Below are 55,147 nucleotides of genomic sequence, written 5' to 3' on the forward strand. Positions count from 1 at the left end.
GGCCAAGGCACCGGGGGAAGCATGATTGCTTACCCTCCCTGGAGGGTAAGAGAATCAAAACGACGTCCCGGCGCGTCTCGGCTTGGCCTCTTCCAGCTCCGCCTCGCGCGGCACCGGTGAAATACGGAGCGCGGTGATGCGGTTGCGCTCGCGGCGCAGAACGCGGAAGCGGAAGCCGTGGAAGGTGAAACTCTGGCCGCGGTCGGGGATCGAGCGCGCCTCGTGAATGACGAGGCCGGCGACCGTCGTTGCCTCTTCATCGGGCAGATGCCAGTCCATGGCGCGGTTGAGGTCGCGGATCGGCACCGAGCCGTCGACCACGACCGAGCCGTCCGGCTGGGCGCGCACGCCGGCGACCACGACGTCGTGCTCGTCGGAGATGTCGCCGACGATCTCCTCCAGAATGTCTTCCAGCGTCACGAGACCTTCGACTTCGCCATACTCGTCGACGACGAGCGCGAAATGGGTCTTGCGCCTGCGGAAGGCCTTGAGCTGCTCGGACACGGGCCGCATCTCCGGCACGAACCAGGGCGGCAGCGCGATGGTCGAGACGTCGATGCGCGAGGTGTCGCCATCTGCGGCGCGGATCGCGCGCAGGAGATCCTTGGCGTGGAGCACGCCGATGATGTTCTCCGGCTTCTCGCGCCACAGCGGAATGCGGGTGTACTCGGTCGCCAGCACCTCGCGCACCAGCTCCTCCGGCGGCAAATCGGCGTTGATCATCATCATCTCGGTGCGATGGATCATGACGTCGGAGACCTGGAGCTCGCGCAGGTCGAGCAGGCCGCCGAGCATGTCGCGGTCCTGCTTCTCGAACTTGCCCTCGTGATGCAGGAGGTCGACCGCACCGCGCAGGCGCTCGGTCGGCGACAGGATCGCCTGGTGCTCGCCGGCGAGGCCGAACAGGCGCAGCAACAGGCGCACGATGACCTCGACGATGCGCAGCAGCGGCCCCAGCACGTACATGGTGAGCCGCATCGGGCGGGCGACCGCGAGTGCGACCCGATCGGGCGCGTTGATCGCGATGGTCTTGGGCAGCACCTCGGCGAAGATCACGACCAGCGCGGTCATCACGCCGGTTGCATAGAGCACGCCGACATCGCCGAACCATGCCGTGAAGATGGCGGTGGCGATCGCCGAGGAGCCGATATTGGCGATGTTGTTGCCGAGCAGCAGCGCCCCGATCAGGCGTTCGCGCATGTCGAGCAGATCGGAGACGACATCGGCGTCGCGATTACCCTGCTTGGAGAGGCGGAGCATGCTGGCGCGCGAGGCGCCGGTCAGCGCGGTCTCGCTGGCCGCGAAGAACGCGGAGACCAGGAGGCAGAGGACGACGATGGTGAATCCGAGCCAATCCATGCACCACTCTAGTTTCTCTTGACGCGTTTACTCAACGCGAACCGGTATCCAATTCGCGCGAAGACGCTTGGCGATAATCAGCCGCGCATCAGACCTTCTGCGCGAGCTTCTCCTTGAGGAAGTCGCGCACCGGGGCCGGGTCGACATCCCTGGCGATCACCGCGCGCCCGACCGCTTCGAGCAGGATGAAGGTGAGCTTGCCGCGCGTGACCTTCTTGTCCTGCGCCATCAGCGCCATCAGCGCGTCGGCATCGGCAAGTCCTTCCTGCGCGAAGCCGGCGATATCCTGCAAGCGGGTCGGCAGGCCGACCTCGATGAGGTGCCGTTCGACGCGCGCCGCGTCCTGCTCGCCGATCATGCCGAGCTTCGCCGAAAACTGCGCCGCCAGCGTCATGCCGATCGCGACTCCCTCGCCGTGGAACAGGCGGTCGGAGAAGCCGGTCGCCGCCTCCAGCGCGTGACCGAAAGTGTGGCCGAGATTGAGCAGCGCGCGCTCGCCGGTCTCGCGCTCGTCGCGGGAGACGACGCCGGCCTTGGCCCGGCAGGAGGTCGCGATCGCGTGCTCGCGCGCCGAGCCGCCCTTGACGATGTCGGAATGGTTCTTTTCCAGCCAGGAGAAGAAGGCCTCATCTCCGAGCACGCCATATTTGGCGACCTCGGCATAGCCGGCGCGGAACTGGCGCGGCGACAGCGTGTCGAGCACGGCGGTATCGGCGATCACAAGCACCGGCTGGTGGAAGGCCCCGAGCAAATTCTTGCCCTGCGGCGAGTTGATGCCGGTCTTGCCGCCGACGGAGGAATCGACCTGCGCCAGCAGCGAGGTCGGCACCTGCACGAAGTCGACGCCGCGGCGCAGGATCGCCGCGGCAAAGCCGGCGAGATCGCCGACCACGCCGCCGCCGAGCGCGATGACGAGATCGTTGCGTTCGATCTTCGCGGCGATCAGGGCCTCGCTGACCTTCTCCAGGCCGGCATAGGTCTTGGAGATCTCGCCTTCCTCGACGACGATGCGCGAGGTCGGAATGCCGGCGGCCGCGAGCGAAGCCTCGGCGGGCTCGAGCCAGTGCTTTGCCACGGTGCGATCGGTCACGATGGCGGTGCGCACGCCCGGCCGCAGACGCGCCACGCGCTCGCCGAGCGAGGCCAGCACGCCGCGGCCGATGACGATGTCATAGGCGCGATCCGCCAGCGCGACCTCGACTTTGACGGGATCGGAATGTTTCAAGGGGGCGGTCATCGTGCGGCACTCGCGACGTCGGCAGGTGGTGGGGCGGCCTGTTCGCCGCAAAGATGCGCATGCAGCGCCGCGATGCATTCCTCGACGATCCTGTCGTGCGGCACGTCGCGCGAGGCGATGGTGAGGTCGGCATGGCCATAGACCGGCTCACGCTCGGTGAGAAGACGCAAGACGGTGCCTTCCGGATCGGTGGTCTGCAGAAGCGGGCGGTCGGCGCGGCGGCGCACGCGGCGCATGATGACGTCATGGTCCGCCCTGAGCCAGATCGACACCGCTTTTGCCGCGATGCGCGCGCGCGTCTCCTCGCGCATGAAGGCACCGCCGCCGGTCGCCAGCACCACCGGCCCGCTGTCGAGCAGCCGCGCGATCACGCGCGCCTCGCCGTCACGGAAATACGGCTCGCCGTGGCGCTCGAAGATCTCCGGGATGGTCATCTGGGCCGACGTCTCGATCTCGGTATCGGCATCGACGAAGGGCAGCTTGAGCCTGAGCGCCATGCGACGGCCGATGGTGGATTTGCCCACCCCCATCATACCGACGAGCACGATCGAGCGCGCGCCCAGCGCCGACAGGATGTCGGCCTCGGGCGAAGCTGGTATCGGCAACGCGGCGTCGGACATTGTCTCGCTCGGTGGATCTCGCTCGATCTGCCGCCAAAGGCGGCACGCTTTGGCCACCTATACGACCCCGGAGGGGGCCTCGCCAGAGGACTCTTGCACCGAAACGGCGAACATGTTGGATGATTTCATTGGTTAATTTGCCCGCCAAGGGCTTGACCGAAAGTCCCTCGACCGAGACCCTGCAACGATGCCCAGCCTGTTCCGCTTCCTGACGGTCGTCGCCGTGATCGCCGGCATCGTCTATGGCATGGTCTTCGCACTTGCCAATTTCGTCAGTCCCAAGTCGCGGGAAATGACGGTAACGATTCCGCCGGATAAGTTCCTCAAGAAATAGGAGCTAGGCTCCCGGGCATGCGCACCCAGCCCTCAGACGCCAAGCTCACCGGCCTGTTCCTCGACATGCTCGCGGCGGAACAGGGCGCCGGGCCCAACACGCTAGACGCCTATCGCCGAGACCTCACCGATTTCTCGGAATTTCTCGGCCGCGCCGGTCACAGCTTTGTGGATGCCGAGACGCAAACGCTGCGCGACTATCTCGCCGATCTCGACAGCCGCGGCTTCAAATCCACCAGCGTGGCGCGGCGGCTGTCGGCGATGCGGCATCTCTATCGCTTCCTGCTGAACGAGCGCATCCGAGCCGAGGATCCCGCCGCGATCCTGTCCGGACCCAAGCGCGGCCGCGGCCTGCCGAAAGTGCTGTCGATATCAGATGTCGACCGCATGCTTCGCCGCGCCAAGGAATTGAGCGAGGCGGAAGATGCCTCGCCGTCGAAACGGCTGCGCGCGCTCAGGCTCTATTGCCTGCTCGAGGTGCTCTACGCCACGGGCCTGCGCGTCTCCGAGCTGATGGCGCTGCCGCGCTCGGCGGCCAAGCGCGATGCCCGCATGATCGTGGTGCGCGGCAAGGGTAACAAGGAACGGCTGGTGCCGCTCAACGAGGCCTCGCGGCAGGCGATGGCGGATTATCTCGCCGCGACCGAAGCTGCCAACGCCGACAAGAAGAACAGCGTGGCCGCCTCGAAATGGCTCTTCCCTTCGTTCGGCGAGAGCGGACATCTGACGCGGCAGCATTTCGCCCGCGACCTCAAGGAGCTCGCGGTCGCAGCGGGGCTGCAGGCCCGGCTGGTCTCCCCGCATGTGCTGCGCCACGCCTTCGCCAGCCACCTCCTGCACAATGGTGCCGATCTGCGCATCGTGCAGACCCTGCTCGGCCACACCGATATTTCCACGACCCAGATCTACACCCATGTGGTCGAGGAGCGGCTGAAAAGCCTGGTGCGCGACCTGCACCCGCTGGCGGAGAAGTAGGTGCGGGAGAGGTGAAGGAAACCGCCTTGACTTCGGCCACATCTCCGCAGAAAGAGCCGGGGCCTCACGCATGATTTGGCCCCTGCCAGGAGCGCACAGGCCAAACCGTTGAAAACGCTCTACTTCTTATCGCGGCCCCGACCTCGCTTCGCTCTCGAGCCCCGTCCCCCTATATTGAGTTGATGCAAGACCAGATGCGCAGCTATCTCGACTTTGAAAAGCCCGTCGCCGAGCTCGACTCCAAGCTCGACGAGCTCAGGACGCTGGCTGCCTCCGGCACGGACATCTCCGACGAGATCGGGCGGATCGAGGACAAGGCGGCGCAGGCGCTGGCCGACCTCTATCAGAACCTGACGCCGTGGCAGAAGACGCTGGTGGCGCGGCATCCGCAGCGGCCGCATTTCAACGACTTCATCAAGGGCCTGATCACCGAATTCACCCCGCTCGCCGGCGACCGCAAGTTCGGCGAGGACGAGGCGCTGGTCGCCGGCTTCGGCCGCTTCCGCGGCGAGCCGATCTGCGTGATGGGCCAGGAAAAGGGCGATTCCACCGAGAGCCGCATCCGGCACAATTTCGGCATGGCGCGGCCCGAGGGCTATCGCAAATGCGTGCGGCTGATGGAGATGGCCGAGCGGTTCGGCCTGCCGGTGCTGTCGCTCGCCGATTCCGCGGGCGCCTATCCCGGCATCGGCGCCGAGGAACGCGGCCAGGCCGAAGCCATCGCGCGTTCGACGGACGCGTGCCTCGCGCTGACCGTGCCGAACGTCGCCATCATCACCGGCGAGGGCATGTCGGGCGGCGCCATCGCCATCACCACCGCCAACAAGGTCTTGATGCTGGAGCACGCGATCTACAGCGTGATCTCGCCGGAAGCGGCGTCCTCGATCCTCTGGCGCGACGGCACCAAGGCGCAGGAAGCCGCCAACAACATGAAGATCACCGCCCAGGACATGCTCCGCTTCGGGGTGATCGACAGCATCCTGAAGGAGCCGGTCGGCGGCGCCCATCGCGACCCCGCCGCCATGATCGCCACCACGGGTGAGGCCATCGCCAAGGCCTTCGACGAGCTCCGCGGCCTCGACGGCGACGCCATCCGCAAGCAGCGTCGGCAGAAATTCCTCGATATCGGCCGGAAACTGGGCTGATTCGGGCCGATTTCCGTGTCCCGGACGCGGTGCGGCACGAAGTGACGCTCCGCAGAGCCGGACCCATTGCGCGGGCTGGGCCCCGGCTCAGCAGCGCACCGCTAACGCGCTGCGCCGCGTCCGGGGCACGAGAGACCGCCCCCGGAACAGCCCGGTAACCCCGCGTTAACCCTTTTTTTGCCCAAATCGGCGATCTGAGTCCTGATGGGGCCGAAAGGCCCAAGTTCCGTCTCAAGTCGCGTCCATTCAGTCTTCGTTGACCATGCCGACGGGCCAACGGGCTCGTGATCCCCGCTCGGGTTGCGACCACATGACCCAGAGGTTAGAATTTTAATCAATGGCTTCAGGGCATAAGCGCTGGGGCGTGAGCTGAAAAAGCCCGTCATGACGGGTCCGGTTGTCCGGTCGGATCACGCGCCAAACGAATTGGGGTTCGCGCTTTCTGCCCGGCACGGTGTGGGGTCCATCTTGATTTCTCGTTCGCTTGCTCGCGCGCTCTTGGCTTCGGTTGCGCTGATGACGGCCAGCGTGCTGCTGGCCGGCTGCGACACCGACCAGGTCTCGCTCGCGACCAACGCCAAGGCCAACCAGCCGGTGCCGCCGAAGCTTCTCGCCGCGATGGTCGAGAAGGACATGGATTTGCAATCGCCGATCCTGGTGCGCCTGTTCAAGCAGGAGGCCGAGCTCGAGGTCTGGAAGCAGACCCGGAGCGGCCAGTTCGCGCTGCTCAAGACCTATCCGATCTGCCGCTGGTCGGGTGATCTCGGCCCGAAGGTGCGCGAAGGCGACCGTCAGGCGCCGGAGGGATTCTACTCGATCAATCCGAGCCAGATGAATCCGCAGTCGGCGTATTATCTCTCGTTCAACACCGGCTATCCGAACGCGTTCGACAAGGCGCTGGGCCGCACCGGCTCGCAGCTGATGGTGCATGGCGACTGTTCTTCGCGCGGCTGTTACGCGATGACGGACGAGCAGATCGCGGAGATCTATTCGCTCGGCCGCGAATCCTTCTTCGGCGGCCAGAAGGCGTTCCAACTGCAGGCCTATCCGTTCAAGATGACGCCGGTGAACATGGCCAAGCACCGGAACAATCCGAACATGCCGTTCTGGAAGATGATCAAGGAAGGCTATGATCATTTCGAGGTGACGCGGCAGGAGCCGAAGGTCGACTTCTGCGAGAAGAAGTACGTCTTCGACGCGACCCGCGCGCCCGATGCGAAGCGCGATCCCGTGTTCGACGCCTCCGCAAAGTGCCCGGCCTATGTGATCCCCGAGGACGTCGTTGCCGCCGTGCGCGGCAAGCAAGCCAAAGACGAGGCCGAATACGCAAGGCTCGTCGCCAAGGGCACGCCGGTGGCGCGCATGAACACCGGCATCGACGGCGGCATGAACAAGATCTTCGCCGCGAAGATTCCGGAAGGCTCCACGGGCCTGTCCGAAGGCGCCGAAGGCACCACGCTGCAGATGCTGGCGATGGCCAAGGCGCCGGGCACGATTCCCGGACACGTCAATCCGCCCAAGCCGAATCTCGATGCGGTCGCGTCCGCGCCCGCGCCGCAGGAAGAGCCGGTGGTCGCCGTCAGCGCGCCCGCGACCGGCACCCGCGTCGCCACGGCTCAGCCTGCCGAAAAGGCTCAAGAGAAATCCGGCTTCTTCTCGAATCTCGGCCGCAAGATGGGCATGGGCTCATCCGACACCACGGCCACCACGCCGCCGCCGCAGGCAACCGCATCGGTGGCGCCCGCCGCCACGACCACGACACCCACGACCGCAGCTTCGCGGCTCAAGGCTGCCGTGACTCGCTTCGTGCCGGGACACGACAAGTCCAAGGACACTGCGAAGGACGCGCCGAAGCCGGCCGTTGCGACGGCCAAGCCGGCGGAGCCGGCAAGGCCCGACACGCGCCTCGCCCAGACGCGTCCGGCGCAAAAGTCGTCGGCGTTCGACAGCGCGCCGCCTCCGCCGAGCAGCGGCGGCCAACTCTCCGGCGCCGCACCGGTGGTGTCGTCGAACTCGTTCGACAGCCGATTTTCGGCGATGAAGTAAGCGGCCGCCGCCGCCCCTGCGGCCCTCGCCCGCCCTCCGCGATAAGCCGCACATGTGCGGGAAGCCATTCTTCCACGCTAGCCGATTGCTGCGCGCGAATTCGCGCGGCCTGACCCGTTTGGGTCATGATGGAGGAATGGCGGGCATCCTAGGATTCCCACCGGCTGAGCCACAGACTCAACAACCCCGGGGGGATTCATGAAGGCCGGAATGCTGACCATTCTTCTGCTGCTGTCCACGCAGGCGTTTGCCGCGGAGCAGACGGCGAGCTACCCGCGCTCGAACATCCAGGTGGCCCAGGCGTCTCCGGCATGTCAGCAAATCCGGCAGGCCTACAACCAGTGCAAGACCAGCTGGCAGAACATCGGCGGCGGAAGCTCCGGCCAGGCCGGCGCCTTCAAGGACTGCATGGACGCCTATTACAAGGCCGGGGTGGCGGCGGGCTGCTGGTGATGAGAGCCGCGCTTCTCGCCGTCATTGCCATCCTCATTGGCAATGCCCCGGCGAGCGCGGCTTCCTGCGGCGATCAAGTCATGAAGCGGGTCATCGCGTGCATGGCAGGGGATCTGGACAAGGCGGTCTCCTGCCGCGCTGCCGCTGAAGCCGCGCCATGTCAGCCCGACACGGCCGGCTCGGAACAGCCTCCTGATCAGGCGCAGGGCCTCAAATGCGGTCCCGGCGAATACCGCTGGATTCCCGGCTACGGCGAGGCAGCCCGCTGCGCTCCCTATGCGAAAGGCAGCGGGACGGTTCAACGCTCTCGCGAGAGCGGCATTTCAGGTCGATAGGCATGCGATTCATCGTCCGTTGCAACGTCTCCGCCCGGATCAGGCTTGTCTTCGTGCTGCTCGCCTTCTGCATGCTGGGGAGCCAGGCGGTACGGGCCCAAAGCTGCGGGGACGACATCACGCGCGCAGCGGGACTGTGCGTCCAGAAGCGTGGCCTCGATGCGGCGCTCGACTGCCGTCAGGCCGCCGTCCGCGATTGCGCCTGCAACACGGCGACCAACCGCTGCTCTGCGGCCAGCGGGTCCTGCAGCGCGCAACTCGAAGCCGAAGCGAAGATCAATGTCGATTGGATCCTCGCCGATCGCGGCGCGCGAGGGACCTTCGAGTCACATAAGCAGCTCGGCGAATCTCCCTTCGATGCGGCGGTGAGCGCACAGGCTCATAATCCGCCGGTCCAAAAGCTGCTGCGCCAGTGCCGTGGTTGGGTGGAGGCCTATCTCGGGCGCGGCGGCCCCTGCACACTGTCCGATACCCCGCCCGACGCCGCGACCTGCCGCTGCATCACCGTCCTGCCGACCGGACAGTTCGATCAAACAGGAGCACCAAGCTACAAGGTCAGTTCCTCCTGCACCGGCGCCTACAACATATCGGTGCAATTCATCGACGCATCCGCGAGCGGCGCGCCGCCGTCCACGGGGCAACCTCAATTGGTCTGCCCGTCCAAATCGTTCGTCGTGCGGGCTCCGCAGACATTCCTCATTCCATCGATCAGCGGTGTGAGGCTACAATCGGCGAACGGTGGCCACACTTGCGTCTGTCGGGACAAGCTATGCAGTTAGCGTCGCATGAAACGATCGAAGTCGGGCCCAGGCACAAATGGGGCTGGGTCTTCGTCGTGATCTTCCTGGTCGAGCTGGCGACGTTCGGCACGATCGTGTCGAGCCGAAAGGCAGAGATCAATCAGCTGCAGCTCTTTGCCACCAAGGACACGATTTACCAGACCAACGTCCAGATTCAGCGGATGGAGAAAGAGATCAATCAGCTCTATCTCTGGGCGGCCGTCCTGCTGCCGGTGACACTGTTATGCGCGGGATTCGGCTTGCGGCGGCGCGTCACGCTGACGGAGCCGGCTTCGATCACGGAGGGTGGTGATAGTTCGGCGCGTGGTGGCTAGCAACTGGAGCAGGGTCCTTCACAGAGCACTCGAAACGGCGCTTCGCAAGCTCGGCTCCCGAAAGTCCACACGTGCCAGCCAATGCCCGCATGCTCGGCTGAAGATTGCACGTGCAAGCCGCGTTGCGAGGACGTAATCAGAATTCTTTCTGCTCCGTCCCATCGAGCCAAAGGCATGCTGCAACCCACTTTCCCTCCTCACGCGATACTTCTTTTCCTGCTCGCGACTGTCGCAATTCCGGTCCAGGCCGCCGAGGGCAGACCGCGCGACGATTTCAAGGGAATGAGCATCGTCGCGCTGATGCAGAAATACGGCCACCCTGACCAGATCGTCGCGTCCGGCCGCAGGGATCAGGACCGGGCCTATCGCTGGCGGTTGAAGACGACCGCCTCCTTCGAAGGACCCGACGAGGCCGGGCGGCACGAGGATTTCTTCTGCGACGTGACCGCCGTCGTTGGGCAGACCGGTCGGGTCAAGAGATTCGAGGCACGACCCGCAGATGTCGGGGCCAGCGCGCTGGCGTCTGCCGAAACCTTCGGGCCAATGTGCAAGAAGACATTCGGCTCGCGACCGCGCCGGGCTCACGACGAGAAACTGGCCAGGATGCGGCTCTGAGCGGCTGGGGGTAAGCGAAACGGTCCATGGCATCTTGCTATGCAGAGAACCACCTTCGACATATCGCCGGGCTGGAAAAGCGCCACGGCCCAATCAGCGACGAGGTCGTCACGGCCCTGCGAACGCTGATCGGACTGATCTGCCGGAGTGAGGATCCCGTCGAAGCCATACCCTTTCTCGACCGTTGCATCTCGATCCAGGAAAGCCTGCACGGGCCGCAATCCATCCTGGGCGACCTCAACTCCTGGATCAGCAAGGCAGGCGGCGTCGACTTCAAGCTCGTCGAGCCCTTTCAGTTGAAGCGGCTGGCGATCAAGTCCGCGCTCTTTGGTGAGAACAGCCGGCAGACCGCCGGGGAATGCGAGGCCATCGCGCGAAGATGGGCCCTTCTTGGTGACTACACGCGCGCCGCAGCTCTTCTGGAGCGAAGCATCTCGATCCTCGAGACGATCCACGGCGCCGTCAGCGTCGAGATGGCAGCCGCCGTCGACACGCTCGCCGAGATCGGGGCGCGGCTGAAGAAATGGGAGGCCACTGAGGCGAACCTGCAACGCAGCTTGCATCTGAAGCAAAAGATATTCGGCGAGCGCAGCGAGGAAGCGGCACGGACATTGCTGACCGCCGCGATCACCCACGCAAATTCCAGCAATCTGCAGGACCGCAGGCTCAGGAGCGAGCGTGCGCGCAAGGCCGTGACCGCCTTCGCGCAGGGCCTCGGCATCATGGAGGAGCGGTTTGGAGCAGACAGCTTCGAGGTCCGGAAAGCTCTCGCCGCGATGATTTCGGCCTATGTGGATTGTGGAGAGTTCTGGGAGGCCGAACCTCTGCTCAAGCGGCTCCTCGCAATGAGCGAGCAGACCTATGGAAAGGACGCTGCGGCCCTGCTCTGGATTCTCGCCGAGCTCGCCGCCGGCTATGCGCGCGAAGGCTCGCAAGCCGCCGAGCCGACCCTTGAGCGGGGCTTCTCGGTGCTGCGGGCATTCCTCGACCCTGCAAATCCGGCCTCTCGTTACAGAACGGCAGATCTGGCAGGCAACACGGCGGGGCCCCACGGCGGCGTGCTGGAGACGCTGGTCGAGGCCTCGGAGATGCATCGCCGCAACCTTCGAAAGCGATGGGAAGCGTAGGACCCGACCTCCGATGACAGATTACAGAACCGAGAAACTGCAATGCCATTGCTGCGGCAAGTCCTCCGAGCATTCCGTGCTCATGAGCTCGAACACGCGCGGCTCACCCGACCTCGACCAGCGGCCGCCGAAAATGTACCGCTGGACCATTGGAAGCTGGCTGCAGGAGTGTCCCTATTGCGGCTACGTGGCCCCGAGCATCGACAAGGGCGATGCGAAGGCGCGCAGCTTCCTCGATACGGCCGAATTCCGCACCGCCTCACGCGATCCATCGTCCGACCCGGCATCGCGCCGCTTCCTGGTGCGCGCCGCGCAGCATGCCCATGACGGCGAACGGAGACTGGCGTTCCTGAGCACGCTGTCCGCGGCTTGGGTCTGCGACGACGCCAACAGGCCGTCCGAGGCGGCGGCACTCCGCCTCAAAGCCGCACGTCATCTGGAAGGCTCGCGTATCACCTCGCTCGACACCAGACTGCTCCTGCTCGACGTCCTGCGGCGCGCATCGAGCTGGGAGGCCTCCGAGGCACTGATCGCCGATTTGACGGCCGAAGAGCTGGAATATCCCTTCGCCGAAATCGTCGCCTTCCATCGCGACAAGATCGCGGCCAGGGATGACGCGCGATACACGATCGGCGAGGCGCTCGAGGGGAAGCCTGCGCCGCCGGTCGCGACCTCGGTCGCGGACCCCGAGCTGATCAAAGCCATCGCACGGCACATCCAGATCATTCCGAGCCCGCGGAAGACGTGACCATGAAAGCCGCTTTCCGTTGAATTTATTCGCGACCCCAAAAGGAGCTCCCTTGATTCAGTCCTCTCGCACCATCCGCCTTTCGGTTTCGGTCGGCACCCTCTTTCTCGCCGCGGTTTCGATCCTGCCGGCCGCCTGGGCGGGCGATTACTGGGAGCCGAAGAATTACGCACCCGTGACCGACCCTGCGAAACAAAAGCAGATCCACAATGACGGAGCCGCCATATGGAGAGAAGGCAACGAGCTCTACAAGGCCGGAGACTACAAGAAGGCTCTCGAGGTATTCGAACGGTCGATCGTCAAGTACCAGATCCTTCGCCTGACGAACGATATCGAGATCGTCACACGCGCGATAAAAGCCTCGGCCTGCATGGATCGGCTCAACTCCACCGACATCAATCAGCTCAAGGAACTCATCGGGGAGAATGAGGACAAGACATCGGGCGCGATGACTCCGTACCCGAATTCATGCCTGCCCTTTTCAGACCTGGCGGCCCACGTGCAAAAACGCATCGCGGCTCTTCAGAAGACGAGCAGATGATCCCAGGTCCCGGCGGTTCGAGCTACGGCGCCAGATACCGCATCAGCTCCGGATTGCCCCTCACCTCGCCGGCCTCGCCTTGCAACGCGACCCTGCCGCGGTCCAGCACATAAGCATACTCGGCGACCCGGAGCGCCAAATCGAGGTGCTGCTCGACGATGATGACGGCGATCGTCTTCGCCAGCTCGATCAGGCGCTCGGTGATCTCCTCGATGACGCCGATCCAGACGCCTTCGGTCGGCTCGTCCAGCAGCAGCAGCTTGGGATCCCCCAACATGGCGCGGCCGATGGCGAGCATTTTGCGCTCGCCGCCCGACAGCGTGCCGGCGGGCTGATCGAGGCGCTGGCCGAGTTTTGGGAAGATCGTCAGTACGCGGTCGACGGCAGAGGCGTCCTTGTTCGCGAGCGAGCCGACCGCGAGATTGTCGCGCACCGACAGGCGCGCGAACACCGAATGCTCCTGCGGCACATAGCCGATGCCGGCGCGCACGCGTTCCTGGGTGGCACGGCGGCTGATGTCGCGGCCGTCGAAGGCGACCTCGCCGTTCCACGCCGGTAGCTCGCCGACGATGGTCTTCATCAGCGTGGTCTTGCCGGCGCCGTTGCGCCCGAGCACGGCGACGCCGCCGCGCCAGGGAATGCCCAGGTTGACGTCGAATAGCACCTGGCTGCGGCCATAGCCGGCATCGAGATGGCTGATGTTGAGAAATTGTTGCTCAGGCACGGCGCAGATAAATCTCCTGGACAGATGTGTTGGCCTGGATCTCGGACACGGTGCCCGACGCCAGCACCCTGCCCTGGTCGAGCACGGTGAGGCGATCGCAGATGTCGCGTATGAAATCGAGGTCGTGCTCGACGATGACGAGGGAGCAATGCTGCTTGATCGGCTGGAGCAGCTCGCCGGTGACGCGGCGCTCCTCCAGGCTCATGCCGCCGGTCGGCTCGTCGAGCAGCAGCAGCTTCGGCTTGCCCGCGAGCGCCATCGCGATCTCCAGCCATTGCTGCTGACCGTGCGACAGCGCCGCCGCCGCATCGAAGGCGCGATCGGCCAGGCGGAACTGCGTCAGCATGGACATCACCTGGTCGTGCAGCGCGCCGCGCGTGCGCGAGAACACCAGATCGAACAGCGAGCAATGCGCCTGCAACGCGAGCAGGATGTTGTCGTACAGCGTGAGCGAGGGCAGCACGGATGTGATCTGGAACTTCAGGCTCATGCCGGCCCGCGCGCGCTCGGTCGGCGTGAACGCGGTGATGTCGGTGTTGACGAAGGAAACCTTGCCTGTGGTCGGCACCTCTGCGCCGGCGATGCACTTCATCAAGGTGCTCTTGCCGGAGCCGTTCGGGCCGATCAGGCCGTGGAATTCGTTCTCGCCGACGCTGAGCGCCGCGCCATCGAGCGCGGTGAGCTTGCCGAAGATCTTCTTGATGCCGGCGGCTTCAAGGAGCATGGCGCTTCTCTTTTGCTTGGGCGCCGAAGCTGCCGACGCGCTCGCGCTCGCCGAGGACAAAGCTGATCAGGCCGAGGGGACGGAACAGGATCACGAGCAGCAGCAACAAGCCCAGAATGATCGGCCAGACGTCGCGATAATTGTCCGACAGCCAGAAGCTGACGCCTTCGACGATCACGGCACCGATGACGGCGCCGATCAGCGTGCCGGAGCCGCCGAACAGCACGTAGAGCACCACCTGCGTCGAGACGACGACGCCGACCATGTTGGGCCAGACGAAGCCTTCGTGGAAGGCATAGAGGCTGCCGGCGAGCCCGGCGACGCCGCCGCCGATGGTGAAGATGATCGCCTTCAGGTGCTGCGCCTTGTAGCCGAAGAAGGCGATGCGCTGTTCGTTCTCCCGGAGCCCCGCGAGCGCGAGGCCGAATTGGGAGCGCACCAGGAAGCGGCAGAGCAGATAGACGGCGACAAGAATGCCGAGCACGAGATAATAGAACGCCGGCCCTTCCGTGAACTCGTAGCCGCCGAGCGTCATCGGCGCGATCGAGGGGATGCCGTTCTGGCCGCCGAGATAATACCAGCCGCGCGCGAGCCGATCGGCGGCGTAGGAGCCGGTCAGCGTGCCCAGCGAAACGAAGATCACGCTCGAGGGATGCCGGCCCAGCAGCAGGAAGCCGCCGAGCAGCAGCGCGAAGGTGAGGCCGATCAGCGTTCCCGCCGGCAGCACCAGCAGGATGTTGGTGATGTCGAGGTCGCGCGCGAGCAGCGCCACGCCGTAGCCGGCCGAGCCGAAGAACAGGGCCTGGCCGAAGCTCATGATGCCGGCATAGCCCCAGACCAGGTCGAACGACAGCGCGAACAGCGCGAGGATGATCACGCGCGTCGCGAACACCGTGAGATAGTCCTGCAGCACCAGCGGCGCGACCAGCGCCGCGACCAGCACGGCGCCCTCCACGATCGGCAGGACTTTTCGTCCGGCCCTGACCCGGTCCCCGGCCTGTTCCACCGCCACGCGTTCAGCCATCCCGTCGCCCGCTTCGTCGTCGGCGATGGCCTCTCTTACCACACTCATCGGCTTCAGCATTCCACCTCAGCATTCCGCCTTAGCATTCTTTGGGATCGACGAGGCCTTCGCTGCGGGCGACGATCTCGTAATTGCCGGCCTTGGCGACCGCGGTGTACATCTTCATCTTGCAATGGCGCTTGCCGGGGACCATCTCGGCAGGCCCGCCCGGACCTTCGGCGATCTTGGCGTGGTCGAGCGCGGCGGCAACCGACTCGCGGTCGATCTTGCCGGCTTCCTTCACCGCGGCTTCCCACAGCTTGAGGCCGCGATAGGTGCCGGTCGCGGCGCTGCCGGCGGCGAACAGGAAGTTGCCCGGGAAATCCTTTTCATAGGCCGCCTGGATTTTTGCGTCGAACGGGTTCTCCTTGGTCAGCACCTTGAAATAGTCGAGGCAGCTGGCCAGCCCCTCGATCTCCGCGGCCTGATTGATGTTGAGCGTGTTCTCGTCATAGTAGACGCAGGCGAGCCGTCCGCCGTTCTTGAGGAAGCCGGCTTCATAGAGCTGCTTGAAGAACGGGCCGACACCCGGCGGAATGACGGTGTTGAAGACGACGTCGACCTTGTTGGAGACGATGCGGTTGACGGTCGCGGAAAAGTCGACCTGGTCCAGCGGGTAGTATTCCTCGAACACGACCTCGCCGCCGTTCGCTTCGATCACCTTGCGGGCATAGACGTTGAGCGTGTGCGGCCAGACGTAATTGGCGCTCGGCAGCGCGAACTTCTTGCCGCCGTTCTTGATCAGCCAGGGGATGAACTCGTCGCATTGCTGCGCCGGCGTCGGCCCGGTGCAGAACAGATAGGGCGTGCACTCCTTGCCCTCGTAGAGCTGCGGATAGATGTAGAGCGTCTTGCCACGCGCCACGATCGGATCCTTGATCGCGTTGCGCATCGAGGAGGTGATGCCGCCCAAGACCATGTCGACCTTGTCGCGCTGGATCAGCTTTCGCACGTTGCCGACGGCGACGGATTCGTTGGAGGCGGTGTCCTCGATATAGAGCTCGAGCGGACGGCCGAGCAGGCCGCCGGCTGCGTTGATCTCCTTGATCACCATCTTGGCGACATTGGCGTCGGCATTGCCGGCATAGGCGATCGGACCGGTGAGGTCGGTGGCGATGCCGACCTTGATCGGCGCCTCGGCCGCATTGGCCCAGGGCGCGGGGATCACCCAGCTGCCGACGCCGGTCGCAACCGCACCGGACGCAAAGGCGAAATTGGAGAGAAAGCGGCGCCGTGAGAGCTGCGTGCGATCGAACATGACTAAACCCCTTTTCCAGCGATGAGGCCCTGCGGGCGGAATTTGATGAAGACAATGGCGAGCACGAAGACGAGGACGTCGGCGACGACGGGCGCCATCACCCAGGGCAGCGCCGCGCTGAGCGTGCCGATGACGCCGGCGCCCGCGACAGGGCCGATGAAGGAGCCGACGCCACCGACCATGACCGCGACAAAGCCCTGGATCAGGAAGCGCAGGCCGAGATCGGCGAACAGGCTGAACACAGGCACGATCAGCGCGCCGGCAAGGCCGGCCAGCGCCGCGCCGAAGGCAAAGGTGGCGCCGTAGATCAGCGGCGTGGAGATGCCGGAGGCGCGCGCCAGCGACGGATTCTCCAGCGTGGCCCGCACGCGCAAGCCGAAGCTGGTGCGCGACAGCAGCAAATAGCAGCCCCCCATCACCAGGAGCGTGATGACGATGATGGTGAAGCGCCAGGCCGAGATGTGCATGGCGCCGATGTCGATCGAGCCGCCGATCGGCTCCGGGACGGTCAGGTAGAAGCCGCCGATGAGCCCGCGCACGGATTCGCGGATGATCAGGCCGAGCGCGTAGGTGCCTAGCATGGCGACAATCGGCGCCGCATAGAAGCGGCGGATGATCAGCGCCTCCAGCACGAAACCGAGCCCGCCGACCAGGAACGGTGCGGCGACCATGCCGGCCCAGATCGGCAGTCCCTTGGCGTAGGCGAGATAGGTGACGTAGGCCCCGAGCAGGACGAACTCGCCCTGCGCGAAGTTGAAGATGCCCATCATGCTGGCGATGATCCCGAGCCCCAGCACGATCAGGACGATGATCGCGCCGAAGCTCAGGATCTCGAACGCTGCGACGAACGCGTTAGCCATTCTTTGCTGTCCCGTCCGTCGGCATCGAAGCCTTCCTCACATCTTCTTCCAGTCGCCGATCTGCTCGAAAGCATGGGCGGCGCGGTAGATGGTGGATTCCTCGAACATGCGGCCGACCAGCATCAGGCCGACCGGCAAGCCGTCGACCATGCCGCAAGGCAGCGACATCGCGGGATGATGGGTGATGTCGAACGGCGCGGTGTTGGAGATCATCTCCAGCGCGCGGGCGACGTAATCCTCGCGGCTGGCATTGGGCTCCGGCAGCTTGGTCGCCTTCATCGGCGTGGTCGGCATCAGCAGGAGGTCGTAGTCGCCAAACGCCTTGTCGTAGGCCGCGGTCAGCCGGCGCGAGATGTTGAGCGCCTTGCCGTAGAAGCGCGGACCGAAATTGTTGTTGATGTAGGTGCCGAGCATCATGAACAGCTTCGTGGTCTCGGACAGCGAATCGGCCTGCCGGCGCCAGCCGCGATGAAAATCCATCAGCGAGGTCGAATAGAGATCGCCGCGGGACAGGCCGTAGCCGTCGCCGAACATCATGGTCTGGGTCAGGCCCTCGGTGCCGATCGGGGTCCAGATCGCGCCGCCCAAGAGATGCATCGGGATCGAGACGGTCTCGACGGTGGCGCCCAAATCCTTGAAGCGCTTGGCCGCCTCGCGCACGCTTTCGTTCACGGCGGCTTCCGCGACCGGCTGCTCAAAGCCTTCCTTGACGATGCCGATCTTCATGCCCTTGACGCCCTGGCCAAGCGCCTTGGTGTACTCCTCGACCTTGGGCGCCTTGATGCGCGGATCGTAGCCATCGTCGCCGGCGAGCACTTCGAGCAGCAGCGCGTTGTCGGCGACCGTCGCAGTCATCGGGCCGGTATGGTCGACATAGATCTCGATCGGCATGATGCCGGTGTAGGGGACGAGGCCCCAGGTCGGCTTCATGCCGTAGATGCCGCAGAACGAGGACGGCATGCGGATCGAGCCGCCCTGATCGCCGCCGATCGCCATGTCGACCTCGCCGAGCGCGACCACGACGCCCGAGCCCGACGACGAGCCGCCGGCCGAGTAGCCCATCTTGTGCGGATTATGCACCGGCCCGTAGGAGCCGGTGTGGCTGCCGCCGGACAGGCAGAAGTGCTCGCAATGCACCTTGCCCTTGATCTCGGCGCCGGCATCCAGCATGCGCGTGACGATGGTGGCGTCGAAATCGGGCACATAGCCTTCCAGCGTCGACGAGCCGTTGGTCATGGGCACGCCGGCCAGCATGATGTTGTCCTTCAGCGCGACGGTCTTGCCCTTGAGCTTGCCGCTGGCGGCGCCCTTCACGGTCGACTTGCGATACCAGGCGTTGCGCGGGTTCTCCTCGGTCGAGGGCCGATAACCCGGCGTGCGCGGGTACTTCACCTCCGGCAGCTCGTCCGGCATCGCGGCCACGAGATTGTAGGCCTCGATCGAGCCCTGCATCAGGCCGCGGAACGAGGTGACGTCCTCGTCTGTGAGCGATAGGCCGCATTGCTCGGCGACACTGCGAAGTTGGGCTGGCGTGGGAAGGGCAACTGTCACGGCGCTCTCCTGAAGTTTCTTTGGCGAACTGGAGCGTGGCCGCCCCGGCGCGATGCACGTACCGGCGGCCTCGCCCGAACATTCAAAACGGAAATATTTTCCTTTTCAAGTATTATTTTGCAAGTCGGGCCCCGCCCATTGCCGCGGCGCGGTCAGATCGGCTTGATCAGCTTGAAGTCGAGACCGTCGGCCTCGGCAAGATGCATCGGCATCCGCGCGCGTCCGTCGCGGACGGTGACCGGACCGCGGGCGCCGCTGTAGACGATGTTGCGGCCGGCCACCAGCATCGGGCCCATCGACAACGAGCCGGCCTTGTTCGCGACAGCCTCGAGGAAGCGCAAGCCCTCGTAGCTCGACTGTCCGACCGAGCCGATCGGCGGCGCATTCGGCCCGAACATCGCGCGATAGCGGCTCTGGAAGTCGTCATTGGCGCGCGTGCCGGTGCCGGTGAAATAGCCCGAGGCGCAGAACATGTTCTCGCTGTTGTCGGCGCCGATGCCGAGCAGCACGGTATCGTCCATCGCCCCGGCAAGGCGCAGCGTCGTGGCGCCAAGACCCCATTCGCCGAAGGCCCGGTTGAAGGTGATGCTGTCGGTGCCGATCAGCGAGATCAGCACGACATCGGGCTTGGCGGCGCGGATGCGCGCCAGATGCGGCTCGTGATTGTCCTCGCCGAGGGGAACGAACTCTTCGCCGACGACCTGGCCGCCGGTTTCCCTGATGTAATTCTTGACCGCACGGTGCGATTGCCAGGGCCAGACATAGTCGCTTCCGATCAGATACCAGCGCTGGGCCTTCTTGACGTCGGCAAGCCAGTGGATGGCGGGGCGGCTCTGCCAGCGCGGCGTCTCGCCGATCGCCATCACGCCGGGCGTGCGCTCGCCGCCCTCGTAGACCGGCGTGTAGATGTAGGGGATGCGATGGCGCGTGGTGACGTCGCGCAAGGCCACGCGGACCGCGCTGGTGTGCAAGCCGACGATCAGATCGACCTCGTCGAACGCGATCGCCTGCTCGGCACGGTCCAGAACCTCATCCAGCGGCCCGCCGGCGTCGTAGATCGACAGCTCGATCTCGCGCCCCAAGATCCCGCCGCGCTTGTTGATTTCGGCGACGGCGAGCTGCGCGCTGTTGGTGGCGCAGGGCCCCCAGACGCCCGGCGATCCGGTGCAGCAGATGAAGCCGCCGATGCGCAGCCTGTTGGCGCCGCGCCGTTTGAACAAGGCGTGGTCGCTCGGCGACAACGCGCCGCCGGCTGCCGACGACGACAGATTCCTGAACAGCAAAGACGGCGGCAACGCCGGGCCGCCGTGAGCCGGGAAGTTCACCGTCGCGCGCACGCCAACTCCTGTCTGGGACCAGACCTGAAAGCACATTCTGCGGGCGGCCGCGGCACCCGCCCTATTGTTGGGCAATCATCCTATTTTGAAAATATTGAAACTTCAACAATTGAAGTGCATATAGATGCAGCATTGATTGCAAGACATTCACTCATTTGGGTCAAGACGAAGTCTTAGCCGTGGCAAAACCGACCAAAGCAAACATCCCGATCACCGAACACCTCGCCTACCTGCTCGCGCAAGCCAACCGGGAGATCAACCGGCAGCTCGAACTGCGGTTGAGCAAGGAAGGGGTTCCCGTCGAGCAATGGCGCATCCTGAAAGTGCTGTCGGATGGCAACGGCCATTCGATGGGCGAACTTGCGGAGGCCGTGCTGCTCAACCATCCGACCCTGACCAAGATGATCGACCGCATGGTCTCGGACACGCTGGTCTATCGCGTGCAGGATCCGAACGACCGCCGCAAGGTGCTGATGTTCATCTCCGACCGCGGCAAGGTGCTGAGCAAGAAGCTCAACTCGCTCGCGGTGGACCAGGAGGAGCACATCCTGGAGAGCTACGGCGACAAGCCGACGAGCGAGCTCAAGCGGCTGCTGGAGAGCCTGATCGACAGCTCGAATTAGGCGCCGGCTTCGCCGAGCGACCTCACCGCCTGTCGCACTGCCCGGCGCATAGTTGCGCTCAAACGCGCCCGCAGCTCTTGCGTTTTGGCGCATGCCGTCCATGCTGGAGCGACACAGCAACCGGGGGAGCGCGGCATTGGGCATGTTGGCCAAGGCGCCTCATTGGGACGGAGGTTGAGGCCGGCCATGACGTCTTTCTACGCACCCCGGCATCTCGAGCACATTGCCGGGCTCGAAAAGCGCTTCGGACCGGTCAGCGACGAGGTGGCAACGGCCCTTAGATCGCTGGTCCGGGTGATCTGCGATTATGAGGATCCCGTGGACGCGGCTCCCTTTCTCGAGCGCTGCATCACGATCGCCGAAAGCCTGCATGGGCCGAGGTCAGTCCTTCCCGACCTCGATAAATGGATCGGTCACGCAAGTGGCGCCGACTTCGAGCACATCGAGCCGTTTCAGCTGCGGCGGCTGGCGATCAAGACCGAAATCTTCGGTGAAGACAGTGAAGCGGTTGCCGAGGAATGCGAAGCGCTCGGCAGGGGCTACGCATCGAGCGGGGGGTATGCGAAGACCAGGGTGCTGCTGGAGCGAAGCATCTCCATCAAGGAAAAGCTTCATGGCGCGCACAGCGCCGAGGTCGCAGCCGCCGTCGAACTGCTGGCCGAGACGAGCACGCAAGTGAAGAAGTGGACGGACGCCAAGGCGGATCTCGAACGCAGCCTCAGCCTCAAACAGAAAGTCTTCGGAAAGCGCAGCGAGGAAGTCGCAAGGTGCCTGCTCGCCTCCGCGATTGTCCACGCCAATGCCAGCACGCGGCAAAGGCCTGGAAGCAGCCGACGAAGCATCGAGGAGGCAGTCGCCGCTTTCAAGCTCGGCCTGGGCATGCTGGAGAAGCGATTTGGACCTGATAGTGTCGAGGTGCAGGTCGCCCTCGAAGAGATGATACGGACCTATGTGGGCTGCCGGCAATTCCGGACGGCCGAGCCTCTGTTGAAACGTCTGCTTTCGATATGCGAGCTGGCCTATGGCGAGGATGCGGCTGCCCTGCTCTGGATTCTCGCCGAGTTGGCCGTGGGATATGCGGATGCGGGATCGGAGGCCACCGAGCCCATGCTGGAGCGGGGCTTCGAACTGCTGCAGAATTTCCTCGGCGCGAGGAAGCCGATCTTTCGCAACGCGATCATGGACTATGCAGGCGACAAGTCTGTGCTCTATGGCGAAGGCGTGCTGGAAAGACTGGTCCAGGCGTCGGAGATGTTTCGCCGCAATTTGAGCAAGCGATGGGGAGCGTAGTCGCGCCGGATTTCACATGACGAGCTACGACACCCGCGTTCGGAAATGCTATTGCTGCGGCAAGAAGTCGGAGCATTGCGAGCTCATGAGCTCGAACTCCTGGGGCTCACCGGATCTCGACCAGCGCCCGCCGGGAATGTTCCGCGCCACCGTCGAGGACTGGCTGCAGGAATGCCCCTTTTGCGGTTACGTCGCTCCGATCATCGATAAGGGCGACGCCAAGGCACGCAGCTTCGTCGCCACACCGGAATTCCGGGCCGCCTGCCTCGATCCCCTGGCCGACCCGGCCTCGCGCCGCTTTCTGGTTCGCGCGGCGCAGGACGCCTATTACGGCGACAGGAGATCCGCCTTCCTGAACACGCTCTGCGCGGCCTGGGTCGCCGATGACAACAAAGAGCGAGCGTCCGAAGCACTCACGTTGCGCCTGCGGGCGGCCGCGCATCTCGAAGGACGCACGATCAAGTCGATCGACACGCGTCTGCTGCTGCTCGACGTGCTCCGGCGGGCGCAACGCTGGGAAGCTGCCGAGGGTTTGGCATCGCAACTGGCCGCCGAGGACCTCGGGTACCCCTTCGCGGACATCGTGGCCTTCCATCGCGGCAAGATCGAAGCGAAGGACAGCGGCCGCTTCACGATCGCGCGGGCGCTCGATCAAGCTGAAACGGAGGAGGAGTGGTGAGGCATATGTCCAGATCATCTATCCTGACGATCGTCCTTTGCCTCGTTGCCGGCCCCGCTCTTGCTGCGGCAGGGTCGTGGAAGCTCGAATTCGACAACCGGGAGCTTCCCTCCCTGAGCTACTCGGAAAACGGAAAGCTGACCTTCGTCCTCGGATGCGGCCGCGCCTTCGGCCTGCACGCAAAATATCCGGGCCAGGCAGCACGCGCCGGCAAGGCCGTTCTGATGATCGGGGACCGCCGCAAGACCATGAAGCTGGTCGGCGAGTTCGAGGGGCTCTCGGGGGAGGACGATGATTTGACCAATTTCGTGCAATGGGATCTGGGCTTCTCGCGGCAGGACCCCGAGCTGTTCGGAAAGCGCTGGAAGCGCGTGGAGAAGCAACTGCTCGACCTGATGGAGGGAGCGTCGCCGTTGACGATTTCGAGCAAGACCGCGAGCTATCAGCTTCCGAGGATCGACGCACCGGGCTGGCGCGGCAGCATCGAGCGATGTGGGCGCTAACGTCGGCAGGCCAGGATCCCGCGCTCGGCGAGCAGATCAACTTCGTGAACGAATGGGGGCAATTGAAATGACGTCAAATGAAGCCATCGAAATCCAGCCCAGACGCAAATGGGGGGCTGGATATTCGTCGCGATGTTCCTGACTGCTGGAGAGTTTGATCGATAGTTCGAATTAGGCTTCGTGAATGGATGCGTGGCGCTTTGCCGAGCGCAAACGCTTCTGCCGTTCAATGCAAAGCATTCGCGCATCATCGCCAGCACGAGAGGCGGTAGCGTTGGCCGTTCCATGTCGTCCAGCCCACGGCTTTGTTGCTGACCGGCTTGGCTAAATACCATTGATTGCCATCGGCATGGTTGAAGTAGACGCCGCCCTGCGCTCCGCTGCGTGCATTTGTCAGCTTCACCCATCGCGAGCCATTGTCCGAGAACCTGCCAGACCAGCGTGCTCCCGACGTGCTGGTGCAAGTGCCGCCGTCGCAGGTCGTCTGACTGTCATCGACGGCGGCCCAATTCATCCGGGCCGGGCGGCCGTCGATGTTGCACGACCATGTTCCACCCCACCATCCGCCCACCTGGCTCGCAGGGGCGGGACCGCACGCGCAAAAACTCAGGGCAAGAACACAAATGGCCGTTGGCAGGGCGCGTTTGGACATTGTCTGGGCTCCATTTTGTCGGGCCGCGTGATGCGCCTCAATCAAAACACGGATCGAGTTTTGTTGCGGTGATCCAGTTCACAAAGAGCAGCGGCAAAGATGGGGTGGTCTCCGACACGTTGCTCTATCGCCTGGGATCCGCGCGACCGCCGCCGACGAGCGAGCTCAAGCGGCTGCTGGAGAGACTGATCGACAGCTCGAATTCGCGCTCCCCGTGCGGCCGGCGATCGGCCGATCGGGTGCGGCAGGCATGTGGAACAAAAGGCGGAACAGCAGGTTGAAGCCTGTTCTCCGTCCATGCGGGGAACAGTCCGTTGAGCCGCCGTCTGTTGAGGCCAATTATGGGTCGCGAATGACACCCGCAGTGTTGATCGTCGAAGATGAAATCTTTGTCGCCAGCGACATCGCTCGTATCCTGGAGGATGCGGGCTATCGCGTTGCCGCGATCGCGGCAGATCGCAAGGAGGCCCTGGAAGCGGGCCCCCAGGCGCAAATCGCGCTGGTCGATATCAATCTGCGCGACGGCTCGACCGGGCCGCAGATCGCGCTCGATTTGTCGCGCGAATACGGCACAAAGATCGTCTACGTCACCGCCAATCCCGCGCAGATTGCCCCCCGTGCGGAGACGGCGATCGGCTTCATCCGCAAGCCCTTCAGCGACGATGCGATCCTGACCGCGGTCCACCACGCCGCCGGCGAGGCGCCTCGACCACGTTCTCCGGACGTCACGTTCTTTGCGGCGCCGGACGGCTCATCGAGGTCTTTGGAATCATAGCTATGGCCCGGAGCCCTTCGGGATTCCAGTCGTAGGACATCTTCCCGCCGAGCTGACTGGACATGCTCAAGGTGATCAGCCTCGAGCCGAAGCCTTCCACCGCAGGCGCCGACTTGATCTGCGGACCACCGCTTTCCGTCCACGCGACGACAACATCATCGCCCACCTCGCTGACGTCCACCGCGACGCGTCCGTCCAGCATCGAGAGCGCGCCGTACTTCGCCGCGTTGGTCGCGAGCTCGTGGAACGACAGCGCCAGGGGGGTGGCGGAGCGATCGTCGATGCGAAAGTCATCGCCGGTGATCAGGATCCGCTTCGCCTCCGACTGATAGGCCGACAGAAGCTGCTCCAGAAGCCCCTTGAGCGTCGCCTGGTTCGAGGTCGGTTGAGAGCAGGCGCTGTGCGGACGCACGAAATCATGCGCCTTGCCGAGCGACATGATGCGCGAACGCAACTCGTCCGCCAGACCCTTCAGCTCCGGATGTGTGCGTGTCGAAAGGCCGATCAGCCCATTGATCACGGAGAAGATGTTCTTGATGCGGTGGCTCAGCTCCTGGCTGATCATCTCGCGCTGCTCCATCAGGAGCTTCTGCTCGTGGATGTCGGTACAGGTTCCGAACCAGCGGGTGATATTGCCGTCGGCATCGCGGATCGGCAAAGCGCGTCCGAGAGTCCAGCGATAATTGCCCTCGGCGTTCCTCAAGCGATATTCGATCTCGTATGGCTCGCCGGTCCGCAGCGAATGCCGCCAGCGCTCCCAAGCCTTGTCCTGGTCGTCCGGATGAAACATGCCGTTCCAACCCTCGCCGTCGGTCGAGCCTTCCGGCACGCCCGTAAACTCGTACCATCTGGCATTGTAGTAGTCGTGATGACCGTCCGGTAGCGTCGACCACACCATCTGGGGCATGGTGTCGGCCAGAATGCGAAACTTCTGCTCGGTTTCAGAAAGCGCCTGCTTCGCGATCGCTTCGCTGGCCTGCTGCCTTTTCGTGGTCTTGCGATACCCCATCGCACCCACCACCTGGGCGGCCATAACACGCAGGCCCTGCTCCTGCAGCGGCGTCAGGCCAGGTCTGGGCACGCGATCGATGACGCAGAGCGAGCCGAGCGGAAAGCCGTCCTGCGTCTGGAGCGGCGCACCGGCGTAAAACCGGATGAACGGGTCGCCCGTGACCAGGGGATTGCCCGCGAACCTCGGATCCCGGGTGGCATCGGGCACGACCATCAGGTCCGACCCCAGCATGGCGTGCGCGCAGAAGGAGGATTCGCGCGGCGTCTCGGACACGTCGAGGCCATGCTTGGCCACGAAGCGCTGCATCGTTTCGCCGACCACACTGACAAGACATATCGGCGCTTCGCACAGCGCCGCGGTGAAGCGCGTCAGCTCGCCGAAGCCCGCTTCATCGGCAAGGCCTTCGAGCTCGAGAGCGTCGAGGATTTCGGTTCTGGATGGCGGGAAATAGTCTGTGGAACTCATCAAGCGGCCTTAACCCCGGTGCCTGCGCCGTCATCGAGCGATGCCGCCCGGCATGATGGCGCCTCCACGTTAAGCCGTCCCGACTTGCATTCCTATGGTCACGAGGTCAGGCGCGCGGACAGCGTTGTCCCCTTGCGAAGCGAGCGCACGCCCGCAAGGTCATGCCGGGATAACAACATGTGTGAAAGAGGGTTCCATCCGTGCCGAGCACGGACAGGGACTTGATCGAACCGCCGGCGCGGGCCGGCGGGTTCTCCGATCAGGCATACCGCCCGTGGCAGTGCTTGTACTTCTTGCCGCTACCGCAGGGGCAATCCTCGTTGCGGCCGACCTTGCCCCAGCTGGTGGGGTTCTTCGGATCGCGCAGCGCGGCGTCGGTGGCCTGCGCACCAAGCGTGACGCTGGCGAGCGCCATCTCGTCCTCGCCGGTGTTCGGGTCGAACTTGTGCGCCTCCATCGGCGGCAGGACGGCGGCTTCCTGCTCCGGCGGAACGATCTCGACGCGCATCAGCTGCGCCGTGACCGCCTCGCGCAAGTGAGCGCTCATCTCCTGGAAGAGATTGAAGGCCTCGGTCTTGTACTCCTGCAAGGGGTCGCGCTGGCCGTAACCGCGCAGGCCGATGACCTGGCGCAGATGGTCGAGCATGATCAGATGCTCGCGCCAGAGATGGTCGAGCGTCTGCAGGAGAATGGTCTTCTCGACGTAACGCATCACGTCGGGACCCCATTGCGCCACCTTGGCCGCCATGTGCTCGTCGGCCTTGGTCTCGATGCGGTTGAGCAGCTCCTCGTCCGCGATGCCCTCTTCCTTGGCCCATTCGTCGACCGGCAGGTCGAGATCGAGCACGCGCTTCAGCTCGTCCTTCAGGCCGGCCACGTCCCACTGCTCGGCATAGGCATGCTCGGGCACGTGCTTGGCGACGAGATCGTCGATGAAGGCGTGGCGCATGTCGGTGACGGTTTCGGCGACGCTATCGTCCTTCATCAGGTCGACGCGCTGGTCGAAGATCACCTTGCGCTGGTCGTTCTGGACGTTGTCGAACTTGAGCAGGTTCTTGCGGATGTCGAAGTTGCGCGCCTCGACCTTCTGCTGCGCCTTCTCGAGTGCCTTGTTGATCCAGGGATGGATGATGGCCTCGCCCTCTTGCAGGCCGAGACGCTGCAACATGCTGTCGAGGCGATCCGAGCCGAAGATGCGCATCAGATCGTCTTCCAGCGACAGGAAGAACTTCGAGCGGCCGGGGTCGCCCTGACGACCGGAGCGGCCGCGCAGCTGGTTGTCGATGCGGCGGGATTCGTGGCGCTCGGAGCCGATGATGTAGAGGCCGCCGGGCTTCTTCACGGTCTTGGCGGGCTTGGAGCCCTTCGCCGGCTCGATCTCGACCGTCTCCTCGGCCTTCAGCACGATGTCGCGGAAATGGGCGATGTCAGCCTTGATCTGCTCGACCTTCCTGGCCTTCTCGGCCTCGTCCTCGATGCCTGCGGTCTCCTGCTGGATGCGCATCTCGAGCGAGCCGCCGAGCTTGATGTCGGTGCCGCGGCCGGCCATGTTGGTCGCGATCGTGATCGCGCCGGGCACGCCGGCTTCCGCCACGATGTAGGCTTCCTGCTCGTGGAAACGAGCGTTCAGCACGGCGAACAGCTTTGCCGGCTTGCCGGCGCGGGCCGCCGCGTAGAGCTTCTGCATCGAATTTTCGTTTCCGAAATCGATCTGCCGGTAGCCGTGCTTCTTGAGGTATTCGGCGATCACTTCCGACTTCTCGATCGAGGCGGTGCCGACCAGCACGGGCTGGAGCCGTGCATTGGCGCGCTCGATCTCGGCCAGGATCGCCGCGTACTTCTCGTTCTGGGTGCGGTAGACCTCGTCGTCCTCGTCGAGACGGGCGACCGGCAGGTTGGTCGGGATTTCCACGACTTCGAGCTTGTAGATGTCGAACAGCTCGTCGGCTTCCGTCAGCGCCGTGCCGGTCATGCCGGCGAGCTTTTCGTACATGCGGAAGTAGTTCTGGAAGGTGATCGAGGCCAGCGTCTGGTTCTCGGGCTGGACCGTAACGTGCTCCTTCGCCTCCAGCGCCTGGTGCAGGCCTTCGGAATAGCGCCGACCGGCCATCATGCGGCCGGTGAACTCGTCGATGATCACGACCTCGTCGTCGCGGACGATGTAGTCCTTGTCGCGGGTGAACAGCGTGTGGGCGCGCAGGGCCTGGTTGATATGGTGCACGACGGAGACGTTCTCGACGTCGTAGAGCGACTCGCCCTTGAGCTGGCCGGCATCGCGCAGCAGCCCCTCGATCTTCTCCATGCCGGCTTCGGTGAGGGTCACCGTGCGCTGCTTCTCGTCGACGTCGTAGTCGGACTTGTCGAGCTTGGGCAGGAAGCTGTCGATGGTGTTGTAGAAGTCGGAGCGGTCGTCGAGCGGGCCGGAGATGATCAGCGGCGTGCGCGCTTCGTCGATCAGGATCGAGTCGACCTCGTCGACGATGGCGTAGAAGTGCGGCCGCTGGACCATGTCCTCGAGCCGGTACTTCATGTTGTCGCGCAGATAGTCGAAGCCGTATTCGTTGTTGGTGCCGTAGGTGATGTCGCAGGCATAGGCCGCCTTGCGCTCGGCATCGTCGAGGCCGTGCACGATCACGCCGGTGGTCAGGCCAAGGAAGCCGTAGATCTGGCCCATCCAGCCGGAGTCGCGGCGGGCGAGGTAGTCGTTGACGGTGACGACATGGACGCCCTTGCCGGCAAGCGCGTTGAGATAGACCGCCAGCGTCGCGACCAGCGTCTTGCCTTCGCCGGTCTTCATCTCGGCGATGTCGCCCTCGTGCAGCACCATGCCGCCGATCAGCTGGACGTCGAAATGGCGCTGGCCGAGCGTGCGCTTGGCCGCCTCGCGCACGGTGGCGAAGGCGGGCACCAGGAGATCGTCCAGCGTCTTGCCCTCGGCAAGCTGCTTCTTGAACTCGGCGGTGCGGGCCTTGAGCGCATCGTCGGAAAGTTTGGAAACTTCGGGCTCCAGCGCGTTGATCGCGTTGACGCGGGACTGATATCCCTTCACCCGCCGGTCGTTGGCGGAGCCGAAAAACTTGCGGGCGAGCGCGCCGATCATGCCTGGTTCCTGTGTTCGCGATTTAACCGCGTTGGCCTAAGAAGTTGCCCCCCGCCTGCCTATCAACTCACCGTGACGCCTGGTGGCGTCAGAGCCCGGACTGCGGGGGGTCGTCCGCCATATGGGTGGGAATTGGGCTAGTCTGGGTTCAACGGCCAAAAACGCAGCAAAATAAACGCCATCGCCATGGTCGCGACCGGGCAGAGATATGGCCCGGTCAGGGCCTTGTCAACGGCGGGCGCATTGCGGCTAATTCATCATTTTGACAGACTTTTCGCGTTGCCAAGCCCCCCTGAATTGGGCGAGTGTCCGCCCCGCTTCGAGCAGCCCCCTGCTTCAACATAAGGATTTTCCATGACCACCTCGTTCCCGGTAACCACCGGCCAGCGTTTCCGCCATGCGTCCGCCCTGGCTGGCAGCCTCGCTTTGGCGCTGTCCCTGGCGTTCGCGGGCCCGCTCCGGGCCGCCGACGATCCGGTGCTGGCGAAGGTCAATGGCGCGGAAATCAAGAAGAGCGACGTCGCCATGGCCGAAGAGGAGCTCGGACCGAGCCTCGCCCAGATGGACCCGGCGAGCAAGGACGAGAACGTCCTGTCGTTCCTGATCGACATGAAAATCGTCAGCAAGGCTGCCGAGGACAAGAAGGTCGCCGACAGCGAGGAGTTCAAGAAGCGCCTGGCGTTCGCCCGCAACCGGCTGCTGATGGACAGCCTGCTCGCCAATGAGGGCAAGGCCGCCACCACCCCGGATGCCATGAAGAAGGTCTATGAGGAGGCCTCCAAGCAGATCACCGGCGAGCAGGAGGTGCGCGCCCGTCACATCCTGGTCGAGACCGAGGACGAGGCCAAGGCGGTGAAGGCCGAACTGGACAAGGGCGCCGATTTCGCCGAGCTGGCCAAGAAGAAGTCCAAAGATCCGGGCTCGGCCGATGGCGGCGACCTCGGCTTCTTCACCAAGGAACAGATGGTGCCGGAATTCTCCACGGTCGCCTTCACGCTGGAGCCGGGCAAGATCTCCGACCCCGTGAAGTCGCAGTTCGGCTGGCACATCATCAAGGTCGAGGAAAAGCGCAGCCGCAAGGCGCCCGATTTCGAGCAGGTCAAGACCCAGATCGAGAGCTACGTCACCCGCAAGGCCCAGGCCGAATACGTCGCCAAGCTGCGCGCCGAAGCCAAGGTCGAGCGGCTCGACCAGCCGGCGGCGGACGCCAAGCCGGCCGACGGAGCCAAGCCTTCTGACGCAAAGCCCTCCGACAGCAAGATGGCGCCGCCCGCGAAGAAGTAAGAATTTGCTGTCACTTCGCTGACGCCAAGAGTATCTAAGCCTTCGTGATGCCCGGCCCCCGTGCCGGGCATCTGCATATCCAGATCCCACCAAGGCGCCCCGCGATGTCCTCAACCGTCTCCCCGCTCGCCCCCAAGCACGTTCCCGATATGCCCGTGATCGCGGGCGTCCGCCTTGCGACGGCCGAGGCCGGCATCCGCTACAAGAACCGCACCGACGTGCTGCTGGCGGTGATGGACAAGGGCACGGCGGTCGCCGGCGTCTTCACCAAGTCGAAATGTCCCTCCGCGCCGGTGGAATGGTGCCGCGCCAAGCTGAAGGGCGGCGGATCTTCTAAAAAAGGATTGGCGCGCGCCCTCGTCGTCAATTCCGGCAACGCCAATGCCTTCACCGGCAAGACCGGTCGCGCCTCCACCGCGCTGACCGCGAAGATCGCGGCCAAGGCGGTCGGTTGCAGCGAAAGCGAGGTCTTCCTGGCCTCGACCGGCGTGATCGGCGAGCCGCTGGACGCGACCAAGTTCGACGGCGTGCTCGGCCGCCTCGCCGAGACCGCGGAAGCGGGCGACTATCTCGCCGCGGCCAAGGCGATCATGACCACCGACACCTTCCCGAAGGTCGCGACCGCGACCGTCAAGCTCGGCAAGGCCAAGGTCACCATCAACGGCATGGCCAAGGGCGCCGGCATGATCGCGCCCGACATGGCGACGATGCTGTCCTTCATCTTCACCGACGCGCCGATCGCGCCCGCTGCGCTGCAGGCGCTGCTCAAGGCCGGCGTCGAGGACACCTTCAACGCCGTGACGATCGACGGCGACACCTCGACCTCGGACACGCTGCTGGCGTTCGCGACCGGGGCTGCCGCCGCGCATGGCGCACCCAAGATCAGCCGCGCCAGCGATCCGCGCCTGAAGGCTTTCACCAAGGCCTTCAATCAGATCCTGGCAAATCTTTCCGAGCAGGTCGCTCGCGACGGCGAGGGTGCGCGAAAGCTGGTCGAGATCACGGTCGAGGGCGCCAAGACCAAGGCCTCGGCCCGCAAGATCGCGATGTCGATCGCCAATTCGCCGCTGGTCAAGACCGCGATCGCCGGCGAGGACGCCAATTGGGGCCGCGTGGTGATGGCGGTCGGCAAGGCCGGCGAGCCGGCCGATCGCGACAAGCTCTCGATCTCGTTCAACGGCATCCGCGTCGCCAAGAGCGGCGCGCGCGATCCCGATTATGACGAGGCCCAGGTGTCGGAAGCGATGAAGGCGCCGGAGATCGCAATCAAGGTCTCGCTCGGTCTCGGCAAGGGCCGCGACCGCGTGCTGACTTGCGACCTCACCAAGGAATATGTGGCGATCAACGGGGATTACAGGTCCTGAGTTTCTCCCTCGCCGCGTTCTTACGGGGAGAGGGAACAGTCACCCCGAGATCCGGGCGTCCGCGACTGCTTTCTTGAACAGTGCATTCATCGCGTCCGAGATGCCCTGGGTCGGGCTCACCTCGAAATACAGCCCCGGCGAAGCGCAGCTCTGCATGTTCTGCGCGATCTCGCTGTTCGGCGAGGGACCATAGGGGCCGGCATTGAACGGATCGACCCATTTCATGTACCAGGCGTTGGTGGGCAGCGCGAGATAGGTCGTGTACAGCACCGCGACCTTGACGCCCCGATCCTTCATCGTCTTGCAGAGCGACGCATTGAGCGGCGATTGGCACCGTGAGGAACCCGAGAGCGGCTTCAGGCAGCCCGTATTGCTTTCGTCGGCGACACCGTCGGAGACGAAAAAGAGATACTTCAGGGGAGCGTTGGATTTTCCGCTTCCGGGATTGGGGATTTCGTTGTTGATCGCCGGAAAGATGGTGCTGAACTGCGTGTCCTGATCCTTGGTGTAGCTGTCGTTGTTGCCGTAGACGCCCATCAGGTCGATGTTGCCGGCCGCCGTCTTCGCGCTCGACAAATTCGAGGACAACGGAAAAAGCGCCCGCAAGCCGATGGTCTTTGACGCCGCGCCGAAATCGTAGATCGCCATGCGGAACTGGTTCGAATAGGTCTGGCTCGCGGCAGCCGTGTCCATCAGCGATTGCGTCGCGCTGCGCAGCACGTCGATCCGCGTGGTCACGCCGATGGACTTGGCGAGATTGTAGTAATTGTCGGGATCGTTGTAGTCGTGACAGGCGAACGCGCACTGGTCGTTCGGCTTGAAGCTGTTGCCGGTGGTCGCGTTGACCAGCTTGGTGACGTCCGCCGGCGTCGCCGCCACGCCCATCGACGGCGAATTGTCCAGCAGGAGGTAGAAGTCGACATAGAGCGGCATGCTTGCCGTCGCCGTCGACGTGCCGCTCGTCGTCAGCGAGGTCTTGCCGATCACGCCGAGGAACATGGTGTTGATGGTGCCTTTGAACGCAACGGTCGAGGTGACCGTCGAGCCGTTCTTGACCACCGTCGGCGTGAGACTGTCGAGCGTATGGCCGGTCAGATTGGCGACGTTGGCATTGAAGATGTTCCTGGCGTCGGTGACGCCTACGGGAATCGAACCGTCCGAGGTCATCGTGCCCGCGGCGGCGAAGGCCGGCGATGCCTTGGCGACCGCGCCGACGCTGGCCGCGTCGGCCGCAGCCTGCAGCTTGGCCCGCATCTGCGTGGCGCGGGAGTAATCGACGGCGCAGCCAACCACGGTGATCAGGGGGACGCAGGCGAGCGCGAAAATCACCGCGATATTGCCGCGCCGGTCGGTTGCGAACCGGCCGATAAGGGAGCAAAGCACGGCGCGCATGGATGGAGCCCGGAATGGTTTAAATATGTTCCCACTCTAGGAACCCTTGATTAAATATGACTTATGAGGCCCCTGGAATCGTGGCCCCTTAGTACGATTAACGAATCCTTGCGAACGACCCCAGCGAGCGACATTCCGGACATGGCCGATCTCAAACTGACACTGGTGGTGGCCTGCGCGCTGGTCGATGCCGACAAGCGCGTCCTGATCGCGCAGCGCCCCGAGGGCAAGACGCTCGCCGGCCTCTGGGAATTTCCCGGCGGCAAGTGTGAGCCCGGCGAGCGGCCGGAGCAGAGCCTGATCCGCGAGCTGCACGAGGAGCTCGGCATCACCGTCGCCGAGCCGTGCCTCGCGCCGCTGACCTTCGCGAGCTACGGTTATGAGAGCTTCCACCTGTTGATGCCGCTCTACATCTGCCGGCGCTGGGAAGGGATTGTGACGGCGCGTGAAGGCCAGAAGCTCGCCTGGGTGCGCGCCAACAAGCTGCGCGACTATCCGATGCCGCCCGCGGATATTCCGCTGATCCCGCATCTGATTGACTTGTTGATGTGAGTTGCCGTGCCCCGGACGCAGCGCAGCGCCCTTGCGGTGCGCTGCTGAGCCGGGGCCCATGCTTGCCGCGGACTAGGTCCCGGCTCTGCGCAGCAGCGTAAGAACGCTGCAGCGCGTCGGGGACACGGCTCACTCTTTCCCCGCCTTCTTCACCGCCTCCGCCAGGCTCGCCTTGGCCGATCCCGGCTTCAGCGGCTGCTGCTGGCTCGCATGCGGGGCCCAGCCGGACAGCCAGATGATGTCGAATGTCGCGCGGATGCGGCCGTCGGCATCGGCAAATCGCTCGGCATAGATTTCGGCCATCCGCAGCAGCGTCGCGCGCCGGCTCGGCGTGCGGCGGCGTTCGATCAGCACATTGGCCGCGCCCATGCGGCGCAGATCCTGCATCAAGGCGAACGCATTGCCATAGCGCACCACGACGCGGTCGACGTCGGTCACCGGCAGCGCGAAGCCTGCCCGCTGCAGCAGCGCGCCGACATCGCGCAAATCCGCAAACGGCGCGACACGCGGCGACACGCCGCCCTCGCATTCGGCCTCCGCCGCGGCAAAGGCCTGCCGCAGCTCGGTCAGGCTGTCGCCGCCGATCATCGCGGCCAGCAGCAGCCCGTCCGGTTTCAGCGCGCGCCGGATTTGTGCGAACACGCCCGGCAGATCGTTGACGAATTGCAGCGCCAGCGCCGAGGCGACGAGGTCGAGACTGTCCGGCGAGAAGGGAAGTTTTTCCGCGCCGGCCGCATCCAGGGCGATGTGTTCGATGGAGGGAAGGCGCGTGCGGAGGGGCGCCAGACCATCGCCCGGCGTCCAGAGATCGACCGGGGCGTGAAACTCGCGCATCACCGCGGCGAGCCGCTCCGCCATGTCCTCGACGACACGATCGAGCAGGAAGCTTACCGCACCTTGCGCCTGCGCACGCCGCTGCCGCGCGTGCAGCAAGGCGCGATCGAACAAAGCGGGCGGGGTTTGCGGGGGCTGGGCCATGCCGCTGGTTACGCCGATCACGCTGGCCAATGCAATCTTCTCTCTCGTGTCCCGGCTCTGCAGCGCACCGTCGAAGAGACGCTGCGCTGCGACCGGGGCACGAGAGCGTGGCTTGAGCCCGGAAGCGCGGAACGCTAGCCTCCCCCTCATGGACGCCGACGCCGCCCCGACCCACTCCATCGCCGCACCCTTCCGGGCCGCGTGGACCGCCGGCCGCCACGTGCTGGCGCGGGCGGCGCGGCTGGCACTCGACATTGCGCTGCCGACGCTGTGCGTGTCCTGCCGCGAGCCGGTCGATGGCGAGGGCGTTTGCGCCTCGTGTTGGGCGCGGCTGTCGTTCATCGAACGGCCCTATTGCCCGCGGCTCGGCATCCCCTTCGTCTACGACCCCGGCCCCGACATGCTGTCGATGGAGGCGATCGCGAGCCCGCCAGCCTATCAGCGCGCCCGCGCCGCGGTGCGCTATGACGACGTCGCGCGCACGCTGGTGCACGCGCTGAAATACCAGGACCGCACGGATCTGGCGCCCGCCATGGGGCGCTGGATGGCGCGGGCGGGTGGCGAACTGCTGGCCGGGGCCGACATGCTGGTGCCGGTGCCGCTGCACTGGCGGCGGGCCTGGCGGCGCCGCTACAACCAGTCCGGGGCGCTGGCGCAGATCATCGAGCGGCAGAGCGGGGTCAAGACGAAGGCCGAGGTGCTGCGCCGGGTGCGGGCCACCGAGCAGCAGATCGGCCTGTCGCGGGCCCAGCGCGCCACCAATGTGCAGGGCGCATTCCACGTATCCCCGGACCGCCAGGCTGAAATCCAGGGCCGCCGCATTGTCCTGATCGACGATGTCCTGACCTCGGGTGCGACGCTGGATGCCTGCGCACGGGCCCTGCTCCGCGCCAAGGCCGCCCAGGTCGACGTCCTGGTCTTCGCCCGGGTTGTGGACCCCCGGTAAAGTCCCATATAATTCAATGGATTCATGACAAGAGAGCGCCAGACGAGATGACTGCTGCTGTCGAGATCTACACCAGGCCGGGCTGCGGCTATTGTTCCGCCGCCAAGTCGCTGCTGAGCCGCAAGAAGGCGGCGTTCACCGAATTCGACGTCGCCAAGAACCCGTCCTGGCGCAACGAGATGTACGACCGCGCCGGTGAGGGCTCGACCTTCCCGCAGATCTGGATCGGCGGAACGCATGTCGGCGGCTGCGACGATCTCTACGCGCTCGACCGCGAAGGCAAGCTCGACGGCATGCTCGAAAGCGTGAAGGCAACCTCATGAGCGAAAACCGCACGTTCACCGCCGCGATGGTGCAGATGCGCACCGGCCTGATGCCGGGGCCCAGCCTCGAACAGGCCAGCAAGCTGATCCGGCAGGCGGCCGCCAACGGCGCCGACTACGTGCAGACGCCCGAAGTCAGCAACATGATGCAGCTGAACCGCAAGGCGCTGTTCGAGCATCTGCAGAGCGAAGAGGACGACACCTCGCTGAAAGCCTACCGGGCGCTCGCGGCCGAATTGAAGATCCATCTCCATGTCGGCTCGCTGGCGCTGCGCTTCTCCGCCGAAAAGGCGGTCAACCGCTCCTTCCTGATCGGGCCCGAGGGCAATGTGCTCGCGAGCTACGACAAGATCCACATGTTCGACATCGAGCTGCCTGACGGCGAGAGCTATCGCGAATCCGCCAATTACCAGCCGGGCGAGACCGCGGTGATCTCCGACCTGCCCTGGGGCCGGGTGGGCCTCACGATCTGCTACGACGTGCGCTTCCCCGCGCTCTATCGCGCACTCGCCGAGAGCGGCGCCTACTTCATCACCGTGCCCTCGGCCTTCACCCGCAAGACCGGCGAAGCGCATTGGCACGTGCTGCTGCGTGCGCGCGCGATCGAGACCGGCTGCTTCATCTTCGCAGCGGCCCAGGCCGGCACCCACGAGAACAAGCGCGAGACCTACGGCCATTCGCTGATCATCGACCCCTGGGGCGAGATCCTCGCCGAGGGCGACGTCGAGCCCGGCATTATCATGGCCAAGATCGATCCGGCCAAGGTCGAGACCGCGCGCCGCGCGATTCCCTCGCTCCAGCACGGCCGCCGCTTCGGCGTGTCCGACCCCAAGGCGGGGCCGGACCATCTGCACCTCGTACGGGGATCGGCATGATCCGCTACGCACTTCGCTGCGACCGGGACCACGAATTCGAGAGCTGGTTTCAAAGTTCGACGGCCTATGACCAGCAGGTCAAGCGCAAGCTCGTGACCTGCCCGATCTGTGGCTCGGCCAAGGTCGACAAGGCGATCATGGCCCCGCGCATTGTCGGCAAGAAGGGCCGCGGCCGTGTGACGCCGCCGCCGGAGCCGGTCACGACTGCCGCCGCGCCCGAGGCCGCGCCGTCAGGGCCGACCTCGCTGCTGATGGCGCAGGAGAAAGAGCTGCGCACCAAGCTCAAGGAGCTGCGCGACCATATCGTCAAGATCGCCGACAATGTCGGCGAGCGCTTTGCGAACGAAGCGCGCGCGATGCATTACGGCGACAAGGAGCATCGCCCGATCTATGGCGAGGCCTCGCCGGAAGAGGCGAAGTCGCTGATCGACGAAGGCATCGAGGTCTCGCCGCTGCCGACGCTGCCGGAAGACCGGAACTAAGCCCCCACCAGCACCGCCACGCCGACGACGATCAGCGCGATGCCAAAAATCTCGCGCGGCGCGACCGGCTGCTTGAACGAGTAGTAGGCCACGGCTTGCGCGAACAGCACCTCGATCAGAGCGAGCGTGCGGACATTGGCGGCGGCCGTCAGCGCGAAGGCCAGGAACCAGAACTGTGAGGCGAAGGCGCCCATGAAGCCCGCCAGCATCGACGGCTTCCACAAGCCCAGGATCGCCTGCAATATCTTTGGCGCGCGCCAGAGCAGATAGATCGTCAGCACCAGCGTCTGCACGAACAGGCCGAGCACCAGGGTGAACGATGCCGAGGTCACGAACGAGACGCCGGGCACGTTGATGATGGCGCCGCGAAAGCCGACCGCCGAAAGCGCAAAGGCCGCGGCCGCAACGAGGCCGGTGATGGTCGGCCTCAATTCGGCAAAGCTCTTCTCGCCGCCGGGCCGCAGCGCGGTGATGACGACACCGATCGTGGCGATCACGATCGCCAGCACTTTCAGCCAGGTCAGGTGATCGCCGAGGAAGACGAAGCCGAAGATCGCGGTCTGGATCGCCTCGGTCTTGAGGTACGCCGTCGTCACCACGAAGGAGCGGTCGTTCATGGCGAGCAGCATCAGGCCTGTCGCGACGATCTGGCTCAGCGCCCCGAGCAGCAGCCATGGCCAGAACGCGGTCGGCGGCATGCCGAGATGATCGCCGGTCGCGATCAGCACCACGCCGAGGAACACCAGTGAGAACGGGAAGCCGAACAGAAAACGGATATTGGTCGCGCCCCAGGTCCCCAGCGGCTTCGTGAGCGACCGCTGCATCGCATTGCGCGCGACCTGGCCCAGCGCGGCGACGACGGTGAAGGGAATCCAGAGGCTGGCGACGGTGAGCATGGGTGGGGGCTAAAGTGCTTGGGAAGGTAGTTTTATTAGCGTGACGGGAACATCCTCGCTGGTCAACCACACGAGCGTCATGGGTGCGATGCTCTTGCAACAAGTACACTGTCGTCCCTGCGAACGCAGGGACCCATAACTCCAGGGAGCAGTTTGGCGAAGGCTGCCAACCCGCGCATATCACACCGAACCCCACGAGAGATCACGCGGTATGGGTCCCTGCGTTCGCAGGGACGGCGACATTTGCTGGGCGGCATCACACTGTCAAACCAACAGATCACTCAGATCTCGCCAGTCCGGATTGTCTCGCTCGATCAGCTAGCAGTCGCGCTTCCAGCGCTTGAGCTGCTTTTCCCGGGCAATCGCCTCCTCGACGCGTTCATAGGCTTCGGTGTAGATCAGCCGATGCACGCCGTAGCGCTTGACGAACTCGGAGCCCTTGCCGGCGCGGTGCTGCTCCATCCGCTTCTGCAGTGAGTTGGTGACGCCGATATAGAGCGTTCCGTGATGGCGGCTGGCGAGGATGTAGACGTAGTACATGCTCGGGGCGCCCGTCTTGGCTAACTCGATGGGCCTGTGGTTATGGGTCCCTGCGTTCGCAGGGACGACACCGCCCGGGGAGTTAGAGATCGCATCTCACTCATACGCCCTCACACCATCGCTTCCGCCACCATCATGTAGTTCACGTCCATGTCCGATGAGAGCGACCATTTGTCGGCGAAGGGCGAGTAGACCACGCCGGTCTGCTCCGTGATGACGAGGCGGTTGTCGAGCAGGTATTTCGTCAGCTCGTCGGGGGTGACGAACTTGTTCCACTCGTGGGTGCCGCGCGGCAGCCAGCGCAGGACATATTCGGCGCCGACGATGGCGAGCGCAAAGCTCTTCCAGTTGCGGTTCAGCGTCGAGACCACCATGAGGCCGTTCGGCTTCAGCATCGCGGCGCAGCGCTTCAGGAAGACGCCGACATCGACGACATGCTCGACCACTTCCATCGCCAGCACGATGTCGAAGCGCTCGCGCGGGTCAATCTCCTCGACCGTGGTGCAGCGGTAGTCGATCGCAAGATGGCCCTTGTCGGCATGCAGCTTCGCCGCGGCGATGTTGCTCTGCGAGGGGTCGACGCCGATGACCTGCGCTCCCAAGCGCGACAGCGGCTCGCACAGAAGGCCGGCGCCGCAGCCGATGTCGAGCACGCGCAAGCCGGCGAGGCAGTTGAGGCTGCGCACGTTGCGCTCGAACTTGCGGCAGGCGGCATCGCGGATATAGCCGAGCCGCAGCGGATTGATCCGGTGCAGCGGCGCCATCTTGCCGTTGGGGTCCCACCACTCCGCGGAGAGTTTTGAGAACTTTGCGATCTCGGCGGCGTCGACGGTCGAGCCGGGCTGGGCGGAAACGGAAGTATTTTGCTGCATGCTCATGGTTACGCGCGGTCCTACCGCGTGGTGATCGAACTACGGAAGGCGAGCGGCGAGGCGATGGTCTTGATCGTCTCGATCCCCTCGCCGACGCCGCGAATCGTCACGTCGCCGTAGTTGAGAATACGTCCAAGAATGGTCTGGTCGACGTCGACGCTCTCGACCTTGTCCAGCGCCATTTCAAAAGTGCGGCGCTTGATGAAGCCGGTCTTGTGCACGACCCTGAGATTGGTGACGTCGGTCTCGGTGGTGAAGCGATGGAACCAGCCCTTGATGGTCCAGTACAGGGCCGCCAGCGCCGCGACGGCTGCGGCCGCCAGGCAGAGCAGAACGAGCCAGTCGATGACCACCTGGCGCGACAGGATCAGCAGGGCCAGCGTCACGATCCAGGCCAGGATCGCCGGAAAATAGAAGATCCAGTGCGCATTGGTCGAATACAGCACCTTCTCGCCGGGCTGCAGAATCTCGTCGATATAGCGCGCCATGACCTCAGCTAACCCATTGCCCGCACCCGGCCCCGCAGGAACCCGCTTGCCCCCGGCCCCGCCGCTATGTATACGCGCGGTCGGTGTCCGCCAGGACCGTCCGGTGCGGGCCACCATACTGATCCCTTTGAAGGAATGCACGCGTCGTCATGAGCCGCCTCGTGATGAAATTCGGCGGCACATCCGTCGCCAATATCGAACGTATCCGCAACGTCGCACGCCATGTGAAGCGTGAGGTCGACGCCGGCCACGAGGTGGCCGTGGTCGTCTCGGCGATGTCCGGCAAGACCAACGAATTGGTGGCCTGGTGCACCGAGGCCTCGCCGATGCACGACGCGCGCGAATACGACGCCGTGGTCGCCTCGGGCGAGCAGGTGACCTCCGGCCTGCTGGCCATCACGCTCCAGGGCATGGGCATCCAGGCCCGTTCCTGGCAGGGCTGGCAGATCCCGATCAAGACCAGCGACGCCCATGCCTCGGCCCGGATCGAGGACATCGACGGCAGCGAGATCATCAAGCGCTTCAAAGAGCGCAAGGAGGTCGCGGTCATCGCCGGCTTCCAGGGCATCGAGCCCAAGACCAACCGCATCACCACGCTCGGCCGCGGCGGCTCCGATACCTCGGCCGTGGCCGTTGCCGCGGCCGTCAAGGCCGACCGCTGCGACATCTATACCGACGTCGACGGCGTCTACACCACCGACCCGCGAATCGTGCCGAAGGCCAAGAGGCTCGACAAGATCGCGTTCGAAGACATGCTGGAACTGGCCTCCCAGGGCGCCAAGGTGCTCCAGGTCCGCTCAGTGGAACTCGGCATGGTCCACAACATGCCGATCTTCGTCCGCTCGAGCTTCGACAAGCCCGAGGATATCGACCCGCATGCCAACCAGCCGCCCGGCACGCTGATCTGCAGCGAGGAGGAGATCATGGAAAGCCACGTCGTCACCGGTATCGCCTTCTCCAAGGACGAGGCCCAGATCTCGGTGCGCCAGATCGAGGACAAGCCGGGCGTTGCGGCCTCGATCTTCGGCCCGCTCGCGGATGCCAACATCAACGTCGACATGATCGTGCAGAACGTCTCCGAGGACGGCAAGACCACCGATCTCACTTTCACGGTGCCGGCGGCCGATTATACCCGCGCCAAGGACACGATTACCGCCGCCAAGGCCAAGATCGGTTACGCCAGGCTCGATACCGCCACCGACGTCGCCAAGATCTCGGTGATCGGCAGCGGCATGCGCAGCCACGCGGGCGTCGCGGCCCAGGCGTTCTCGGCCCTCGCCGGGCGGAATATCAACATCCGGGCCATTACAACCTCCGAGATCAAATTCTCGGTATTGATCGACACCGCCTATACCGAGCTCGCGGTGCGCACCCTGCACACGCTCTACGGTCTCGATCAGGCCTGAAGCGCGACGACGGTCGCGCTTCCCGTTATTGTCTAAGCATGGTCTTTCCGGAAAACCGCTTCGTACGTTCCAGACCGCGCTTAGGCTAATTTTCTCTTAGCGGTCGCAGCAAACGCCGAGGTGTCCACACTTTCGCGTTTGGCAGGCGTTTTGCTTGGCAAAACAAGCCCCAATTCGCTATACGGCGAACAGGGTGGGCTGCCGCAAACTGTGTCCCAGTTCAGGCCGCTGATTCGGTGCAAAGCACGAAATCTCAAGAAGATTTGGGTTTGCGCCTGCGCCGGACAAACAGTTTGGTTGTTTTTCTGGAATTTTGGGCCAGCCGCCGGCCGATACCGCCGGGCCCGGCAGACGGAGGAGATTGACGGTTCATGCGGAGCGCGTCGGGAGGTCCCCGCGTCTTGTTGAGACGGCTCCGCGAAACCATGGCGGAGCAGGTCTCGGCCCAGGAGCGGCTGGACAAGATCGTGGTGCTGATCGCCGCCAACATGGTGGCCGAGGTGTGCTCGGTCTATGTGCTGCGCATCGACAACACGCTGGAGCTCTACGCCACCGAAGGCCTCAACCGCGAGGCGGTGCACCACACGGTGCTGAGCGCGCATGAGGGCCTGGTCGGTCTCGTCGCCAGCGAGGCGACGCCGCTCAACTTAAACGATGCGCAGAGCCATCCGGCCTTCTCGTTCCGCCCCGAGACCGGCGAAGAAATCTACCACTCCTTCCTCGGCGTGCCGATCCTGCGGGCCGGCAACACGCTCGGCGTGCTGGTGGTGCAGAACCGCGCCAAGCGCAATTACGTCGAGGAAGAGCTCGAGGCGCTGCAGACCACCGCGATGGTGCTGGCGGAGCTGATCGCCTCGGGCGAGCTCTCCGCGCTGGCCCAGCCGGGCCAGGAGCCGGCGGCGCGCCATTCCGCGCAGAAGGTCGGCGCCATCCTGTCGGAGGGCATCGCGCTCGGCCACGTCGTGCTGCACGAGCCGCGCGTCGTCATCAAGGACTACATCGCCGAGGATCTGCCGAAGGAAATCAAGCGGCTCGACACCGCGCTCGCCAAGCTGCGCGCCGATCTCGACCGCATGCTGGAGCGCGGCGACGTCGCCGAGGGCGGCGAGCATCGCGAGGTGCTGGAAGCCTATCGCATGTTCGCCAACGATCAGGGCTGGTCGCACAAGCTGCACGAGGCGGTCGCCACGGGCCTCACCGCGGAAGCCGCGGTCGAGCGCGTGCAGTCCGACACTCGCGCGCGCATGCTGCGCTCGACCGACCCTTATTTGCGCGACCGGCTGCACGATCTCGAGGATCTCGGCTACCGCCTGATGCGGCAGCTGGTCGGCCAGGACCACGCGCCCTCGCGCGAGCAGCTGCCCGACAACGCGATCGTCATCGCGCGCGCGATGGGCCCGGCGGCGCTGCTCGACTACGATCGCAAGCGCCTGCGCGGCATCGTGCTGGAGGAAGGCACCGCCAACTCCCACGTCTCGATCGTGGCGCGCGCGCTCGGCATTCCCGCGGTCGGCGAAGTGCCGAACGCGCCCGGCATCGCCGATCCCGGCGACGCCATCATCGTCGACGGCACCTCGGGCTCGATCTATGTGCGCCCCTCGCAGGAAGTCGAGGCCGCCTTCGCCGAGCGTGTGCGCTTCCGCGCCCGCCGCCAGGCGCAATATCTGGCGCTGCGCGACCGGCCCTGCGTCACCAGGGACGGCCAGAAGGTCGAGCTGATGATCAATGCCGGCCTTGCCATCGACCTGCCGCATATCGAAGACACCGGCAGCGCCGGCATCGGCCTGTTCCGCACCGAGCTGCAATTCATGGTAGGCCAGAGCCTGCCACGCACCAGCGACCAGCTCGCGCTCTATCGCACCGTGCTGGATGCCGCCGGCCCCAAGCCCGTCACCTTCCGCACCCTCGACATCGGCGGCGACAAGGCGCTGCCCTATATGGAAGCCGTGATCGAGGAAAATCCCGCGCTCGGCTGGCGCGCGATCCGGCTCGGGCTCGATCGCCCCGGCCTGTTGCGCGGCCAGATTCGCGCGCTGCTGCGCGCCGGCGGCGGCCGCGCGCTGCGCATCATGTTCCCGATGATCTCGGAGGTCGCCGAATTCGATTCGGCGAAGGCGCTGGTCGAGCGCGAGCTCACTTATCTGCGACAGCACGGCCACACGCTGCCTGAACGGATCGACATCGGCACGATGGTCGAGGTGCCTGCGCTGCTCTACCAGCTCGACGAACTCTTGCGGAAAGTCGACTTCATCTCGGTCGGCTCCAACGACCTGTTCCAGTTCCTGTTCGCCGTCGATCGCGGCAACGCGAAAGTCTCCGAGCGCTTCGACACGATGTCGGCGCCGATCCTGCGCGCCCTGCGCGAAATTGCGCGCAAGTGCCATGCGGCGAACAAGTCGCTCTCGCTCTGCGGCGAGATGGCCTCAAAGCCGATCGGCGCGCTGGCGCTGATCGGGCTGGGCTATCGCTCGCTGTCGCTGTCGGCGACCGCACTCGGCCCGGTCAAGGCCATGGTGATCGACCTCGATGCGAAGAAGGCCGAAGCCATGCTCGGCCCGCTCCTGGACGCGCCGGCGGGCAGCGTCTCGATCCGGCAGAAGCTGACGGAGTTTGCCGAGGCCGAAGGCCTGGCCTTGTAGCGGGCCTGTCGCCGCCTCCCGCCGCCTCGCCTCTTTCCGCCATTTGAGACTGAACCGATGTCGTCACTCCCCGAAGCCAAACTGGACGTGCTCCTTGCACATCATGCCTCTCTCGAGGCCGAATCGCTGGGGCAGCTCTCCTCCGAACGTTACGTGCAGGTCACGCGCGAGCTGGCCGAGATCACGCCGCTGATCGAAGCGGTGAAAGCCTACCGCTCCGCCGTGAAGGAGCTCGCCGACACCGAGGCGCTGATCGCCGATCCCGCAACCGATGCCGAGATGCGCGGCATGGCGGAAGCCGAACGCGACGAGCTCGCACCGAAGATCGAGGAGCTGGTCCAGAAGATCCGCGTGGCGCTGCTGCCCAAGGACGCCATGGACGATCGCAACGTGGTGCTGGAAATCCGCGCCGGCACCGGCGGCGACGAGGCCTCGCTATTCGCCGGAGACCTGTTCCGGATGTACGAGCGCTTCGCCGCCCTGCAGGGCTGGAAGGTCGAGGTGATCTCGGCCAGCGAAGGCACCGTCGGCGGCTACAAGGAAATCATCGCGGAGGTGCAGGGCCGCGGCGCGTTCTCCAAGCTGAAGTTCGAGTCCGGCGTGCATCGCGTGCAGCGCGTGCCCGACACGGAGACGCAGGGGCGCATTCACACCTCTGCGGCGACCGTTGCCGTGCTGCCCGAGGTCGAGGACGTGGACGTCGAGATCAAGAACGACGACCTCCGCATCGAGACCATGCGCGCGCAAGGCGCGGGCGGCCAGCACGTCAACAAGACCGAATCGGCGATCCGCATCACCCACATTCCGACCGGCATCGTCGTGATGATGCAGGACTCGCGCTCGCAGCATAAGAACCGCGCCTCCGCCATGAACATCCTGCGCTCGCGTATCTACGACGCCGAGCGGCAGCGCGTCGACGCCGCGCGCTCGGCCGAGCGCAAGGAGAAGGTCGGCTCCGGCGACCGCTCAGAGCGCATCCGCACCTACAATTTCCCACAAGGACGCGTCACCGACCACCGCATCAACCTGACGCTCTACAAGCTGCCGCAGGTGATCGCGGGCGAAGCGCTCAGCGAATTGACCGACGCGCTGACCACCGAGCACCAGGCCGCGCAGCTCGCCGCCCAAGGCGTCGCGGCCTGACAGGCGCGATCACCGCGAATCAGGTCTCGCCGGAATCCTGGAACGACTTCAGCAGACGCCCCAAGGCCGGGCTCGCGGCATGGCGAAGCTCTTCGAGGTTCTTCCGCGAGAGTGCCCGGAGCTTCTGCTCACCCTTCTTGGTCAGATTGAGGTGCACGCGCCGGGCGTCATTGGGATCGGCAAGCCTGCTGACCAACCCGAGCTTGGCCAGACGGTCGACCAGTTCGACCGCGGAATGATGCCGGATCAGCAGGAAGCGCGCGACATCGCCGACCGTCGCAGGTCCCGGACGGACAAAGCCCTTGATGCCGAGCAGTGCCTGGTGCTGCGTCGGCGTCAATCCTTTGTTCGCCGCCGCTTGCTCGCTGAAGGCCAGAAAGCTTCGGATCTGATAGCGAAACTGCGCCAGCGCCGCGTAATCGGCGTCACGCATCGTACGGCTGTTCGAGCCCGGGGTGGTTTTCGTCGTCTTGGATCGCCGCGCCTGCATCGCCTGGACCGTGCCTGGCCGCCCTGCCTCGACACTGTCAAGCCGGGGACGCGAGCGACTTAGTCCAAAGTAGCAAGATGCAGCCTCGGAACCAACCGGGCCGACACCGCAATTGCACAATTAACCGAATGCCTATTCGAACCCGGACAGCAGGATCTTCACCAGGATGACCTGAAATGCGAGCGGGATGCGGACGCTCTTCCGCCGGATCGAGCGCTGCAGAGCACCAGCGATCTCGGCGCTGGTCAGGCTACCGACCGACGCGCTGGCGATCAGCTCACCCCACATCTGTGACAGCGAGCCGCCGGCCGGGATCACCGGACTGATGGTCACGCCACAGCCCTGCGCCCAGTCGACGATCTCCCGCATGGTATGAGGGCCGCAATTGCGCGCGGTCGCGAGGCGCTCGGCTGTCAGCGCCAGCAGCAGTTCACGCGAGGGCGACCATGCTCCTTTCGGCGGCTGCTCGCCCGTCAGTTCGACCGCGAGCTCCTTGAGGACGTTCTGGGCGCGTACGCTCAGCTTCGTCATCGGAGCTGGAAGGCGCTTCGCCTGAACGGAGCCGACCGCCGGACCCCGCTCGCCGATCGGCCTGTGACGAGGTTCGGAGACACGAACCGCTTCGCCGGACGGCGGTGCCGCGCGTTGTTCGTTGCCCTCCGCCGCCGGCCACGCCGGCTCCTGCCGCTCCGTCTCCAGAGGCCAGGACCGCCGCTTTCGCGTGCCCGCTGCTACCGTCCGCCGCGTCATGTCCCTCGCCGAACCCGTCTGCTTCGTACTCACAAAGACTAATATATATCGTGATCCGATATGTTTTCACGTGATAATTTCGGTCGTTCGACCAAAGGCGAAATTGACAGAAGGTGTGCACAAGCAATGTTTAGGTCCAAGAGCTACACGCGGATGTGACGTGCCCGGCGCGAGCAGACCCATCGAGGTCGGTTGCCGCCGGACGGGTTGTGTTTGCCTGCAAACAAGAACGACGTTCGGAGGAAACGATCATGACTGACGATCTCATCCGCCGCGGCCTGTCGCGCCGCGGCCTGCTCCAGACCACGGCGGGCCTCATCGGCGGCTCGGTGCTGCCCGCGATGCCGGCCTTCGCCGAGGACAAGCCGATCGGCTCCTATCCCGCGGGCGTCTCGGGCTCCACCGCCTTCATCGGAATCTCGGTGCCGCGCACCGGCACCTACGCCGTGCAGGGTGAAGACGAGCTCAAGGGTTATCAACTCGCGATCGAGCACATCAACAGCGGTCACGAGCTGATCAAGAAGATCTCGCCGAAGACCAGCAAGGGCGTGCTCGGCAAGGAACTGAAGTTCGGCGTTGCGGATTCCGCCGCCAAGCCGAACGAGGCGGTGCAGGCGCAGCAGCGCTTCATCAGCGAGAACAAGGCGATCATGATCACCGGCGGCACGTCGAGTGCCGTCGCGGTCGCGCTCAACAAGCTCGCGCAACGCGAGAAGGTGATCTTCGTCTGCGGCATCTCCGGCTCGAACGACACCACCGGCAAGGACTGCGTCCGCTACGGCTTCCGCCAGAACTTCTTCGGCCAGACCGCCGCCGCGGCGATCGGTCCGGTCATGGTCAAGGAATTCGGCAAGGGCAAGAAGGCCGCGTACCTCACGCCCGACTACACTTACGGTCACACCGTCACCAAGTCGATGCAGGACTTCCTTGCGACCGCCGGCTGGACCACCGTGACTAACCAGGTCGCGCCGCTCGGCGCGCCGGATTACTCCTCCTACCTGTTGAACGTCGCCAATTCCGGCGCGGACGTCTTGATCAACGTCAATTGGGGTCACGACGCGGTGCTGTCGACCCAGCAAGCCAAGCAGTTCGGCGTGCTCGACAAGATGAAGCTGGTGGTCCCGTATCAGGTGCCGTTCATCGCGCGCGAGACCGGCGGCCTGATGCAGGGCGTCTACGCCGCCACCGACTATTGGTGGACGATCGAGGACAAATTCCCGCTGGCCAAGATGTTCAACGAGGCCTTCGAGAAGAAGTACGGCTACAAGCCGGAATGGGGCGCCGAGAACGCCTATGTCAGCTTCGCGCACTGGGCCCGCATGTGCGAGCAGGCCGGCAGCTTCAATCCGCCCGACGTGATCAAGGCCTATGAGAAGGGCGAGACGATCCCCTCGCTCGTCGGCGACGTGCATTACCGTCCCGAGGACCATCAGTGCATCCGCCCCGTCCTGATCGTGAAGGGCAAGCAGCAGAAGGACATGAAGAACAAGGAAGACTGGTACGACGTGGTCGAGATCGTCCCCGGCGAAGGCCTGATGCAGAAGCCCGACGCGTTCGGCTGCCATCCCGGCGACTATAGCTGAGCCCGCGCTACTCCTCTGACGCCGTAGGTCGCTTCCAGCACCTGCGGCGTCACCTTTTTTTGACTCTCCGTCGCGCCCCGCACAGTGACCATTTCATGATCAGTTGGCCCAACCTCGTCTCGCAGCTTTTCAACGGGCTGGCGCTCGGCGCCTTGCTCGCATTGATCAGCTCCGGCCTGACCATCATCTACGGCACGCTCGGCGTGCTCAATCTCGCGCACGGTGCGATGTTCATGATCGGCGGCTATGCCGGCTTCGTCGCCTACCAGTACACGGAATCGTTCATCCTTGCCGTCATCGCGGGCTCGCTGTTCGTGATGCTGCTGGGCGTGCTCATGGAGCGCGTCATCATCCGCCACTTCTATCATCGCCCGCACGAGGATCAGTTGCTGGTGACCTTCGGGCTCGGCATCTGCTTCGTCGAGCTCGTGCGCCTGGCCTTCTCGAGCCAGTCGCAGCTGGTGCCGCCGCCGGCGCTGTTCCAGGGCATCACCAATCTCGGCTTCATGTTCTATCCGACCTACCGCCTCGCCTTGGTCGGCATCGTCGCGGTCGCGCTCGGCGCGCTGTTCATCGTGCTCTACCGGACCCGGCTCGGCATGATCGTGCGGGCCGGCATCGAGGATTCGGTGATGGTCGATTCGCTCGGCATCAACGTCTACCGCGTCTTCATGATCGTGTTCGGCATCGGCGCGATGGCCGCCGGCTTTGCCGGCATCGTCAACGCGCCGGTGGTGTCGCTGACACCGGGCATCGGCGACGACATCCTGGTCCAGACCTTCGTGGTGGTGGTGATCGGCGGCGTCGGCTCGTTCCCCGGCGCGATCCTCGGCGGCCTGATCGCCGGCGAGATCATCAGCGTCACCTCCATGTTCAACCCCGGCTATGCCTATGTGATGCTGTTTGCGGCGATGACGCTCGTGCTCGTGGTGCGACCGCATGGCCTGCTCGGCGTCCAGGGCCGCGAGTAAGCGATTTCCCGATGCTCAAGCAACGCCCGTTCCTGATCGAGACCCTGACCGCGATCGGATTGATCGCAGCTCCCTTCGTGCTGCCTCATCTCGGCTTCGCGCCCAACACCGTGAACCGGATCCTGGTCTGGGGCCTGTTCGGCCTCGGCTTCGACATCCTGTTCGGCTTCACCGGCCTGTTGTCGTTCGGCCAGTCCGCCTTCTACGGCACCGGCGGCTTCGTCGCGGCCTACCTTCTGACCCGTGCCGGCTTCGGCAACGTGCTCGGCGCGCTGATCATCGGCATGATCGCGGCGGCCGCGACCGGCTATCTGATCGGCCTGATCGCCCTGCGCCGCACCGGCATCTATTTCGCCATGATCACCGTGGCGATCGCGGAGGTGTTCTTCTTCGTCGAGTTCAATCCGCTCTCCGACTTCACCGGCGGCGAGAACGGCCTGCCCGGCGTGCCGACGCCGAGCTTCGATCTAGGCTTCACCACCATCCACTTCACCAATGGCTGGTCGCTCTATCAGTTCATCGCGCTGTGTTACTTCATCGGCGTCATCATCGCGCTCAGGATCGTGCGCTCGCCGGTCGGCGCCATTTTCAGCGCGATCCGGGACAATCCGCTGCGCGCCACCGCCGTCGGCCACAACATCCACGGCTACAAGCTGACGGCTTTCGTGATCGCAGCGGCCTATGCGGGCTTCGCCGGCGGTCTGCTCGGCGTGCTCCAGGCCTTCATGCCGCCCGACGCCTTCACCTTCGACACCTCGGGCCAGCTGGTGATGCAGACCGCCATCGGCGGCCGCGGCACGCTGTTCGGACCTCTGGTCGGCGCAACGGTTTGGCTGTTCCTGCAGGATTTCCTACAGTCCGCGCTGGGCTTGGGTGCGGCCTGGAAACTGGTGCTCGGCGTCGTGTTCGTGCTGCTGGTCTGCTTCCTGCGCGGCGGCATCATTGGCGGACTTGCCGATCTCTACCGCCTCGTCTCCGGCAAGCGTCAGCGAACGGAAGCCGAGACTGAACAGGAAGCTGCGGACGCCGAGGCGACACCGCAAGCCGCGCCCGCGCCGATGCAGGCCAAGGAGGTCGAGCACCCCGCTTATTCCGGGCCGATCCTGAAGGCCACCGGTCTCACCAAGCGCTATGGCGGCCTCGTCGCCAACAGCGACATCGATTTCAGCGTCAATCAGGGCGAGCTGCGCGGCATCATCGGCCCCAACGGTGCCGGCAAGTCGACCTTCTTCAAGATGCTGACCTGCGAGATCGCGCCGACGTCGGGCCGGATCGTGTTCGAGGGGCGCGACATCACGGGATTGAAGGTCACCGAGGTTTGCCAGCTCGGGCTCACCAAGAGCTACCAGGTCAACCAGCTCTTCACCGGCCTCACCGTGCGCCAGAACCTGACGATCGCCGCGCTCGCCGAGCTGCGCGGGAAATTCCGGCTTGATTTGTTCCGCAAGCTCTCGGGCGTCAAGGGCCTGACCGAGCAGGTCGAGCACACGCTGGCACTGGTCAATCTCACCCGCCGCGCCGACACGCCCGTCTCCGAGCTCGCCTATGGCGAGAAACGCCGGCTGGAGATCGGGCTTGCGCTCGCGACCTCGCCGCGCCTGCTGCTGCTCGACGAGCCGCTCGCCGGCATGAGCCCGCGCGAACGCGTCGAGACGGTAAAGCTTCTGAAGTCGATCGCGCGCGGCCGCACCATGATCATCATCGACCACGACATGGATTCCCTGTTCGAATTGGTCGAGCGCGTCACCGTGCTGCAGGAAGGCCGCGTGCTGGTCTCCGGCACACCGGAAGAAATCAAGTCCAATGCCGCGGTGCAGGAAGCCTATCTCGGCGGCGTTCACGGAGAGATCGCCGCATGAGCCTGATCGAGGTCAACGGCCTGAACAGCTATTACGGGGATTCCCACATCCTGTTCGACGTCGCCATGCATGTCGAGCGTCACGAGGTGGTGGCATTGCTCGGCCGCAACGGGGCCGGCAAGAGCACCACGCTGAAGAGCCTGATGGGCGTGGTGGCACCGCGCAGCGGCAGCGTGAAATTCGACGGCATCGACATCGCCGGACGCCGAAGCCACAAGATCGCGCAGGCCGGCATGCAGCTCGTGCACGAGGAACGCCGGATCTTCGGCAGCCTGTCGGTGGAGGAGAATATCCTTCTCGCCGGCATCACCGCGCCGAAACGCTGGCCGCTCGGGCGCATCTACGAGATGTTTCCCCGGCTGAAGGAGCGGCGCAACAATCGCGGCACCGAGCTCTCCGGCGGCGAGCAGCAGATGCTCGCGATCGCGCGGGCGCTGGTGCGCGATCCCAAGATCGTGCTGCTGGACGAGCCGTTCGAGGGCCTCGCGCCCGTCATCGTCCACGACCTCGTCAAGGCCTGCCGCGATCTGGCGGCCGCCGGCCAGACCATCGTGCTGGTCGAGCAGAATCTGGCGGCCACGCTGGCGCTGGCGAGCCGGATCTACATCATCAACAACGGCCATATCGTGCATGAGGGACCGGCGCAGGAGCTGAAGGCCCAGCCGGAACTGCTGCAGCGCTATCTCGGCGTTTGATCAACCGCCGAGCGCCGCGACCATCCGCTTGGCGTGATCGGCGAGCACGGCCATGTCCTCTTTCCGCGTCTGCGCCGGCAACAGCTCGATCCCGGACCTGACCGGCATGACGTGCATGTGCAGGTGAAGAACCACCTGCCCGCTGGCCGGCTCGCTGAATTGCTGCAGGATGATGCCCTCGGCGTCGAACGCCTTCATCGCCGCAATCGCGATCCGCTTGGCGGTTCTCGTCACCGCGGCGAGATCGTCATCGGCGATGTCGAGGATGCCGCGCGCCGGCGCGCGCGGAATCACCAGCGTGTGCCCGGGCGAGCGCGGCATGATGTCGAGGAAGGCGAAGCTGCGATCGTCCCTGAACACCTCGAAGCAGGGAATCTCGCCGCGCAGGATCTTTGCGAAGACGTTCTGATCGTCATAGGCCGTCATGGACCCCTCCACGCTTGCGAGGCGCGATCAAACGCGCTCCTTTCCGTTGACGCAAGCAAGCCTGCCGATCTATCCACGATGCCAGGCAGGATGGTTCCATTGACGACAGGCTTCGATCCCGGACACAGCATCGAGAGTGCGCGCCGCGCCCTCGCCGCGCGATTGCGATCGGCCGGCATCGAGGAGTCCGCCCTCGATGCGCGCCTGCTCGTCGGCGCGGCCTTGGAGCTCGATCTGACCGGAATGGTGACGCAGGCGGCGCGAACGCTCACGCCTGAGGAAACCGCACGCCTCGAACAATATGCGCAACGCCGGCTGGCGCACGAGCCGGTCGCCCGCATTCTCGGCGCGCGGGAATTCTGGGGCATGCCGTTCCGGCTGTCCGAGGCGACGCTGGTGCCGCGGCCGGACACCGAGACCGTTGTCGAACTGGCGCTCGAGATTTTTCGCGGGCTGACGATATCGGGACGGCGCCCGCGCATCGCCGATATCGGCGTCGGATCGGGCGCGATCCTGCTGGCGCTGTTGCACGAAATTCCCGATGCGTTTGGCATCGGCACCGATGTCAGCCTGGCGGCGCTCGACACGGCGCGCGACAATGCCGCCGCTCTCGGCCTCGGCGGCCGCGCGGCCTTCGTCGCTTGCTCCTATGCGTCGGCGCTGCGCGGCCCGTTCGACCTCATCGTGTCGAACCCGCCCTATATCCCCTCGGCCGAAATTCCGACATTGAGCGTCGAGGTGCGCGAGCACGATCCGCACCTGGCGCTCGATGGCGGCAACGACGGATATGATGCTTACCGCGCCCTGATCCCGCAGGCGGCCGAGCGCCTCGCGCCCGGCGGCGCCCTGATCGTCGAGGCCGGACAGGGCCAGGCGAGAAACATTGAAACCCTGATGGCAGCGGCGGGGTTAACGTTGGACAGGCCGGCCAAGGCCGACCTGGCGGGCATTCCGCGGGCCGTTTCGGCCCGAAAAATGCCCCCATAAAAGCCGGATTGGCCTGCAAAAAGCTCTTGGAATATCCCTTGGGAACGACTACGTTCCGATCAACACATCGGTGCCGGCCCCGTAGACCTACGGGCGAAAGCCGGGCTCTCGGGCGAGAGCTTTACTGATAAAGGTTCCAAGCCGCAGGTCCTGTGAAGCGCGATAGCCAGTGGAGCTGCGCTGCTCTCCGACCGCAAAGTGAACGAAAGCCTGATATTGCGCTTGAAGACTTACGCAACAAAGCTGGGCTTGTTTCGGCAGGCAAAATGAATGGGTTCGCTGGCGATCAATGCTGGCGGGTGGGGAACGCGTCCTTGTTGAACGCGACGGTCGACGAACATCGGCAGGGATCAATCCGCTCATGCGCGCGGTGCGCGTGGGCAATGTGAACCGCTGTCGCCAGGTCACTCCTAGCAATCAGTAATGCGTGCAACCTTTAGGGCTGGAATTAAAGGCAGGACATGAGAAACGGTCAGAACAAGCAGCGGATGCGCAACCGCAACAACAATAACAACAACAACAACCGGCGCAGCCAGAACCCGATGACCCGGGTCTACGAGTCCAACGGACCCGACATCAAGATCCGCGGCACCGCTTCGCACATCGCCGAAAAGTATCTCCAGCTTGCGCGCGACGCGCGCTCGTCCGGCGATCCCGTTGCGGCGGAGAACTACTACCAGCATGCCGAGCATTATTTCCGCCTGATCGCGGCGGCCCAGGAGCAGTTCCGCCAGAACCAGCAGCCGCGCGGTGACGAGCCCGTCAGCAGCCACAGCGACGACGGCGAGGACGACGGCGAGAATTTCTCGAATTTCGGCCAGGAGCCGGGCTTCGTCCCGCAGCCGCAGCAGCAGCCTTTCGCGCGCGACCGCGACGGCCAGCGCGATCATCACCAGCGTGATCATCAGCAACGCGACCAGCAGCAGCCTTATCAGCGCGACCAGCAGCCGCGCGAGCACCGCGAACGCGATCATCGTCCGCAGCCGCAATATCAGCCGCAGCCGCTGCCCGCGAACCAGCCGCAGCCCGTCATCGCCGATGCCGGCAGCGTCGATCGCCTGCCGTCCTTCATCACCGGCCCGCAGCCGCAAGTGAATGTCGGCGCCAATGGCGGCCAACCCGGCTTCGAGGGCGGTGGCGGCGGTGGCGAACGCTTTCCGCGCCGGCGGCGCCGACCGCATGGCCCGCGCCCCGAGCGCGAGGCAGCTCCGGCCGCCTCGAGCGACGAAGTCGCCCCCGGCGAATAAGCCGGTTCTGAGTTTGTGAACTGCAATCGTCCCGGCCTCGCCGGGACGATTTTTTTCAGCTGCGCGTCACCGTCGAGGACGGCACCAGCACGGGCTTGGCGAGCGAGGGAATCAGCCGCGCCCGCTCGCGCTTGGCGGGGATCGCACGATAGACCTGCTTGGTGGCCTCGACGATGTGCACGCCGGCAAAGGGCAGCGACAGCGCCGCACCGGCGCGCTCCCACATCTGTGCCGATTTCAGCACCCAGCCACCGGCATAGGGCGGCATGAACAACGCCTCGCCCCAGGCGGTCGGCGTGAACCAGGTCTGGCGCAACAGGTCGGTGATCTGCGAGCGCGAATAGGGCCGGCCGTGACCGAACGGCGTGCTGTCGGTGCGGGTCCACACCCCGCGCCGGTTCGGGATCACCGCGATCACGCGGCCCGAGGGCGACAGCACGCGCCACACCTCGCGCAGCAGCGCGGCCGGATCGTCCGACATCTCCAGCGCGTGGATCAGCAGGATGCGGTCGACCGCGGCGTCGGGCAGCGGCAGCGAGAATTCGTCGACCAGCGAGGCCAGCGCCGGCCGCCCCGTCGGCCATTTCAGGACGCCCTGGGCCGCCGGCATGAAGGCGATGCAGCGCTCGGCGTCTTCGCGGAACAACCCCAGATAGGGCGTGGGATAGCCGAGGCCGAGCACGCGCTGGCCCTCC

General features: G+C 64.9%; 57 protein-coding genes (2 of these 57 cut by a window edge). 34 read left to right on the forward strand and 23 right to left on the reverse strand.

The annotated features are described in order from the left end of the window. Positions 1-25 carry the final stretch of a BolA family protein gene (locus tag RPS27_RS19095; RefSeq protein WP_194405624.1) on the forward strand. Its footprint begins 245 nt before the window's first position, so the window shows 25 of its 270 coding nt (coding positions 246-270); its start codon lies beyond the left edge, outside the window; the stop codon is at positions 23-25. Positions 26-54: 29 nt separating this feature from the next. Here the strand turns inward: RPS27_RS19095 and RPS27_RS19100 are convergent, their stop codons facing one another. The 3 genes from RPS27_RS19100 to RPS27_RS19110 form a co-directional block, all read right to left on the reverse strand. Then, the gene (locus RPS27_RS19100; RefSeq protein ID WP_194405623.1) at positions 55-1,359 is read right to left on the reverse strand and encodes an HlyC/CorC family transporter; all 1,305 of its coding nucleotides are present in this window, start codon (positions 1,357-1,359) and stop codon (positions 55-57) included. An 88-nt stretch (positions 1,360-1,447) separates the two neighbouring features. Then, positions 1,448-2,596, reverse strand: a complete 1,149-nt coding sequence (gene aroB, locus RPS27_RS19105; protein WP_212065763.1) for a 3-dehydroquinate synthase — start codon at positions 2,594-2,596, stop codon at positions 1,448-1,450. Further along, positions 2,593-3,216, reverse strand: coding sequence for a shikimate kinase (locus RPS27_RS19110; protein ID WP_194405621.1), 624 nt, complete (start codon positions 3,214-3,216; stop codon positions 2,593-2,595). The genes aroB and RPS27_RS19110 overlap by 4 nt, the downstream gene beginning before the upstream one ends. Before the next feature lie 187 nt (positions 3,217-3,403). On the opposite strand from RPS27_RS19110, the gene RPS27_RS19115 reads away from it, so the two are divergent. The 12 genes from RPS27_RS19115 (at position 3,404) to RPS27_RS19170 (ending at position 12,648) form a co-directional block, all read left to right on the forward strand. Further along, on the forward strand, positions 3,404-3,550 hold the full coding sequence (locus RPS27_RS19115; RefSeq protein ID WP_207888881.1) for a hypothetical protein: 147 nt from the start codon (positions 3,404-3,406) through the stop codon (positions 3,548-3,550). Between the two features lie 17 nt (positions 3,551-3,567). Then, entirely contained in the window at positions 3,568-4,524 is a 957-nt protein-coding gene (gene xerD, locus RPS27_RS19120) for a site-specific tyrosine recombinase XerD (protein WP_212065762.1), read from the forward strand. 182 nt (positions 4,525-4,706) lie between these two features. After that, positions 4,707-5,669 (forward strand): acetyl-CoA carboxylase carboxyltransferase subunit alpha, encoded by a 963-nt coding sequence (locus tag RPS27_RS19125; RefSeq protein WP_194405619.1) that lies wholly within the window; start codon positions 4,707-4,709, stop codon positions 5,667-5,669. A 468-nt stretch (positions 5,670-6,137) separates the two neighbouring features. Then, complete coding sequence (locus RPS27_RS19130; RefSeq protein WP_249131562.1) at positions 6,138-7,715, forward strand: murein L,D-transpeptidase family protein; 1,578 nt, start codon at positions 6,138-6,140, stop codon at positions 7,713-7,715. Positions 7,716-7,925: 210 nt separating this feature from the next. Continuing rightward, a complete protein-coding gene (locus RPS27_RS19135) occupies positions 7,926-8,168 on the forward strand; it encodes a hypothetical protein (protein ID WP_194405618.1) in 243 nt (80 codons plus the stop codon). After that, the gene (locus RPS27_RS19140) at positions 8,168-8,503 is read left to right on the forward strand and encodes a hypothetical protein (RefSeq protein WP_211420017.1); all 336 of its coding nucleotides are present in this window, start codon (positions 8,168-8,170) and stop codon (positions 8,501-8,503) included. Before RPS27_RS19135 ends, RPS27_RS19140 begins: the two co-directional genes overlap by 1 nt. Positions 8,504-8,505: 2 nt before the next feature. Further along, the gene (locus RPS27_RS19145; RefSeq protein ID WP_211420016.1) at positions 8,506-9,282 is read left to right on the forward strand and encodes a hypothetical protein; all 777 of its coding nucleotides are present in this window, start codon (positions 8,506-8,508) and stop codon (positions 9,280-9,282) included. After that, a complete protein-coding gene (locus RPS27_RS19150; RefSeq protein ID WP_211420015.1) occupies positions 9,273-9,617 on the forward strand; it encodes a hypothetical protein in 345 nt (114 codons plus the stop codon). The genes RPS27_RS19145 and RPS27_RS19150 overlap by 10 nt, the downstream gene beginning before the upstream one ends. A 282-nt stretch (positions 9,618-9,899) precedes the next feature. Continuing rightward, complete coding sequence (locus tag RPS27_RS19155; RefSeq protein ID WP_212065761.1) at positions 9,900-10,232, forward strand: hypothetical protein; 333 nt, start codon at positions 9,900-9,902, stop codon at positions 10,230-10,232. 26 nt (positions 10,233-10,258) lie between these two features. Further along, entirely contained in the window at positions 10,259-11,359 is a 1,101-nt protein-coding gene (locus RPS27_RS19160) for a hypothetical protein (RefSeq protein WP_212065760.1), read from the forward strand. 13 nt (positions 11,360-11,372) lie between these two features. Further along, entirely contained in the window at positions 11,373-12,107 is a 735-nt protein-coding gene (locus RPS27_RS19165; protein WP_212065759.1) for a hypothetical protein, read from the forward strand. Positions 12,108-12,159: 52 nt separating this feature from the next. After that, positions 12,160-12,648, forward strand: coding sequence for a hypothetical protein (locus RPS27_RS19170; RefSeq protein ID WP_212065758.1), 489 nt, complete (start codon positions 12,160-12,162; stop codon positions 12,646-12,648). 22 nt (positions 12,649-12,670) lie between these two features. On the opposite strand, the gene RPS27_RS19175 is transcribed toward RPS27_RS19170, so the two are convergent. The 7 genes from RPS27_RS19175 to RPS27_RS19205 all read right to left on the reverse strand — a co-directional run bounded on the left by RPS27_RS19175 (position 12,671) and on the right by RPS27_RS19205 (position 20,165). Next, positions 12,671-13,372: an ABC transporter ATP-binding protein gene (locus RPS27_RS19175; protein ID WP_211420011.1), complete on the reverse strand. Its 702-nt coding sequence runs from the start codon at positions 13,370-13,372 to the stop codon at positions 12,671-12,673. Next, positions 13,365-14,096, reverse strand: coding sequence for an ABC transporter ATP-binding protein (locus RPS27_RS19180; protein WP_212065757.1), 732 nt, complete (start codon positions 14,094-14,096; stop codon positions 13,365-13,367). The genes RPS27_RS19175 and RPS27_RS19180 overlap by 8 nt, the downstream gene beginning before the upstream one ends. Then, positions 14,086-15,180 carry a branched-chain amino acid ABC transporter permease gene (locus RPS27_RS19185; RefSeq protein ID WP_212065756.1) on the reverse strand — a complete coding sequence of 365 codons (1,095 nt, stop codon included), beginning with the start codon at positions 15,178-15,180 and terminating at the stop codon, positions 14,086-14,088. The genes RPS27_RS19180 and RPS27_RS19185 overlap by 11 nt, the downstream gene beginning before the upstream one ends. A 19-nt stretch (positions 15,181-15,199) precedes the next feature. Beyond that, positions 15,200-16,417 carry a substrate-binding protein gene (locus RPS27_RS19190; protein WP_211420009.1) on the reverse strand — a complete coding sequence of 406 codons (1,218 nt, stop codon included), beginning with the start codon at positions 16,415-16,417 and terminating at the stop codon, positions 15,200-15,202. A gap of 2 nt (positions 16,418-16,419) precedes the next feature. Continuing rightward, complete coding sequence (locus RPS27_RS19195) at positions 16,420-17,277, reverse strand: branched-chain amino acid ABC transporter permease (RefSeq protein ID WP_128919114.1); 858 nt, start codon at positions 17,275-17,277, stop codon at positions 16,420-16,422. 36 nt (positions 17,278-17,313) lie between these two features. Then, complete coding sequence (locus RPS27_RS19200; protein ID WP_313754162.1) at positions 17,314-18,828, reverse strand: amidase; 1,515 nt, start codon at positions 18,826-18,828, stop codon at positions 17,314-17,316. 152 nt (positions 18,829-18,980) lie between these two features. Further along, on the reverse strand, positions 18,981-20,165 hold the full coding sequence (locus RPS27_RS19205) for a substrate-binding domain-containing protein (protein ID WP_212065754.1): 1,185 nt from the start codon (positions 20,163-20,165) through the stop codon (positions 18,981-18,983). A 179-nt stretch (positions 20,166-20,344) separates the two neighbouring features. Between RPS27_RS19205 and RPS27_RS19210 the strand changes: the two genes are divergently transcribed. From RPS27_RS19210 to RPS27_RS19225, 4 genes are all read left to right on the forward strand, one after another. Continuing rightward, positions 20,345-20,788: a MarR family winged helix-turn-helix transcriptional regulator gene (locus RPS27_RS19210; protein ID WP_194405604.1), complete on the forward strand. Its 444-nt coding sequence runs from the start codon at positions 20,345-20,347 to the stop codon at positions 20,786-20,788. Positions 20,789-20,872: 84 nt separating this feature from the next. Continuing rightward, complete coding sequence (locus RPS27_RS19215; RefSeq protein ID WP_212065753.1) at positions 20,873-22,078, forward strand: tetratricopeptide repeat protein; 1,206 nt, start codon at positions 20,873-20,875, stop codon at positions 22,076-22,078. 85 nt (positions 22,079-22,163) lie between these two features. Next, positions 22,164-22,757 carry a hypothetical protein gene (locus RPS27_RS19220; RefSeq protein WP_212065752.1) on the forward strand — a complete coding sequence of 198 codons (594 nt, stop codon included), beginning with the start codon at positions 22,164-22,166 and terminating at the stop codon, positions 22,755-22,757. 5 nt (positions 22,758-22,762) lie between these two features. Beyond that, on the forward strand, positions 22,763-23,260 hold the full coding sequence (locus RPS27_RS19225) for a hypothetical protein (protein WP_212065751.1): 498 nt from the start codon (positions 22,763-22,765) through the stop codon (positions 23,258-23,260). 247 nt (positions 23,261-23,507) lie between these two features. On the opposite strand, the gene RPS27_RS19230 is transcribed toward RPS27_RS19225, so the two are convergent. Further along, complete coding sequence (locus RPS27_RS19230; protein WP_212065750.1) at positions 23,508-23,912, reverse strand: DUF6006 family protein; 405 nt, start codon at positions 23,910-23,912, stop codon at positions 23,508-23,510. A gap of 277 nt (positions 23,913-24,189) precedes the next feature. Here RPS27_RS19230 and RPS27_RS19235 point away from each other — a divergent pair, with 277 nt between their 5' ends. Continuing rightward, on the forward strand, positions 24,190-24,687 hold the full coding sequence (locus tag RPS27_RS19235) for a response regulator (RefSeq protein WP_212065749.1): 498 nt from the start codon (positions 24,190-24,192) through the stop codon (positions 24,685-24,687). Here the strand turns inward: RPS27_RS19235 and RPS27_RS19240 are convergent. Beyond that, positions 24,638-26,164 carry a PAS domain-containing protein gene (locus RPS27_RS19240; protein ID WP_313754163.1) on the reverse strand — a complete coding sequence of 509 codons (1,527 nt, stop codon included), beginning with the start codon at positions 26,162-26,164 and terminating at the stop codon, positions 24,638-24,640. The genes RPS27_RS19235 and RPS27_RS19240 overlap by 50 nt on opposite strands. Positions 26,165-26,423: 259 nt before the next feature. Then, on the reverse strand, positions 26,424-29,264 hold the full coding sequence (gene secA, locus RPS27_RS19245) for a preprotein translocase subunit SecA (protein ID WP_212065747.1): 2,841 nt from the start codon (positions 29,262-29,264) through the stop codon (positions 26,424-26,426). Between the two features lie 354 nt (positions 29,265-29,618). Here secA and RPS27_RS19250 point away from each other — a divergent pair, with 354 nt between their 5' ends. Continuing rightward, positions 29,619-30,548: a peptidylprolyl isomerase gene (locus RPS27_RS19250; RefSeq protein WP_212065746.1), complete on the forward strand. Its 930-nt coding sequence runs from the start codon at positions 29,619-29,621 to the stop codon at positions 30,546-30,548. A gap of 104 nt (positions 30,549-30,652) precedes the next feature. Further along, positions 30,653-31,912 carry a bifunctional glutamate N-acetyltransferase/amino-acid acetyltransferase ArgJ gene (gene argJ / locus RPS27_RS19255; RefSeq protein ID WP_212065745.1) on the forward strand — a complete coding sequence of 420 codons (1,260 nt, stop codon included), beginning with the start codon at positions 30,653-30,655 and terminating at the stop codon, positions 31,910-31,912. Positions 31,913-31,951: 39 nt separating this feature from the next. On the opposite strand, the gene RPS27_RS19260 is transcribed toward argJ, so the two are convergent. After that, complete coding sequence (locus RPS27_RS19260; RefSeq protein WP_212065744.1) at positions 31,952-33,304, reverse strand: TadE/TadG family type IV pilus assembly protein; 1,353 nt, start codon at positions 33,302-33,304, stop codon at positions 31,952-31,954. 141 nt (positions 33,305-33,445) lie between these two features. On the opposite strand from RPS27_RS19260, the gene RPS27_RS19265 reads away from it, so the two are divergent. Then, positions 33,446-33,856, forward strand: coding sequence for a (deoxy)nucleoside triphosphate pyrophosphohydrolase (locus RPS27_RS19265; protein ID WP_211419996.1), 411 nt, complete (start codon positions 33,446-33,448; stop codon positions 33,854-33,856). Between the two features lie 129 nt (positions 33,857-33,985). Here RPS27_RS19265 and RPS27_RS19270 read toward each other — a convergent pair whose 3' ends face one another. Continuing rightward, positions 33,986-34,834: a methyltransferase domain-containing protein gene (locus RPS27_RS19270; RefSeq protein WP_313754210.1), complete on the reverse strand. Its 849-nt coding sequence runs from the start codon at positions 34,832-34,834 to the stop codon at positions 33,986-33,988. Positions 34,835-34,982: 148 nt separating this feature from the next. On the opposite strand from RPS27_RS19270, the gene RPS27_RS19275 reads away from it, so the two are divergent. From RPS27_RS19275 to RPS27_RS19290, 4 genes are read left to right on the forward strand one after another with little or no spacing between them, the layout of a single operon-like run. Continuing rightward, entirely contained in the window at positions 34,983-35,780 is a 798-nt protein-coding gene (locus RPS27_RS19275) for a ComF family protein (RefSeq protein WP_212065743.1), read from the forward strand. Positions 35,781-35,827: 47 nt separating this feature from the next. Next, the gene (grxC, locus tag RPS27_RS19280; protein WP_211419994.1) at positions 35,828-36,103 is read left to right on the forward strand and encodes a glutaredoxin 3; all 276 of its coding nucleotides are present in this window, start codon (positions 35,828-35,830) and stop codon (positions 36,101-36,103) included. After that, a complete protein-coding gene (locus RPS27_RS19285) occupies positions 36,100-36,978 on the forward strand; it encodes a carbon-nitrogen hydrolase family protein (RefSeq protein ID WP_212065742.1) in 879 nt (292 codons plus the stop codon). Before grxC ends, RPS27_RS19285 begins: the two co-directional genes overlap by 4 nt. After that, on the forward strand, positions 36,975-37,460 hold the full coding sequence (locus RPS27_RS19290) for a DUF1178 family protein (RefSeq protein WP_313754164.1): 486 nt from the start codon (positions 36,975-36,977) through the stop codon (positions 37,458-37,460). Before RPS27_RS19285 ends, RPS27_RS19290 begins: the two co-directional genes overlap by 4 nt. On the opposite strand, the gene RPS27_RS19295 is transcribed toward RPS27_RS19290, so the two are convergent. The 4 genes from RPS27_RS19295 to RPS27_RS19310 all read right to left on the reverse strand — a co-directional run bounded on the left by RPS27_RS19295 (position 37,457) and on the right by RPS27_RS19310 (position 40,256). Next, positions 37,457-38,356 (reverse strand): EamA family transporter, encoded by a 900-nt coding sequence (locus tag RPS27_RS19295; protein WP_212065740.1) that lies wholly within the window; start codon positions 38,354-38,356, stop codon positions 37,457-37,459. The genes RPS27_RS19290 and RPS27_RS19295 overlap by 4 nt on opposite strands. A 318-nt stretch (positions 38,357-38,674) precedes the next feature. Continuing rightward, positions 38,675-38,896 (reverse strand): GIY-YIG nuclease family protein, encoded by a 222-nt coding sequence (locus RPS27_RS19300; RefSeq protein ID WP_212065739.1) that lies wholly within the window; start codon positions 38,894-38,896, stop codon positions 38,675-38,677. Between the two features lie 110 nt (positions 38,897-39,006). Next, the gene (ubiG, locus tag RPS27_RS19305) at positions 39,007-39,774 is read right to left on the reverse strand and encodes a bifunctional 2-polyprenyl-6-hydroxyphenol methylase/3-demethylubiquinol 3-O-methyltransferase UbiG (RefSeq protein ID WP_194405585.1); all 768 of its coding nucleotides are present in this window, start codon (positions 39,772-39,774) and stop codon (positions 39,007-39,009) included. A gap of 14 nt (positions 39,775-39,788) precedes the next feature. Continuing rightward, on the reverse strand, positions 39,789-40,256 hold the full coding sequence (locus RPS27_RS19310; protein ID WP_212065738.1) for a PH domain-containing protein: 468 nt from the start codon (positions 40,254-40,256) through the stop codon (positions 39,789-39,791). Positions 40,257-40,405: 149 nt separating this feature from the next. On the opposite strand from RPS27_RS19310, the gene RPS27_RS19315 reads away from it, so the two are divergent. The 3 genes from RPS27_RS19315 (at position 40,406) to prfA (ending at position 45,444) form a co-directional block, all read left to right on the forward strand. Then, entirely contained in the window at positions 40,406-41,662 is a 1,257-nt protein-coding gene (locus tag RPS27_RS19315) for an aspartate kinase (protein ID WP_194405583.1), read from the forward strand. Between the two features lie 371 nt (positions 41,663-42,033). After that, positions 42,034-44,301 carry a phosphoenolpyruvate--protein phosphotransferase gene (gene ptsP / locus RPS27_RS19320; RefSeq protein ID WP_194405582.1) on the forward strand — a complete coding sequence of 756 codons (2,268 nt, stop codon included), beginning with the start codon at positions 42,034-42,036 and terminating at the stop codon, positions 44,299-44,301. A 57-nt stretch (positions 44,302-44,358) separates the two neighbouring features. Next, complete coding sequence (gene prfA, locus RPS27_RS19325) at positions 44,359-45,444, forward strand: peptide chain release factor 1 (protein ID WP_212065737.1); 1,086 nt, start codon at positions 44,359-44,361, stop codon at positions 45,442-45,444. 19 nt (positions 45,445-45,463) lie between these two features. Here prfA and RPS27_RS19330 read toward each other — a convergent pair whose 3' ends face one another. Both RPS27_RS19330 and RPS27_RS19335 read right to left on the reverse strand, forming a co-directional pair. Next, positions 45,464-45,877 carry a MarR family winged helix-turn-helix transcriptional regulator gene (locus RPS27_RS19330; RefSeq protein WP_313754165.1) on the reverse strand — a complete coding sequence of 138 codons (414 nt, stop codon included), beginning with the start codon at positions 45,875-45,877 and terminating at the stop codon, positions 45,464-45,466. 189 nt (positions 45,878-46,066) lie between these two features. After that, on the reverse strand, positions 46,067-46,465 hold the full coding sequence (locus tag RPS27_RS19335) for a hypothetical protein (protein WP_249131560.1): 399 nt from the start codon (positions 46,463-46,465) through the stop codon (positions 46,067-46,069). A gap of 470 nt (positions 46,466-46,935) precedes the next feature. On the opposite strand from RPS27_RS19335, the gene RPS27_RS19340 reads away from it, so the two are divergent. From RPS27_RS19340 to RPS27_RS19355, 4 genes are all read left to right on the forward strand, one after another. Then, the gene (locus RPS27_RS19340) at positions 46,936-48,267 is read left to right on the forward strand and encodes a substrate-binding protein (RefSeq protein WP_194405578.1); all 1,332 of its coding nucleotides are present in this window, start codon (positions 46,936-46,938) and stop codon (positions 48,265-48,267) included. Positions 48,268-48,362: 95 nt separating this feature from the next. Further along, positions 48,363-49,238 (forward strand): branched-chain amino acid ABC transporter permease, encoded by an 876-nt coding sequence (locus tag RPS27_RS19345; protein WP_212065734.1) that lies wholly within the window; start codon positions 48,363-48,365, stop codon positions 49,236-49,238. Positions 49,239-49,249: 11 nt separating this feature from the next. Beyond that, a complete protein-coding gene (locus tag RPS27_RS19350; protein ID WP_212065733.1) occupies positions 49,250-51,097 on the forward strand; it encodes an ABC transporter permease subunit in 1,848 nt (615 codons plus the stop codon). Continuing rightward, positions 51,094-51,792: an ABC transporter ATP-binding protein gene (locus tag RPS27_RS19355; protein ID WP_211419984.1), complete on the forward strand. Its 699-nt coding sequence runs from the start codon at positions 51,094-51,096 to the stop codon at positions 51,790-51,792. The genes RPS27_RS19350 and RPS27_RS19355 overlap by 4 nt, the downstream gene beginning before the upstream one ends. Here the strand turns inward: RPS27_RS19355 and RPS27_RS19360 are convergent, their stop codons facing one another. Then, the gene (locus RPS27_RS19360) at positions 51,793-52,218 is read right to left on the reverse strand and encodes an HIT family protein (protein WP_211419983.1); all 426 of its coding nucleotides are present in this window, start codon (positions 52,216-52,218) and stop codon (positions 51,793-51,795) included. It abuts the gene before it with no gap. Positions 52,219-52,308: 90 nt separating this feature from the next. Here RPS27_RS19360 and prmC point away from each other — a divergent pair, with 90 nt between their 5' ends. Together prmC and RPS27_RS19370 are read left to right on the forward strand one after the other, a co-directional pair. After that, on the forward strand, positions 52,309-53,205 hold the full coding sequence (prmC, locus tag RPS27_RS19365) for a peptide chain release factor N(5)-glutamine methyltransferase (protein WP_212065732.1): 897 nt from the start codon (positions 52,309-52,311) through the stop codon (positions 53,203-53,205). A 461-nt stretch (positions 53,206-53,666) separates the two neighbouring features. Next, positions 53,667-54,452: a DUF4167 domain-containing protein gene (locus RPS27_RS19370; RefSeq protein ID WP_211419981.1), complete on the forward strand. Its 786-nt coding sequence runs from the start codon at positions 53,667-53,669 to the stop codon at positions 54,450-54,452. 55 nt (positions 54,453-54,507) lie between these two features. Here the strand turns inward: RPS27_RS19370 and RPS27_RS19375 are convergent, their stop codons facing one another. After that, positions 54,508-55,147, reverse strand: partial view of a methyltransferase domain-containing protein gene (locus RPS27_RS19375; RefSeq protein ID WP_194405571.1) — the 3' portion only. Its footprint extends 104 nt past the window's final position; only the last 640 of its 744 coding nucleotides appear in the window; its start codon lies off the right edge, out of view; its stop codon occupies positions 54,508-54,510.

This window comes from Bradyrhizobium sp. WYCCWR 12699, assembly GCF_032144035.1.
GTDB lineage: Bacteria > Pseudomonadota > Alphaproteobacteria > Rhizobiales > Xanthobacteraceae > Bradyrhizobium.

Excerpts from the sequence above, each read along its gene's own strand:
- RPS27_RS19165 (WP_212065759.1), top strand. The coding sequence starts at position 11,373 with ATGACAGATTACAGAACCGAGAAACTGCAATGCCATTGCTGCGGCAAG.
- ptsP (WP_194405582.1), top strand. The coding sequence starts at position 42,034 with ATGCGGAGCGCGTCGGGAGGTCCCCGCGTCTTGTTGAGACGGCTCCGC.
- RPS27_RS19275 (WP_212065743.1), top strand. The coding sequence starts at position 34,983 with ATGGACGCCGACGCCGCCCCGACCCACTCCATCGCCGCACCCTTCCGG.
- prmC (WP_212065732.1), top strand. The coding sequence starts at position 52,309 with ATGGTTCCATTGACGACAGGCTTCGATCCCGGACACAGCATCGAGAGT.
- RPS27_RS19145 (WP_211420016.1), top strand. The coding sequence starts at position 8,506 with ATGCGATTCATCGTCCGTTGCAACGTCTCCGCCCGGATCAGGCTTGTC.
- RPS27_RS19265 (WP_211419996.1), top strand. The coding sequence starts at position 33,446 with ATGGCCGATCTCAAACTGACACTGGTGGTGGCCTGCGCGCTGGTCGAT.
- RPS27_RS19310 (WP_212065738.1), bottom strand. The coding sequence starts at position 40,256 with ATGGCGCGCTATATCGACGAGATTCTGCAGCCCGGCGAGAAGGTGCTG.
- RPS27_RS19195 (WP_128919114.1), bottom strand. The coding sequence starts at position 17,277 with ATGGCTAACGCGTTCGTCGCAGCGTTCGAGATCCTGAGCTTCGGCGCG.
- RPS27_RS19140 (WP_211420017.1), top strand. The coding sequence starts at position 8,168 with ATGAGAGCCGCGCTTCTCGCCGTCATTGCCATCCTCATTGGCAATGCC.
- RPS27_RS19125 (WP_194405619.1), top strand. The coding sequence starts at position 4,707 with ATGCAAGACCAGATGCGCAGCTATCTCGACTTTGAAAAGCCCGTCGCC.
- RPS27_RS19150 (WP_211420015.1), top strand. The coding sequence starts at position 9,273 with ATGCAGTTAGCGTCGCATGAAACGATCGAAGTCGGGCCCAGGCACAAA.
- RPS27_RS19290 (WP_313754164.1), top strand. The coding sequence starts at position 36,975 with ATGATCCGCTACGCACTTCGCTGCGACCGGGACCACGAATTCGAGAGC.
- RPS27_RS19300 (WP_212065739.1), bottom strand. The coding sequence starts at position 38,896 with ATGTACTACGTCTACATCCTCGCCAGCCGCCATCACGGAACGCTCTAT.
- RPS27_RS19110 (WP_194405621.1), bottom strand. The coding sequence starts at position 3,216 with ATGTCCGACGCCGCGTTGCCGATACCAGCTTCGCCCGAGGCCGACATC.
- ubiG (WP_194405585.1), bottom strand. The coding sequence starts at position 39,774 with ATGAGCATGCAGCAAAATACTTCCGTTTCCGCCCAGCCCGGCTCGACC.
- grxC (WP_211419994.1), top strand. The coding sequence starts at position 35,828 with ATGACTGCTGCTGTCGAGATCTACACCAGGCCGGGCTGCGGCTATTGT.
- aroB (WP_212065763.1), bottom strand. The coding sequence starts at position 2,596 with ATGACCGCCCCCTTGAAACATTCCGATCCCGTCAAAGTCGAGGTCGCG.
- RPS27_RS19220 (WP_212065752.1), top strand. The coding sequence starts at position 22,164 with ATGAGCTCGAACTCCTGGGGCTCACCGGATCTCGACCAGCGCCCGCCG.
- RPS27_RS19115 (WP_207888881.1), top strand. The coding sequence starts at position 3,404 with ATGCCCAGCCTGTTCCGCTTCCTGACGGTCGTCGCCGTGATCGCCGGC.
- RPS27_RS19135 (WP_194405618.1), top strand. The coding sequence starts at position 7,926 with ATGCTGACCATTCTTCTGCTGCTGTCCACGCAGGCGTTTGCCGCGGAG.
- secA (WP_212065747.1), bottom strand. The coding sequence starts at position 29,264 with ATGATCGGCGCGCTCGCCCGCAAGTTTTTCGGCTCCGCCAACGACCGG.
- RPS27_RS19230 (WP_212065750.1), bottom strand. The coding sequence starts at position 23,912 with ATGTCCAAACGCGCCCTGCCAACGGCCATTTGTGTTCTTGCCCTGAGT.
- RPS27_RS19160 (WP_212065760.1), top strand. The coding sequence starts at position 10,259 with ATGGCATCTTGCTATGCAGAGAACCACCTTCGACATATCGCCGGGCTG.
- RPS27_RS19370 (WP_211419981.1), top strand. The coding sequence starts at position 53,667 with ATGAGAAACGGTCAGAACAAGCAGCGGATGCGCAACCGCAACAACAAT.
- RPS27_RS19185 (WP_212065756.1), bottom strand. The coding sequence starts at position 15,180 with ATGCTGAAGCCGATGAGTGTGGTAAGAGAGGCCATCGCCGACGACGAA.
- RPS27_RS19155 (WP_212065761.1), top strand. The coding sequence starts at position 9,900 with ATGAGCATCGTCGCGCTGATGCAGAAATACGGCCACCCTGACCAGATC.
- RPS27_RS19180 (WP_212065757.1), bottom strand. The coding sequence starts at position 14,096 with ATGCTCCTTGAAGCCGCCGGCATCAAGAAGATCTTCGGCAAGCTCACC.
- RPS27_RS19360 (WP_211419983.1), bottom strand. The coding sequence starts at position 52,218 with ATGACGGCCTATGACGATCAGAACGTCTTCGCAAAGATCCTGCGCGGC.
- RPS27_RS19260 (WP_212065744.1), bottom strand. The coding sequence starts at position 33,304 with ATGCGCGCCGTGCTTTGCTCCCTTATCGGCCGGTTCGCAACCGACCGG.
- argJ (WP_212065745.1), top strand. The coding sequence starts at position 30,653 with ATGTCCTCAACCGTCTCCCCGCTCGCCCCCAAGCACGTTCCCGATATG.
- RPS27_RS19345 (WP_212065734.1), top strand. The coding sequence starts at position 48,363 with ATGATCAGTTGGCCCAACCTCGTCTCGCAGCTTTTCAACGGGCTGGCG.
- RPS27_RS19250 (WP_212065746.1), top strand. The coding sequence starts at position 29,619 with ATGACCACCTCGTTCCCGGTAACCACCGGCCAGCGTTTCCGCCATGCG.
- prfA (WP_212065737.1), top strand. The coding sequence starts at position 44,359 with ATGTCGTCACTCCCCGAAGCCAAACTGGACGTGCTCCTTGCACATCAT.
- RPS27_RS19350 (WP_212065733.1), top strand. The coding sequence starts at position 49,250 with ATGCTCAAGCAACGCCCGTTCCTGATCGAGACCCTGACCGCGATCGGA.
- xerD (WP_212065762.1), top strand. The coding sequence starts at position 3,568 with ATGCGCACCCAGCCCTCAGACGCCAAGCTCACCGGCCTGTTCCTCGAC.
- RPS27_RS19270 (WP_313754210.1), bottom strand. The coding sequence starts at position 34,834 with ATGGCCCAGCCCCCGCAAACCCCGCCCGCTTTGTTCGATCGCGCCTTG.
- RPS27_RS19315 (WP_194405583.1), top strand. The coding sequence starts at position 40,406 with ATGAGCCGCCTCGTGATGAAATTCGGCGGCACATCCGTCGCCAATATC.
- RPS27_RS19190 (WP_211420009.1), bottom strand. The coding sequence starts at position 16,417 with ATGTTCGATCGCACGCAGCTCTCACGGCGCCGCTTTCTCTCCAATTTC.
- RPS27_RS19100 (WP_194405623.1), bottom strand. The coding sequence starts at position 1,359 with ATGGATTGGCTCGGATTCACCATCGTCGTCCTCTGCCTCCTGGTCTCC.
- RPS27_RS19340 (WP_194405578.1), top strand. The coding sequence starts at position 46,936 with ATGACTGACGATCTCATCCGCCGCGGCCTGTCGCGCCGCGGCCTGCTC.
- RPS27_RS19240 (WP_313754163.1), bottom strand. The coding sequence starts at position 26,164 with ATGAGTTCCACAGACTATTTCCCGCCATCCAGAACCGAAATCCTCGAC.
- RPS27_RS19295 (WP_212065740.1), bottom strand. The coding sequence starts at position 38,356 with ATGCTCACCGTCGCCAGCCTCTGGATTCCCTTCACCGTCGTCGCCGCG.
- RPS27_RS19330 (WP_313754165.1), bottom strand. The coding sequence starts at position 45,877 with ATGCGTGACGCCGATTACGCGGCGCTGGCGCAGTTTCGCTATCAGATC.
- RPS27_RS19335 (WP_249131560.1), bottom strand. The coding sequence starts at position 46,465 with ATGACGAAGCTGAGCGTACGCGCCCAGAACGTCCTCAAGGAGCTCGCG.
- RPS27_RS19285 (WP_212065742.1), top strand. The coding sequence starts at position 36,100 with ATGAGCGAAAACCGCACGTTCACCGCCGCGATGGTGCAGATGCGCACC.
- RPS27_RS19355 (WP_211419984.1), top strand. The coding sequence starts at position 51,094 with ATGAGCCTGATCGAGGTCAACGGCCTGAACAGCTATTACGGGGATTCC.
- RPS27_RS19225 (WP_212065751.1), top strand. The coding sequence starts at position 22,763 with ATGTCCAGATCATCTATCCTGACGATCGTCCTTTGCCTCGTTGCCGGC.